At 55.3% G+C, this 57,671-nt stretch carries 52 protein-coding genes, 1 tRNA gene and 1 riboswitch (1 of these 54 only partly in view); of the genes, 38 read left to right on the top strand and 15 right to left on the bottom strand.

Annotated features, from left to right (window positions below; translation table 11 throughout):
* Positions 1-143 precede the first annotated feature (143 nt).
* The 3 genes from HMPREF2981_RS02395 to HMPREF2981_RS10850 form a co-directional block, all read right to left on the bottom strand.
* On the bottom strand, positions 144-470 hold the full coding sequence (locus tag HMPREF2981_RS02395) for a hypothetical protein (RefSeq protein ID WP_070660534.1): 327 nt from the start codon (positions 468-470) through the stop codon (positions 144-146).
* Between the two features lie 22 nt (positions 471-492).
* Positions 493-816: a hypothetical protein gene (locus tag HMPREF2981_RS02400; RefSeq protein ID WP_070660537.1), complete on the bottom strand. Its 324-nt coding sequence runs from the start codon at positions 814-816 to the stop codon at positions 493-495.
* A gap of 90 nt (positions 817-906) precedes the next feature.
* Positions 907-1,188 carry a hypothetical protein gene (locus HMPREF2981_RS10850; RefSeq protein ID WP_070660722.1) on the bottom strand — a complete coding sequence of 94 codons (282 nt, stop codon included), beginning with the start codon at positions 1,186-1,188 and terminating at the stop codon, positions 907-909.
* Positions 1,189-1,452: 264 nt separating this feature from the next.
* Positions 1,453-1,581: riboswitch (SAM riboswitch) on the top strand.
* Between HMPREF2981_RS10850 and HMPREF2981_RS02410 the strand changes: the two genes are divergently transcribed.
* The 3 genes from HMPREF2981_RS02410 to HMPREF2981_RS02420 all read left to right on the top strand — a co-directional run bounded on the left by HMPREF2981_RS02410 (position 1,560) and on the right by HMPREF2981_RS02420 (position 4,643).
* Positions 1,560-1,838, top strand: a complete 279-nt coding sequence (locus HMPREF2981_RS02410) for a nuclease PIN (protein WP_238382392.1) — start codon at positions 1,560-1,562, stop codon at positions 1,836-1,838. (Overlaps the previous riboswitch by 22 nt.)
* A gap of 4 nt (positions 1,839-1,842) precedes the next feature.
* Positions 1,843-2,277 (top strand): PIN domain-containing protein, encoded by a 435-nt coding sequence (locus tag HMPREF2981_RS02415; RefSeq protein WP_070660541.1) that lies wholly within the window; start codon positions 1,843-1,845, stop codon positions 2,275-2,277.
* Positions 2,278-2,528: 251 nt separating this feature from the next.
* Complete coding sequence (locus tag HMPREF2981_RS02420) at positions 2,529-4,643, top strand: cell division protein PerM (RefSeq protein ID WP_070660546.1); 2,115 nt, start codon at positions 2,529-2,531, stop codon at positions 4,641-4,643.
* 135 nt (positions 4,644-4,778) lie between these two features.
* On the opposite strand, the gene HMPREF2981_RS02425 is transcribed toward HMPREF2981_RS02420, so the two are convergent.
* Positions 4,779-5,261 (bottom strand): hypothetical protein, encoded by a 483-nt coding sequence (locus HMPREF2981_RS02425; protein WP_239653003.1) that lies wholly within the window; start codon positions 5,259-5,261, stop codon positions 4,779-4,781.
* Between the two features lie 198 nt (positions 5,262-5,459).
* Between HMPREF2981_RS02425 and purN the strand changes: the two genes are divergently transcribed.
* From purN to HMPREF2981_RS02450, 5 genes are all read left to right on the top strand, one after another.
* Positions 5,460-6,023, top strand: a complete 564-nt coding sequence (gene purN, locus HMPREF2981_RS02430) for a phosphoribosylglycinamide formyltransferase (protein ID WP_070660548.1) — start codon at positions 5,460-5,462, stop codon at positions 6,021-6,023.
* Positions 6,024-6,133: 110 nt separating this feature from the next.
* Positions 6,134-7,738: a bifunctional phosphoribosylaminoimidazolecarboxamide formyltransferase/IMP cyclohydrolase gene (gene purH, locus HMPREF2981_RS02435; protein WP_070660550.1), complete on the top strand. Its 1,605-nt coding sequence runs from the start codon at positions 6,134-6,136 to the stop codon at positions 7,736-7,738.
* 147 nt (positions 7,739-7,885) lie between these two features.
* The gene (locus HMPREF2981_RS02440) at positions 7,886-8,455 is read left to right on the top strand and encodes a TetR/AcrR family transcriptional regulator (RefSeq protein WP_048753255.1); all 570 of its coding nucleotides are present in this window, start codon (positions 7,886-7,888) and stop codon (positions 8,453-8,455) included.
* Positions 8,456-8,689: 234 nt separating this feature from the next.
* Positions 8,690-9,970: a serine hydroxymethyltransferase gene (gene glyA, locus HMPREF2981_RS02445; protein WP_048778489.1), complete on the top strand. Its 1,281-nt coding sequence runs from the start codon at positions 8,690-8,692 to the stop codon at positions 9,968-9,970.
* A gap of 108 nt (positions 9,971-10,078) precedes the next feature.
* Positions 10,079-10,963, top strand: a complete 885-nt coding sequence (locus HMPREF2981_RS02450; protein WP_070660554.1) for a bifunctional methylenetetrahydrofolate dehydrogenase/methenyltetrahydrofolate cyclohydrolase — start codon at positions 10,079-10,081, stop codon at positions 10,961-10,963.
* A 160-nt stretch (positions 10,964-11,123) separates the two neighbouring features.
* On the opposite strand, the gene HMPREF2981_RS02455 is transcribed toward HMPREF2981_RS02450, so the two are convergent.
* Positions 11,124-11,960: a GntR family transcriptional regulator gene (locus HMPREF2981_RS02455; protein ID WP_239668130.1), complete on the bottom strand. Its 837-nt coding sequence runs from the start codon at positions 11,958-11,960 to the stop codon at positions 11,124-11,126.
* A 106-nt stretch (positions 11,961-12,066) separates the two neighbouring features.
* On the opposite strand from HMPREF2981_RS02455, the gene HMPREF2981_RS02460 reads away from it, so the two are divergent.
* The 4 genes from HMPREF2981_RS02460 (at position 12,067) to HMPREF2981_RS02475 (ending at position 15,093) form a co-directional block, all read left to right on the top strand.
* On the top strand, positions 12,067-12,501 hold the full coding sequence (locus tag HMPREF2981_RS02460; RefSeq protein ID WP_239661999.1) for a hypothetical protein: 435 nt from the start codon (positions 12,067-12,069) through the stop codon (positions 12,499-12,501).
* Positions 12,498-13,346, top strand: a complete 849-nt coding sequence (locus HMPREF2981_RS02465; RefSeq protein ID WP_013398556.1) for an exodeoxyribonuclease III — start codon at positions 12,498-12,500, stop codon at positions 13,344-13,346. The genes HMPREF2981_RS02460 and HMPREF2981_RS02465 overlap by 4 nt, the downstream gene beginning before the upstream one ends.
* Positions 13,347-13,426: 80 nt before the next feature.
* Complete coding sequence (gene trpS, locus HMPREF2981_RS02470; protein WP_070660556.1) at positions 13,427-14,491, top strand: tryptophan--tRNA ligase; 1,065 nt, start codon at positions 13,427-13,429, stop codon at positions 14,489-14,491.
* A gap of 17 nt (positions 14,492-14,508) precedes the next feature.
* Positions 14,509-15,093, top strand: a complete 585-nt coding sequence (locus tag HMPREF2981_RS02475; protein ID WP_070660560.1) for a 2'-5' RNA ligase family protein — start codon at positions 14,509-14,511, stop codon at positions 15,091-15,093.
* An 87-nt stretch (positions 15,094-15,180) separates the two neighbouring features.
* On the opposite strand, the gene HMPREF2981_RS02480 is transcribed toward HMPREF2981_RS02475, so the two are convergent.
* Both HMPREF2981_RS02480 and HMPREF2981_RS02485 read right to left on the bottom strand, forming a co-directional pair.
* Positions 15,181-16,494: a hypothetical protein gene (locus HMPREF2981_RS02480; protein ID WP_371326214.1), complete on the bottom strand. Its 1,314-nt coding sequence runs from the start codon at positions 16,492-16,494 to the stop codon at positions 15,181-15,183.
* A gap of 188 nt (positions 16,495-16,682) precedes the next feature.
* A complete protein-coding gene (locus HMPREF2981_RS02485) occupies positions 16,683-17,792 on the bottom strand; it encodes a mannose-1-phosphate guanylyltransferase (protein WP_048778495.1) in 1,110 nt (369 codons plus the stop codon).
* A gap of 332 nt (positions 17,793-18,124) precedes the next feature.
* Here HMPREF2981_RS02485 and sdhC point away from each other — a divergent pair, with 332 nt between their 5' ends.
* The 14 genes from sdhC to HMPREF2981_RS02555 all read left to right on the top strand — a co-directional run bounded on the left by sdhC (position 18,125) and on the right by HMPREF2981_RS02555 (position 37,172).
* Positions 18,125-18,583 (top strand): succinate dehydrogenase, cytochrome b556 subunit, encoded by a 459-nt coding sequence (gene sdhC / locus HMPREF2981_RS02490; protein WP_080972594.1) that lies wholly within the window; start codon positions 18,125-18,127, stop codon positions 18,581-18,583.
* A 3-nt stretch (positions 18,584-18,586) separates the two neighbouring features.
* A complete protein-coding gene (locus HMPREF2981_RS02495) occupies positions 18,587-19,072 on the top strand; it encodes a succinate dehydrogenase hydrophobic membrane anchor subunit (protein WP_004006060.1) in 486 nt (161 codons plus the stop codon).
* 42 nt (positions 19,073-19,114) lie between these two features.
* Positions 19,115-20,878, top strand: a complete 1,764-nt coding sequence (gene sdhA, locus HMPREF2981_RS02500; RefSeq protein ID WP_070660564.1) for a succinate dehydrogenase flavoprotein subunit — start codon at positions 19,115-19,117, stop codon at positions 20,876-20,878.
* A gap of 1 nt (position 20,879) precedes the next feature.
* Positions 20,880-21,668, top strand: coding sequence for a succinate dehydrogenase iron-sulfur subunit (locus HMPREF2981_RS02505; RefSeq protein WP_013398564.1), 789 nt, complete (start codon positions 20,880-20,882; stop codon positions 21,666-21,668).
* 284 nt (positions 21,669-21,952) lie between these two features.
* Entirely contained in the window at positions 21,953-23,203 is a 1,251-nt protein-coding gene (locus HMPREF2981_RS02510) for an amidohydrolase (protein ID WP_041321697.1), read from the top strand.
* Positions 23,204-23,516: 313 nt separating this feature from the next.
* Positions 23,517-27,092 carry a hypothetical protein gene (locus tag HMPREF2981_RS02515; RefSeq protein ID WP_070660567.1) on the top strand — a complete coding sequence of 1,192 codons (3,576 nt, stop codon included), beginning with the start codon at positions 23,517-23,519 and terminating at the stop codon, positions 27,090-27,092.
* Between the two features lie 13 nt (positions 27,093-27,105).
* A complete protein-coding gene (locus tag HMPREF2981_RS02520; protein ID WP_070660570.1) occupies positions 27,106-27,810 on the top strand; it encodes a nucleoside triphosphate pyrophosphohydrolase in 705 nt (234 codons plus the stop codon).
* 458 nt (positions 27,811-28,268) lie between these two features.
* Complete coding sequence (eno, locus tag HMPREF2981_RS02525; protein WP_004006066.1) at positions 28,269-29,552, top strand: phosphopyruvate hydratase; 1,284 nt, start codon at positions 28,269-28,271, stop codon at positions 29,550-29,552.
* Positions 29,553-29,877: 325 nt separating this feature from the next.
* Positions 29,878-30,804, top strand: coding sequence for an FtsB family cell division protein (locus HMPREF2981_RS02530; RefSeq protein WP_004006067.1), 927 nt, complete (start codon positions 29,878-29,880; stop codon positions 30,802-30,804).
* Between the two features lie 72 nt (positions 30,805-30,876).
* Complete coding sequence (locus tag HMPREF2981_RS02535; protein ID WP_070660573.1) at positions 30,877-31,464, top strand: DUF501 domain-containing protein; 588 nt, start codon at positions 30,877-30,879, stop codon at positions 31,462-31,464.
* A gap of 142 nt (positions 31,465-31,606) precedes the next feature.
* A complete protein-coding gene (locus tag HMPREF2981_RS02540) occupies positions 31,607-32,563 on the top strand; it encodes a Ppx/GppA phosphatase family protein (RefSeq protein ID WP_037231835.1) in 957 nt (318 codons plus the stop codon).
* Between the two features lie 40 nt (positions 32,564-32,603).
* Positions 32,604-35,192 carry a S8 family serine peptidase gene (locus tag HMPREF2981_RS02545; RefSeq protein WP_004006070.1) on the top strand — a complete coding sequence of 863 codons (2,589 nt, stop codon included), beginning with the start codon at positions 32,604-32,606 and terminating at the stop codon, positions 35,190-35,192.
* Positions 35,193-35,645: 453 nt separating this feature from the next.
* Positions 35,646-37,028: an NAD(P)/FAD-dependent oxidoreductase gene (locus HMPREF2981_RS02550; protein WP_004006071.1), complete on the top strand. Its 1,383-nt coding sequence runs from the start codon at positions 35,646-35,648 to the stop codon at positions 37,026-37,028.
* A 70-nt stretch (positions 37,029-37,098) separates the two neighbouring features.
* A tRNA-Leu gene (locus tag HMPREF2981_RS02555) sits at positions 37,099-37,172 on the top strand.
* Positions 37,173-37,387: 215 nt separating this feature from the next.
* Here HMPREF2981_RS02555 and HMPREF2981_RS02560 read toward each other — a convergent pair.
* Together HMPREF2981_RS02560 and HMPREF2981_RS02565 are read right to left on the bottom strand one after the other, a co-directional pair.
* The gene (locus HMPREF2981_RS02560; protein WP_037231975.1) at positions 37,388-37,810 is read right to left on the bottom strand and encodes a DoxX family protein; all 423 of its coding nucleotides are present in this window, start codon (positions 37,808-37,810) and stop codon (positions 37,388-37,390) included.
* A 244-nt stretch (positions 37,811-38,054) separates the two neighbouring features.
* A complete protein-coding gene (locus HMPREF2981_RS02565; RefSeq protein ID WP_139044895.1) occupies positions 38,055-39,272 on the bottom strand; it encodes a GmrSD restriction endonuclease domain-containing protein in 1,218 nt (405 codons plus the stop codon).
* A 227-nt stretch (positions 39,273-39,499) separates the two neighbouring features.
* On the opposite strand from HMPREF2981_RS02565, the gene HMPREF2981_RS02570 reads away from it, so the two are divergent.
* Positions 39,500-40,402, top strand: coding sequence for a Cof-type HAD-IIB family hydrolase (locus HMPREF2981_RS02570; RefSeq protein WP_004006074.1), 903 nt, complete (start codon positions 39,500-39,502; stop codon positions 40,400-40,402).
* 22 nt (positions 40,403-40,424) lie between these two features.
* On the opposite strand, the gene HMPREF2981_RS02575 is transcribed toward HMPREF2981_RS02570, so the two are convergent.
* Positions 40,425-41,033 carry a TetR/AcrR family transcriptional regulator gene (locus HMPREF2981_RS02575; RefSeq protein ID WP_070660576.1) on the bottom strand — a complete coding sequence of 203 codons (609 nt, stop codon included), beginning with the start codon at positions 41,031-41,033 and terminating at the stop codon, positions 40,425-40,427.
* Between the two features lie 188 nt (positions 41,034-41,221).
* On the opposite strand from HMPREF2981_RS02575, the gene HMPREF2981_RS02580 reads away from it, so the two are divergent.
* The 4 genes from HMPREF2981_RS02580 (at position 41,222) to ilvA (ending at position 46,383) form a co-directional block, all read left to right on the top strand.
* Positions 41,222-42,352: an MFS transporter gene (locus HMPREF2981_RS02580; protein WP_246825229.1), complete on the top strand. Its 1,131-nt coding sequence runs from the start codon at positions 41,222-41,224 to the stop codon at positions 42,350-42,352.
* A gap of 191 nt (positions 42,353-42,543) precedes the next feature.
* Complete coding sequence (locus HMPREF2981_RS02585) at positions 42,544-43,506, top strand: Bax inhibitor-1/YccA family protein (RefSeq protein ID WP_004006077.1); 963 nt, start codon at positions 42,544-42,546, stop codon at positions 43,504-43,506.
* A 148-nt stretch (positions 43,507-43,654) separates the two neighbouring features.
* The gene (locus HMPREF2981_RS02590) at positions 43,655-45,001 is read left to right on the top strand and encodes an AI-2E family transporter (RefSeq protein WP_070660583.1); all 1,347 of its coding nucleotides are present in this window, start codon (positions 43,655-43,657) and stop codon (positions 44,999-45,001) included.
* 128 nt (positions 45,002-45,129) lie between these two features.
* Positions 45,130-46,383: a threonine ammonia-lyase gene (gene ilvA / locus HMPREF2981_RS02595; protein WP_013398582.1), complete on the top strand. Its 1,254-nt coding sequence runs from the start codon at positions 45,130-45,132 to the stop codon at positions 46,381-46,383.
* A gap of 93 nt (positions 46,384-46,476) precedes the next feature.
* Here ilvA and greA read toward each other — a convergent pair whose 3' ends face one another.
* On the bottom strand, positions 46,477-46,974 hold the full coding sequence (greA, locus tag HMPREF2981_RS02600; protein WP_004006080.1) for a transcription elongation factor GreA: 498 nt from the start codon (positions 46,972-46,974) through the stop codon (positions 46,477-46,479).
* 168 nt (positions 46,975-47,142) lie between these two features.
* Positions 47,143-47,604 carry a DUF4307 domain-containing protein gene (locus HMPREF2981_RS02605; RefSeq protein ID WP_070660587.1) on the bottom strand — a complete coding sequence of 154 codons (462 nt, stop codon included), beginning with the start codon at positions 47,602-47,604 and terminating at the stop codon, positions 47,143-47,145.
* 197 nt (positions 47,605-47,801) lie between these two features.
* Between HMPREF2981_RS02605 and mca the strand changes: the two genes are divergently transcribed.
* The 6 genes from mca (at position 47,802) to HMPREF2981_RS02635 (ending at position 53,726) form a co-directional block, all read left to right on the top strand.
* Positions 47,802-48,764 carry a mycothiol conjugate amidase Mca gene (mca, locus tag HMPREF2981_RS02610; RefSeq protein ID WP_070660590.1) on the top strand — a complete coding sequence of 321 codons (963 nt, stop codon included), beginning with the start codon at positions 47,802-47,804 and terminating at the stop codon, positions 48,762-48,764.
* A 216-nt stretch (positions 48,765-48,980) separates the two neighbouring features.
* Positions 48,981-49,286: a hypothetical protein gene (locus tag HMPREF2981_RS02615; protein WP_239652998.1), complete on the top strand. Its 306-nt coding sequence runs from the start codon at positions 48,981-48,983 to the stop codon at positions 49,284-49,286.
* Positions 49,273-50,091: a polyprenyl diphosphate synthase gene (uppS, locus tag HMPREF2981_RS02620; RefSeq protein WP_070660595.1), complete on the top strand. Its 819-nt coding sequence runs from the start codon at positions 49,273-49,275 to the stop codon at positions 50,089-50,091. Before HMPREF2981_RS02615 ends, uppS begins: the two co-directional genes overlap by 14 nt.
* Positions 50,092-50,097: 6 nt before the next feature.
* Positions 50,098-50,631, top strand: a complete 534-nt coding sequence (locus tag HMPREF2981_RS02625; RefSeq protein ID WP_070660598.1) for a prepilin peptidase — start codon at positions 50,098-50,100, stop codon at positions 50,629-50,631.
* Positions 50,632-50,672: 41 nt separating this feature from the next.
* Positions 50,673-51,194, top strand: a complete 522-nt coding sequence (locus HMPREF2981_RS02630) for an NUDIX hydrolase (protein ID WP_004006086.1) — start codon at positions 50,673-50,675, stop codon at positions 51,192-51,194.
* Positions 51,195-51,746: 552 nt separating this feature from the next.
* A complete protein-coding gene (locus tag HMPREF2981_RS02635; protein ID WP_070450768.1) occupies positions 51,747-53,726 on the top strand; it encodes an S-layer homology domain-containing protein in 1,980 nt (659 codons plus the stop codon).
* A 146-nt stretch (positions 53,727-53,872) separates the two neighbouring features.
* Here HMPREF2981_RS02635 and HMPREF2981_RS02640 read toward each other — a convergent pair whose 3' ends face one another.
* The 3 genes from HMPREF2981_RS02640 to HMPREF2981_RS02650 form a co-directional block, all read right to left on the bottom strand.
* The gene (locus tag HMPREF2981_RS02640; RefSeq protein ID WP_013398590.1) at positions 53,873-55,279 is read right to left on the bottom strand and encodes a class II fumarate hydratase; all 1,407 of its coding nucleotides are present in this window, start codon (positions 55,277-55,279) and stop codon (positions 53,873-53,875) included.
* A gap of 220 nt (positions 55,280-55,499) precedes the next feature.
* Positions 55,500-56,138, bottom strand: a complete 639-nt coding sequence (locus HMPREF2981_RS02645) for a carbonic anhydrase (RefSeq protein WP_070450766.1) — start codon at positions 56,136-56,138, stop codon at positions 55,500-55,502.
* A 75-nt stretch (positions 56,139-56,213) separates the two neighbouring features.
* Positions 56,214-56,942, bottom strand: a complete 729-nt coding sequence (locus HMPREF2981_RS02650) for a DUF4245 domain-containing protein (protein WP_070450764.1) — start codon at positions 56,940-56,942, stop codon at positions 56,214-56,216.
* Between the two features lie 206 nt (positions 56,943-57,148).
* Between HMPREF2981_RS02650 and glpX the strand changes: the two genes are divergently transcribed.
* Positions 57,149-57,671, top strand: partial view of a class II fructose-bisphosphatase gene (glpX, locus tag HMPREF2981_RS02655; protein WP_004006091.1) — the 5' portion only. The gene runs 470 nt beyond the window's last position; the window shows 523 of its 993 coding nt (coding positions 1-523); its start codon is at positions 57,149-57,151; its stop codon lies off the right edge, out of view.

The raw sequence follows: 57,671 nt of genomic DNA on the forward strand, positions 1-57,671 counted from the left end.
CCCTCCATTCGAAGGCGTGGTATTCCACGAGTGAACCCCAGCCGGCTAGGATGAGCAATCCAAACCCGATAACCAGAAGTACTGCGGCTACTGCTCCAACGGTGTATATAGCTTTTTTCATGAGCGCTCCTTAGATGCTGACTCTATGAATCAACCTGGTTCTGACCTTCTTCCAAGAGGTCTTGAGCCTGTTTAGGATGCTTTTTGTGCGTCTTGCGGGAGTTCCTGATCGCCGTGGTGAAGAGCAGAATAAAGGTGAAGAGCCCGGCGAGAAAACCGATACCTAAGAGTCGGAAACTTATATTCAAAGTTGCGCGTGTGAGCGGACTAGCTCCCTCGAATTGAATACCCCTCCATTCAGAGGCGTGATACTCCACGAGAGCGCCCCATTCTCCTAAAATAAACAGGACTATGCCACAAAAGAAGACCACCGCAGTTGTTGCTCCAACTATGTAGATAGCTTTTTTCATGGGCGCTCCTTAGATACTGGCTCTATGAATCAACCTGGTTCTGACCTTCTTCCAAGAGGTCTTGAGCCTGTTTAGGATGCTTTTTGTGCGTCTTGCGGGAGTTCCTGATCGCCGTGGTGAAGAGCGGAATCAGGACGATAAGCCCAGCGAAAAGACCAGTACCGAGAATCCAGAGACTTATCGTGAGAGTTGATCGAGTGAGAGGACTCGCTCCTTTATGCTGTACACCCCTCCACTCGAGGGCATGATACTCCACGAGTGAACCCCAGCTTCCTAGAATAAATAGTGCAGCACCAAGAACCAGAAAGATGGCAGCTAATATGCCAACCACGCGTACTATTTTCATACCCACCCCTCGGAAACGGAAACTTGTTGCGGGCTAATGGACGTTCTTCAGCATTCAGCCTGGTCTTTGATAATCATCGATCGAGAATAATCAGTTGAGCTGGCTCTTTTGGGTTTGTCGTACCTCTTGAGAACCCTTGACAGCGTTTAAAACTATGGCGGTTATACCAAAGATGAGACCGATAGCTGCGCACAGAATGCTCAGGTCGTTAGTCGCCATGACGAGGGGACTTGCTCCTGCGGGATCGACACCCCTCCATTCGAAGGCGTGGTATTCCACGAGTGAGCCCCAACCGGCCAGGATGAACAAGCCAAACCCAATGATCAGAAAAATTGCGGCCACTATCCCCATGATCTGTACAGTCTTTTTCACAGTTATCACTCTTTCTTTCCGGAAGCGTAAAGTGGGCGTGACATGGTGATATATCAGAGGCAAGATAAATTTCTGTACATTACCCAGTGTGCCGTGATTTTTCTCGAATGTGTAGGCCTGTCCTGAATGTCCAAAACTTCACACTACGCCGCCATAAGGCGGTTATATACAGATACGCACCCATAATCACGTTATGTAAATCACAAGAATTTGACGGGTTCGCACGTTTACAGATTCCTGAAAGCTGTTGTAACCTGGATTCAGCTTCAAGAGTTTCGACTGATAAGCTCCGACTATGGTCGAACGCCAACCCCATGTTCACGGGTGGCTCGGATGACGAAGCGGTTTGTATTCGCCGCCTCAGGTGGCACTTGGTACAGGCAAGAGCAACGCGAAAGGAACGCGCATTCGGCGCATGGTTGTCAATGTACAACAGCTCTTCATCTCCAGCATCCCCCCTTACTCCTGCACGCTCTTATCAGGAAAATCTGCGTGCCGCATCCGTGCCCGCACGCGGCGGTTACCAGGCAGTAAGCATTCAGGATTACGCACGTATTTCTTCTAAGCGCGACGAATTCCTCAATTTTCTGCTTCTTCCCAACCCCGAGGGTATTCCTGCCGTCGAATATGCCGGTTTGCGCGTAGCATAGGGGTATGAGCGCCTCAGGACTGCTTCTCGACTCGGATGTTCTCGCCGAGATCCGCAAAGCCACACCAGATCCCAAAGTTGTTGCCTTTCTGCGCCGCCGCGCCTATAAACACCTCTACATTTCGGTGCTGAGCGTGGGCGAACTCAAAGGACTCTACCCCTACCCAGAGACCGACCGATGGATTGCCGAACTTCTCGACAGATTCGCCGACCATATCATCAACGTGGATGCGCGCGTAAGCCTCGAATGGGCGGGACGCAGCGCCCCGCGCGGCACCCACAGTCACGGACGTAAAGATGCCGAGCCCCTGCCCACCGCCGCCCTCGAAGGTCTGATGGCGGCGAGCGCCCAAGCTCATAACCTCGAAATTGTTTCTTCAAAGGCTGAGGTGTACCGGTCCTGGGGCGTACCCGCGGTGAATCCGTGGATTGAAGACTAATCTTCCGCACAGTATTTTCACCGTAAGCGCCGGGGAAGTACCTGCGTGTTCGAGAAAGCCGTGAGAAATGCTCGGCACAGTTAGCTGTACGCGCTGCCGCATCGGTGAGAGCGCATCAGTAACGTTCGTGTAACCCCTATGTTCACGGTGAGCGGTTAACGAAGGTTAGCCGCCATTTAACCGGAACTATTTCCCCGAAAGCCCAGCAGGCTCGCACGCGCTGGCAGGTTTCATGGCATGATGGAAGAACGATGAAAAGTAGCTCTTCTACATCCCGGTATTCTGCCCCTATGCCACTCTGGCTGCAGGGCATCGTTGAATTAGTTTTTACCGCCGCGCTTTCTTTCGGGCTTGTGCTCGTTCTGCTCATGGCGGTGTGGTTTACCAACGGTTTTAACCGCATGGATTTTCCCGCACTCGCAACTCTTGCCTCCCACCTGTGGCTGCTCATGCACGGTGTGCCGCTGAATATTCCGAATGCGTTCGGTATTATCCTGCCGCACGGCATGCTCACGCTGGTGCCCATGGGGCTGAGTATTATTCCGGTGCTCTTATGCTTTAGGTCTGGGCGAAAACTGGCGCGCGCATCCTATGAGGGGGAATTCTTCAAGCCCGTACTATTAGGGTGCGCTGCCTATGGTATTTTTGCTGCCGTCGCCTTTGCGTGGGCGAGTACCGAACGGCATCTGCTGGGTATTGTTGGTGCGGCGTTGATTCCGCAGATCGTGGTGCTGGTCGGGTTGATCTGGGGCGGCTACTATGAATCGCGTTCGCTTGCCCGTATGGTGGGCGTGAACACCGCTGAACAGATTTCGCAGATGAGCCAGTACTCGCGGTGGGCGAGTTCTTATGTGTGGTCGATTGTGCGTGCCTCCATGGTGGCGATTTTCTCGCTCATTATGGGCGGTGCTCTGGTGCTGGTGATCGCCATGATGATGCGCTGGTCGCAAATCGCAACAATCTACCAGGAACTTCACGCCGGGCCGGTGGGGGCGCTCGCGGTGACCCTGCTGCAGCTGGGTTACCTTCCGAACTTGGTGATCTACGCGATGTCGTGGACTACCGGCGCCGGGTTCGCGTTCGGTGTTGACACGCATGTGGGCTGGTCGCAGACGACGATGGGCGATCTTCCGCTCTTTCCGGTGCTGGGCGCTATCCCTGAGAGCCTGGGCTGGATAGGGTATGCGAGCCTGGCGGTTTCGCTGGGCGCCGGGGCCGTTGCCGGTTGGTGGTTCTTGCGTGAAGGTGAAGACCACGTGGACGAGTGGATCACCATGAAGGTACGTTACCGGGTGATTGCGCTGCCGCTTTCTTCGCTCGTGTTGGGTTCGCTGGTGGGTGTGCTCTGTGGCGTATGGGCTTATATTTTGGGTTGGATATCCAGCGGATCGTTAGGCGTGGGGCGTTTTACTGAGGTAGGCGCATCGCCCGCAGCTTTCGCCGTGGCGACCGCAATAACTTTGGGCGCGGGTACCGCGTTGGGTAACCTGCTGTGCCATGTGCTTCTGCCCGACAGCAGTCGTGAGCTGCCGCGTTTTGCCGATGAACGTCCCAACCTGGGCAGTCGCATGAGCGAGATGCTGCAGCAGCGCCGCGCGGCGCGGGCAGAGCGTGAACAGCTCAGGAACGATGAGCAGGAACGCGAGGTACAAGAACGTGAAGAGCAGGCGCGTGAGCGGGCTCAGCAGCGGCGTGAACGCGTCAAACAGGTGCACGCCCGCCGTGCAGAACTCAATAAATTTGCCGAACAGGAAGAAGCGCAGCGAGCGCATAGTTTAGGTATCAAAACGGAGCAAGAATCCTTGCGTGAAGATAGTTCTGCCGAAGCTGCAGACTCGAAGGATACGGCATCTGACGAACAAACCATCGAGCTGACGGGAGCGGATGAACCCACCGTGGAACTTGATACCTCTGAGAAATCCGGTGGGGGTACCGAGGATGCGCCGCGCACGGTCAAGCCCGGCAAGCGTGAGAAAGCCCCGGGGAAGCCGGTCTTTAACCGTGTTCCGCGCCCCGAAACCTCCGGTAATGGCGGTGATACTAAGGGCGAGCGGGAAACACGAGAGCAGAGCGCTCGTACAGGGGAGTCTGGGTCGCAGAAGGCCTCCTCGTCAGCGGAGTTTCACGAGTCCGGGTATAAGCGCTTTGCCGTGCCGCGCCCGGTTGCCGCATCACCCGCATCCGATCAGGAGAGTGCAGAAGGTTCGGCGCAGTCGCACGAGACTACCGTTCAGGAGAAACGTCAGCTCACGCCCACTCAGGCAATGGCTGTTATCTTCGGAACCCCTGAGTCCACCGAGGATGAATCTTCGGAAGAAGAACCCACCACGGGGCAGGGCTCATCGCAGAAGAAGAGGAAGAAATAACTTTCGCGCCTGATATGTCGATATATCGGGAACACCTAGAGGGCTGGGAGTACAGCGGAATATAGCAATTGTGCCGAGTGAATCCTTAAGATTCACTCGGCACAATTGTTTGAAAAGCTTCCCCCCAAGAAGAACTTAAGGAGCAGGTTCGCCAATCGATACAGAAGTATTGGCGCGCACTGCACGGTCGAAGGATTCTTGACACTGCTTCATATCGGTATCCGTCAGTGCGTGGGAGTAACACTGCCGATAGTTTTGTGCATCCGGGCTCAACGCCATGACAAGCCCCGAAAGAAGCGTCCATCCCGCAAAAAGAAGGCTTAGCCCCGCGGCAACGTAGAGAATCCACGGTCCCCGCCCTTGGGCATTGCGCACTATCGCCATAATGGTCAGCCCAATCCCCAGAAATACCAAGACAAAAAGCAGAAGAAACAGGGGGAAGGGGCTCAGCAAGAAGGGGGTTCCCGATAGGGTCAGCATAGAACCCGCAAGCAATAGCCATAAACTGCGCATCAGCTTGCGGCGGCGCTCTTCGGGAGTGAGCTGCGGACGCTTCGGCGCAGGCGGCATCGGTTGCTGCGGCGGCACTTGGGGGTACGACGGGGGCATATTTGACATAGGTTAAGGGTACCTCCCTGCGGCGGTCTGCGGTCACGAGAATCACCGTGAAACCCTGAAAATCTGGACTGGGGGAGGGGCGTTAGCTTATCGTTTCGGAATTGGCTTAACTGCAGAATTTCTGGTGCGGTGCCCGTGGCATAGGTGCTACCCAGCCGCTATGTGATGCGCTAAACTATTGCTGTGCGAATTGTGATAATGGTCTCCGGGTCCGGTACTAACCTGCAAGCTATTCTCGACGCCGTGAAGGCTGACGAGCTGAACGCAGAGATCGCCGCCGTAGGCGCAGATAAGCCCTGTACTGGCCTTGACCGAGCCGCCGCAGCCGGGGTTGAAACCTTTCTGATCGAACCGACAGACTATGCTGACCGCGAGCAATGGAACCGCGCTCTCGAAGAGAAAATCGCTTCCTACACCCCCGATTACGTTGTATTCGCCGGGTTCATGCGCATTGTGGATGCGCAGCTGGTCGCCCGCTTCGAGAACCGGATTATCAACACTCACCCCGCGTTGCTGCCCTCATTCCCCGGGGCACACGGTGTGCGGGATGCGCTCGCCCACGGCGTTAAAATCACTGGGCTGACGGTTCATTTCGTGGATTCCGGGGTTGATACCGGCACGATTATCGCCCAGGCTGCGGTGCCCGTCGAGGACTGTGACACCGAAGAAAGCCTGCATGAGCGCATCAAGGTGCAGGAACGTCAGCTCTTGGTGCGGACCCTTGCAGAATTCGCTGCCCTCCCCAAAACTCAAAACCCCTAGAACTTCCTGCCCGCATGGTGCCGCATCCCGGCGTATGCGGGCAGTATTGAAACCCCGCCACGGGGTACCACCCATTCACCGAGCAAGAAGCAACGGAGTAATTAGTGTCTATGAAGAAGCTCGATCGTCTGCCCCTGCGCCGCGCCCTCATTTCCGTGTACGACAAGACTAATCTGGCGGAGTTCGCCCGCGGTCTGCACGAGGTAGGCGTGAAGCTGGTGTCTACCGGTTCGACCGCATCCACGATCGCCGCCGCCGGTGTGCCCGTCACCGAAGTTACCGAGGTTACCGAGTTCCCCGAGTGCCTGGAGGGCCGCGTGAAGACCCTGCACCCGCGCATCCACGCCGGTATTTTGGCCGACCGCCGCAAGCAGGAGCATATCGACACCCTTAACGAGCTCGACGTTGAGCCCTTCGACCTGGTGGTCGTGAACCTATACCCCTTCGCAGAGACCGTGGCATCCGGTGCCGACCAAGACGCTATTATCGAGAAAATCGATATCGGCGGCCCCTCGATGGTGCGTGCCGCCGCGAAGAATCACGATGCGGTCGCCGTCGTGGTAGACCCCAAAGACTACGAGCGTACCGTGACCGCCGCTCAAAACGGCGGGTTCTCCCTGGAGGAGCGCCGCCGCCTGGCTGCTGGCGCCTTCGCACATACTGCCGCCTACGATACCGCCGTCGCTACCTGGACCGCCGCGCAGTTCCAGCAGGATGAAGACGCTAACTTCTGGCCCCCGTACGCTGGTTTGGGCTTTGAACGCAGCGAGACCCTGCGTTACGGCGAGAATCCGCATCAGCGTGCGGCTCTGTATGTGGATCCCGCGGCAGCCCCCGGTATCGCCCAGGCTGAGCAGATTCACGGCAAGGCGATGAGCTACAACAACTATGTGGATGCCGATGCCGCCCTGCGCGCATCCTATGATTTTGATGAGCCTGCGGTCGCCATCATCAAGCACAACAACCCCTGCGGTATTGCAATTGCAAGCCCTGACGCCGCAGACCCGATTGCCGATGCGTACGCTAAGGCTCATGCCTGCGATCCGCTGTCCGCCTATGGTGGCGTGATTGCGGCAAACCGCCCGGTCACCAAGGATATGGCGCAGGCCGTTAAAGATATTTTCACCGAGGTTATTGTGGCGCCCGGATACGAGCCGGAAGCCCTCGAAATTCTGGAAACCAAGAAAAACCTGCGTCTGCTGGTGCTTCCCGAGGGATTTGGGCGTGAGGCTATCGAGTACCGCTCGATTTCTGGCGGTGCGCTCTTTCAGGAAGCCGACCGCCTTAACGCCAAGGGTGATAACCCGAAGAATTGGCAGTTGGTCGCCGGTGAACCTGCCGACGAAGCCACTCTGCGCGATCTTGAATTCGCGTGGCGTGCCCTGCGTGCCCCTAAATCGAATGCGATTATGCTCGCCGATAACGGTGCCGCCGTGGGTATCGGTATGGGGCAGGTTAACCGCGTGGATTCGTGCAAACTCTCGGTTGAGCGTGCCAATACGCTCGGCAGAGAAGGCCATGAGCGTGCCCGCGGTGCGGTTGCTGCATCCGATGCTTTCTTCCCCTTTGCGGACGGCCTGCAGGTTCTTCTCGACGCCGGTATTCGCGCGGTCGTGCACCCCGGCGGCTCGATCCGTGATGACGAAGTTATTCAGGCTGCGAAGGATGCGGGCGTCACCATGTACCTGACCGGAACTCGCCACTTCTTCCACTAAATTTCGGCATTGTCTCAACAACCGAATGCGCCAGCTGGGTAGGCTGATGCACGGTGAATATTGCCAACCCAATCCGGCTGCAAAAGTTATAGTGTGCACGGGTTGGGTTGGCACGCATCCGGGGTAAATATTCGATAGGATTAAGACGTGCCTAAAGTCAGTGAAGAATACAAAAAGAACAGGCGTATACAGATTATCGATGTCGCCCGTGAATGCTTTATTAAAGGCGGGTATCAAAAGACCTCGATGAACGAGATTATTGCCGCCACCGGGCTCTCTGCAGGAGCTATCTACAACCACTTTTCCTCGAAAGAAGAGATCATGGTAGAGGCCGCACGCCTTGACATGGCTCCCTTCGAGAAAGTGCGTGCGGATTCTCCGTGGGATTATGTTCTGGGGTTCTTGAAGATTCTTGATACGGCAAAAACCCGTCGCTTTCTGCTCGCCACCTGGGGCGAGGCCGTCTCAATGCCTGCTATCAATGCCGTAGTGGGGGAGCAAATGCATCAACTGCGTGCCATGGCGATGGAACGTTACCGCGCCTGGGGCGAACGTGAACTCGATGTAACCGCTGAAGAGCTTGAGCAGTGGCTTAATGTCATGGGTGCGGCGGTGCTTTCGGTGCTTAGCGGGTATGTGGTGCAGACTCAGCTTCTCGGAAAAGAAAACCGTGAAGCCTATTTCGCATATGCAACCGCTATTTTGACTCAGGAATAACCCGGTGTAGATGCGCCGCCTGCGCGCGTCTGCCTCCTTCGGGGCAACAATACTCATGGTTCGGCATGGAAAACTCGCCCGCAAGGATCGCCGCGAACATGCCAAAGAGCCCTTGGTATGGCGTCTCATACGGTGGGCTTCATATCTGTGCAGGCACTAACCTATACGGTAAGATGAGAGTCACATCATAAACTCTCATCACATTTTATGAAGAATCACACTTTGAGGAGTGGTATGACCGAGCAGACTCGAACCGTGCTTGAGGCTCCCCTCGCGGAGCTTGACCCTGAGGTCGCCGAAGCACTCGATCTGGAACGTAAGCGCCAGCAAAACACCCTGGAAATGATCGCTTCCGAAAACTTCGTGCCGCGTGCCGTACTCCAGGGGCAGGGGTCAGTGCTGACCAACAAATATGCGGAAGGCTACCCGGGTCGCCGCTACTATGGTGGCTGCGAATTCGTCGATATCGTTGAAGACCTGGCTATTAAACGGGTTAAAGAGCTCTTCGGCGCCGAACACGCCAACGTACAGCCTCACTCCGGTGCCCAGGCGAATAACGCCGTCATGCACGCCCTGCTGACCCCCGGTGAGAAGATCATGGGTCTTTCACTGGCTCACGGTGGGCACCTCTCGCACGGTATGAAGCTGAACGTCTCGGGTAAGCTCTACGAGGTTGTTGCCTACGAGGTAGGCGAAGACGGTCGGATCGATATGGAACAGGTTCGGCAGCTCGCGCTCGCGGAACGTCCCAAGGTTATTATTGCCGGATGGTCGGCATACCCCCGTCAACTGGATTTCGCGAAATTCCGTGAGATTGCCGATGAAGTTGGTGCCTACCTGTGGGTTGATATGGCTCATTTTGCCGGTCTGGTAGCGGCGGGTCTGCACCCCAACCCGGTACCGCACGCCCACGTGGTTTCGTCAACCGTGCACAAGACCTTAGGCGGACCCCGCTCCGGGTTTATCCTGTGCACCGAAGAGCTCAAGAAAAAGATCGACTCAGCGGTATTCCCCGGGCAGCAGGGCGGACCGCTCATGCACGTGATTGCCGCGAAAGCGACCGCGTTCAAGGTTGCCGCAACTGAAGAGTTCAAAGACCGTCAGAAGCGCACAATCGAGGGGGCGCGCATCCTAGCAGAGCGCCTGACCCGCCAGGATATGCGCGATGCGGGCGTTTCCATCGCCACCGATGGCACCGACGTTCACCTGGTACTGGTCGATCTGCGCCACCACGAGCTCACCGGTAAAGAGGCTGAAGACCTGCTGCACGATGCGGGTATTACCGTTAACCGCAACGCGGTGCCGAACGACCCCCGCCCGCCGATGGTGACTTCCGGGCTGCGTATCGGTACCTCGGCCCTGGCGACCCGCGGTTTCGATGCTGAAGGCTTTACCGAGGTCGCCGATATTATCGCTTCGGTACTGTTGCCGCAGCACGATATCGCCGCCCTGCGTGAGCGCGTGAATAAGCTCTGCGATAAGTACCCGCTCTATGTGGGAAGTGAGAGCTGGTAAAACTTATGAAGACCCCGTTGTACGCTTCGTAAAGCGTCTGCGGGGTCTTTTGCTTAGCGTAAACCTCTCACGGATGAATCCGTGACATGAATAGAAAGGAAAACTGCTATGCCGCAGATTCTCGATGGTAAGGCAACCGCAGCCGCCATTAAATCCGAGCTGACTGAGCGCGTTGAGGCGCTCAAGGCACGGGGCATTACCCCCGGTTTGGGGACGGTACTCGTGGGGGATGACCCCGCCTCACACTCCTATGTAGGCGCTAAACACCGCGACTGCGCGGAAATCGGCATTAACTCGATCCGTGTGGATCTGCCTGCCGAGATCACCCAGGAAGAGCTTGAAGCCGAGATTGATAAGCTCAATCACGACCCTGCCTGCACGAGCTATATTGTGCAGCTTCCCTTGCCCAAGCACCTGGATACTAACCGTATTTTGGAGAAGATCGCCCCTGAGAAGGACGCTGACGGCCTGCACCCCACTAACCTTGGCAAGCTGGTGCTGAACGTTTCGGAGCCGTTGGATTCGCCCCTGCCGTGCACCCCGAACGGCGTGATTGAGCTGGTGAAACGCCACGGTATCGACTGGAACGGTAAGAATGTGGTGGTGCTCGGCCGCGGTATTACCGTGGGCCGTCCTCTAGGGCTGCTGCTGACCCGCCGTGAGATCAACGCAACCGCAACATTAGCGCATACCGGTACCCAGAACCTTGACGAGGTTCTGCGCCAGGCGGATGTGATTGTCGCCGCCGTGGGTGTGCCGCATGTGCTCAAAGCGGATCAGGTGAAGGACGGCGCAATTCTGCTGGATGTGGGAGTCTCCCGTGCCGAAGACCCCGAAACCGGCAAGAAGAAACTCTTCGGCGACGTTTCCCCCGAAGCGGCCGCGAAGGCATCTTGGGTGTCCCCGAATCCCGGCGGTGTGGGTCCCATGACCCGCGCGGAGCTGCTGGTGAATGTTGTGGAGACCGCAGAACGTCAGGCAGCGAAGAACTAGTCTGGCCGTCAGCTCGACGTTCCGTGCCGCAGCACGTGGGCCGGCTCTGAGAATAGCCTCGCGCCGTTTTGAGATGAGCTAGGTACGACAATGCCCGGGTGCATATTGTTGTTGCACTCGGGCACTGTTATCGCACGTCTTATGCCTGCTGTGGAGTTTTTTACAGCAGCATCTCGTAAAAATAGGCATCCCCTTTATAGAGCGTCACGCTGTGCTCAACGGGTGAACCCTGCGAGGTATAGCTGGTGGTGGTCACCTTGAAAGCAGCGGCACCTACGGTTGGCAGATGATTGAAGGCTTCCGCATCCGCCTCGGTCATCAGGGTTGCTTCCATGCGCATCATGCCGTGTTCGATTGTGTACTCGCAATGGTCGTGAGGATCTTTGCGTGAACCGCCAGAGGCCATCGTTTCAAGCAGGCATGTTGCAACCTCAGGTGCCAAATAGGCGAGCTCAAAACCGATAGGCTCACCCTCAGCCAAGCGCAGACGCTTAACCAAAAGCACCGAAGAATCTATGGTGACACTCAAATAACGTGAAATTTCTTCTGTCACCTCAACCCACTGGGTTGAAAGCATTCTGGTTGAAGCCTGCAGCCCGCGCCGCTCCATATCTTCGGCGAACGAGCATACCCGCGGAATATAGCTTCCCTGAGAACGATCGGCAACGTATGTTCCAGAACCCTGAACGTTATAGATAAGACCGCGCTCCAGTAGAGCCTTGATAGCGTTGCGCACCGTCTGACGGCTTACCTTGAACTTCTCCTGAATAGCACGTTCAGTCGGGAGTTTATCTCCGGGAGAACCCGGAATCACATATTTTTGTTCCAGGTAGCGAATAACCTGCTCATATTTAGGGCCAGGAACCGGCGGGAGCATGGTTGGATCGTCGTGAAGTTCCTCAGCGTTCTCCGTCATAGAACCACGTGCAGAAGCCTCGGGTGCCTCGTGGGAACCCGAGTTAGAGACAGAACCTGAAAAGTTGAGTGAATGAGTCATCACAGATAGTTTACGCCTATCCGGCCCTAAAAGCGGTGCACTACGTGTATGTCGAGGCATTTATCCTGGCATAATTGATGTTATGCACACACGCGAGCAAAATTCTGTGACCACCGCCGACTCCGATAACGCCTCCGTGCGTAAAGCCATTATTGGGTCCTGCATCGGCGTTGGGCTCCTTGTACTTCTTCTCGTTCTGGCAATTTTCAACGCCAACAGCGTGCTCGGTTGGATCCTGGCCGGACTTATTCTTGGATGGCTGGCGCTCGCCGTCTACTTAGTGCGTATCGTGCTGGTATCCATCAAACAGGATCGTGCCGAACTTAGCCGCATCCACCGCGAAGAATCGGATGCGATGCTTGCCGATAAACTTGCCCACAGCTTTCAGATCGTGCTTGTGCAGTCCCGCGAAATTGCCAACTACCTCACGGACGACAGCGAAGAATCTCGCGCCATGATCGAGCGGGCTTTAGATACTATTAACACCACAGCGTCCAATGGGATGGGAATGGTCAACGACGAAATGAGGGGTGAAGAATGAGCCGCGCCGCTAAAACTCTGCGCGTCGCCAGCGTGAACGTCAACGGTATTCGTGCCGCCTACAGGAAAGATATGGCCACGTGGCTCGCTGGCCGCGACGTTGATATTCTCTGCCTGCAGGAGGTTCGCGCCCCCGATAAGATCGTGCGCGAACTTCTCAACGAAGACGACTGGAATATTCTGCACGCCGAAGCCGCCGCCAAAGGACGCGCCGGGGTACTGGTGGCAACCCGCAAGCACCCCAATGCGAACGGTGAGCTTCTGAAAAACCAGCCTGTCGCTACCCGCTCCACGATCGGCGAAGACTATTTCGCGGACGCTGGCCGCTGGGTTGAGGCGGACTACACCCTGCCCACTGGCGAAACCCTGACCGTCGTAAGCGCCTACGTGCACTCCGGCGAGGTTGGAACGCCCCGCCAGGATGACAAATACCGCTTTCTCGACCGTATGCTCGTGCGCCTGCCCGAACTCGCTCAGCACTCAGATCACGTGCTCATTGTGGGAGACCTCAACGTGGGGCACACCGAGCTCGACATTAAAAACTGGAAGGCAAACCAGAAACGCGCCGGTTTCCTGCCCGAAGAACGCGCATACTTCGATAAATTCTTCGGCGAAATCGGCTATGAAGACGTGGCGCGTAAACTCGCAGGTGAGGTACCCGGGCCCTATACCTGGTGGTCCTACCGCGGCAAAGCTTTCGATAACGACGCCGGGTGGCGCATCGACTACCATATGGCTACCCCCGCGCTCGCCGCGAAAGCCGTGGAAGCAACGGTCGATCGTGCCGCCTCCTATGATGAACGGTTCAGCGATCACGCGCCGCTCGTCGTCGATTATCAGTTCTAGAATTCACCCGCCGATAAGATGCCGGATGCGCTGGCTAACCGGCCGTTCGCATCGTGCGCCCCTTGAAGAAAGTATCTATCATGTCTGACGAAAAGAAACAGGATAAATCACTCATTCCCAATGCGTCTTTGGATCGTGTGCGTGTCTACTCCGGTGCGCAGCCTTCCGCGGATTCGATGCATTTGGGCAACTATATTGGCGCGGTGAACAACTGGGTTGCCCTGCAGGAGGACCCCGCCAACGAGTGCCTGTTCTTTATCCCCGATATGCACGCTATTACCGTGCCCCAAGACCCACAGTCCCTGCGCGAACGCACCCGCCTGACCGCCGCCCAGTATATTGCCGCCGGTATTGACCCTGCGCGTTCCCCGTTCTTTGTGCAGTCGCAGGTGCCTGAACACGCGCAGCTTGCCTGGGTACTGAACTGCTTCACGGGTTTTGGTGAGGCATCACGCATGACCCAGTTCAAGGACAAATCGCAGAAGCAGGGTGCCGATAACGCCTCGGTGGGGTTATTCACCTACCCGGTGCTGATGGCGGCGGATATTCTGCTGTACCAGGTCGATGGCGTACCGGTGGGCGAGGATCAGCGCCAGCACCTAGAGCTTACCCGCAACCTGGCGCAACGGTTCAACTCGCGCTTTGGCGAAACCTTCGTGGTGCCCGAACCCATTATTATGAAGGAAACCGCCAAGATTTATGATTTGCAGGAGCCGACCTCGAAGATGTCGAAATCTGCCACCTCCGATAAGGGGCTTATCAAACTTTTGGATGAGCCGAAGGCGACTGTGAAGAAGATTAAATCTGCCGTGACTGACGACGGCTCCGTTATTGCTTATGATCGTGAGGCGAAACCTGGCGTCTCTAATCTGCTCTCGATCTATTCCGCGATGACTGGCGAGAGCATCGACTCTCTCGTCAAACGTTATGAGGGTAAGATGTACGGTCATCTCAAGGTTGATTTGGCGGATGTTGTGGTCGAGAAACTTTCGCCCCTGCGTGAGCGTACCCTAGAGCTTATGGCGGACCCCGCCGAGCTTGACCGCTTGCTGGCATTGGGCGCTCAGAAAGCTCGTGAAATAGCGACTGTTACTATCGAGAATGTCTACGATAAAGTGGGTTTTTTGCCCGCACAGCGCGGCTAGACCGAAGGAGGTACGCTGTGACTGTTAAGAACACCTGCGAGAATCTATCACATACTGAGGCATCGCCCACTCTTCACCCCGGGCAGCGTTATTTGAGTCTGATCGCCCACGTGAACGGACCGTTGGGGCAGCGTCTTGTGGACTGGAAGAAGAGAACCGGCATGACTCTTCCCACTGATTTAAGTAATCATGTGACTGTGTATGTTAGTGAGCTGACCGAGCAGAACGAGAACGACTGGCGTTCGGATGCGCTGGCGCATTCACTCGCCGCAATTGGCGCGGTGCAGGCTCGCGCTGGGGGAGTGTGCACCTTCCGCCCAAACTCTGAGATCGAGTATCTGGACGTTATCTTAGGCGCCGATACTTTTGCCGAACTTCATGGCGCGTGCGTGCAGGAGTTAGGGCAGTGGGCATCGCCTTTCCCTTACGTTCCGCATATCACCTTGGGGCGTTCTTTGACGCCGGGTCAGGTGCGGCAGGCGCATCGGATTTTCGATGATTTACCAGAACAAGAACGCTCGTTCACGGTAGATACTCTGCACGTATATGCCTATGATGGCGCGGATTGGGAACCTCTGGGAGCACTATCTCTTCAGTCTTAGCTGCGCCCCACAATCTTGATATATATACCTACAGCGCAAGCCCCGATACCTAAACCGGTATCGGGGCTTGGGTTCTCTAACTTCTTCCTAGTGGGAGTCCGCAGTTACGGGTGCCGCATTCGCTGAAGAGACACCGCTGAGTTCATTGGGAACCTGTGGCAGGTCAATGCTCATGAGGATCTTTGGATGAGAAGCATCCGAGAGTGATACCGCGTGAAGCTTCTTAGTCTCGGGGTCGGTCACGTAGGCGGTTTTACCGTCCACCCACAATGCCGGGCGAGGATCCTGCCAAGTTTCTGACTCGGTCCACGTATCCATTAGCTGTACCGACCCAAGCTCGGTGCCGTTCGCCGGGTCGTAGATACGCAGCTTACCATCTGTGGTAAGCAACAGAGCCTCGCCGTTAGGTCCGCGGCCCATGGAACGGAAGGTGTAGCTGACTCCTTTGGGGAGTGAGTATACCTCTCGCGTGCGGTTGACCGTATCAATGATGGCAAACTTCTCGGGACGCTCAAGTTTGGCGTCCTTATCCGTCTTATAATCCGCCAGAACGTAAGGGGAGTCTGCCGTTCCTGCCTGGTTGCCCGAGCGTGAATAGGGATCTTGAGGGTTTGTCACCTTCGTGAAAGCGCCGTCCCGGTAGATGAGTACGCCGTCGGTGCATCCGATCGTGAAGGTATTATCCCGCGCGATAGCTTCGCCGTGTACACCGGGGCATTCCTTGTTCTCCGTTATGGTCTTACCGTTAGCGTCTACCACGGCTGCGCCCGTGCGGGTTTTGGAATCCCCGACTGCTACGAGGTACTGGTCATTAGGTAGGGGAATAGCGAATCCGTGGTGAGGATTGGGGAGCTTAACCTGCTTGGTTTCAAGGTTAGTTGCCGTGCGTTTATTGGATACCAGGTTTGCGGGGTCGTATACGTCGAAGGTACCGGTGCCGTCTGCGAATGCCGCAACCTTACCGTTATCGGCAATAACATGCCCGGTATGGTCGGCCTGAAGTGAGAGTGTCGAGAGGCTGGGAGCGGTGGTGTAGTAGTGCGAGTGGTCACCATGTGCTACCGACCATGCGCCGGTGTCGAGGAAGGTGTAGCTGGATCCGTCGGCTACGATCAGATGGCGGTTATCACCCGCATCGTTCAGGCGCAGGAAACCATCTTTGTGAATATCCTGCAGAAGCTTCATATCTTTACCGTCGTACACCATCACTCCGCCGTCATAAGTGATGGCGAGGCGGGTTGACGGGCCTTTACCTTCAACGATGGGAGACTGCGAGGCGCTTGCGTTTGAATCCCCTGAGGAGGCTCCTGCGGAAGGCTCTGAGGAGCCTGCAGAGGATGTGCCGCCCGCGCATCCTGCAAGGAGCAGGGAAGATACGAGACCGAGTGAACTTAGTGACATCAAAAATGATTTTCGTGTGTTGGACATACACAGAGACTATCACACATGAGAATCATTATTGAATAAGTAAGAGCCGGGATATAAATAATGGGTGGATCAGCATGAATATCATGCCGATCCACCCGATGAGTGAGTGTTGAGAATGTTATAAACGCCATACGGCGTGGTTATTTAAACGATGGCCGCTTTTAGAGAAGATCAGCCAAGCCGCGATCTTTGAGCTCGGCAACTGTGTCTTTCACGGCCTGAGCCCGCTCACGCGGTGCGACGAGGAGCGCATCGGGGGTATCAACCACCACGATATCGTCAAGGCCAATCACCGAGATCTTGCGGTTGCTGTTCGCGACAACAATGCCGCTGCAGCCTTGATTGATCACATTGTCTTCGTCACCGAGAATTGTGAGGCCTTCACCATGCTTCTCTTGGTTAAGACGGGCGACGGCATCAAAATCTCCCACATCGTCCCAGCTGAAGGAGCCGGGGACCATCGCAACATCGCCAGCAGCAGCGGCAGGTTCAGCAACGGCGTAGTCGATTGCGGTCTTGGGAAGAGTTCCCCAAGTCTGTTCCATAATGCTCTCACGCTCGGGAGTGTCCCAAGCCTTGGCGATCTTCATAACCCCGGCGTAAAGCTCGGGCTCGTTCTTTTCAAGATGCTGCAGCATCAGGGATACGGGTGCCACGAACATGCCTGCATTCCAGGTGTAATCCCCGGATTCTAGGTATTTTTGAGCGGTTTCGCTATCGGGTTTTTCAACAAAAGACTCGACCGCGAGGGCATTCGGTGCGTGAGCAAGCCCCAATGGAGTGCACGCTCTAATATATCCGAACGCACTCGACGGCTCGGTGGGGGTAATGCCGATAGTGACAATCTTTCCTGAAGCTGCCGTGATAACCGCCTCGGTCACCACGCGCTGAAATTCATCAACGGGGTTGATGACGTGATCAGCGGCAAAGGAGCCAATAATCGCATCCGGTTCACGCTCGTAAATAATAGCGCACGCTAAACCAATAGCGGCTGCAGAATCCTTCGGGGAGGGCTCCAAGACGAGGTCGGAGGCTCGTAATTCGGGAATCTGCTGAGTTACAGCGTTGGCATGAGAAGTGCCGGTCACGACCATCACGGAGCCGTTGCTCAAATCAATGAGACGGTCGTAAGTATCACGCAAGAGCGATTTACCTGAGTCTGTGAGGTCGAGAAGGAACTTCGGCGCCTGAGCACGCGAAAGCGGCCACAAACGCGAACCAACACCGCCAGCTGGAATAAGCGGGCGGAAACGGGTTAATGCAGTATTCATCAGTTCCAGAATACCGGGGGCTTTTGTAATATGCCGAATTCTTAGAGTGATTTCCAGGAAAGTCTCAGATAAAAAATATCAAGAGATGCATCACATTAGGTAAAGATTAGTTCCGCATGAACTCAGCCCACGGAGGGGTATCGCAAAATAACTATTTCGTAATTAACCTTGTAGTTTCCTGTAAATAGAGCGACGAGGTGTCAATAAGCCTGTGAATTACCTGGTATCTTGAAACTAACAATATGAAATCACAGGAGTTGCTGAGCGCGCTTCCCGCCGAGGTTAAACACACAGACCCCGACGTCGTCTCAGCGGCGACAGGAGGTTATTCAGTGCTGAATAGTTCAAAGGGGACCCTGTACCGCGGCCGATGGGGCATGTGGTCTTGGGTCGCTCATCGTGTGACAGGTATAGCTATATTCTTCTTCCTACTGGTTCACGTACTTGATACCGCCGTGGTCCGTATCTCTCCCGAGGCATACAACAGCGTTCTCGGTCTCTACAAAAACCCCGTGATGGGTCTGGGAGAGACCGCGCTCGTGGCTGCCATCGTGTACCACGCCTTCAACGGTATTCGCATTATTCTTATCGACTTCTGGGGAACAGCTACTAACGCCAAAGTCGAGCACGTGATGAGCAAAGGCAAAGACGGTTCCCCCGAAATCAACCAGAAGGCTACCTATGCGCACATTAAGATTCTGTGGGTTGTTCTGTTCCTGTGGGCAATTACTGTTGCAGGATTCGCGGCTCGCCACCTGCCGATCGTCTTCTCACACCTTGGAGGTCACTAAGCCATGTCTACTCCACTCAAATCACGCGTTTCGGTTCCTCGCCTGCGCGATAACAAGATTGATGGTGTGAAATACAACCGCTCCTCCAGCAAGCGCAACAACTTTGAAATGTTCGCCTGGCTGGGGATGCGCCTCTCCGGTGTCGTGTTGGTTGTGCTGATTTTTGGGCACCTCTTCGTGAACCTTATGGTGGGGGACGGCATTCACGCGATCGACTTCGGTTTCGTGGGCGGTAAATGGGCAAACCCCTTCTGGCAAATCTGGGATCTGCTGCTGCTGTGGCTGGCTATGCTCCACGGCACCAACGGCATCCGCGTGGTCATTGACGATTACGCCGAAAAGGATCGTGTGCGTGTGTGGCTGAAGATTATCCTCTTCGCAGCATCAGCTTTTGTGCTGCTGGTCGGAACTCTCACGATCTTCGCTTTCGATCCCTGCCCCTCGGGTGCGGCGGCTAATCTGCTGCCTAGTTTCTGCCCGGCCCCCTAAGGGTAAAACACTAAAGATTTTTGACATACGAGAGAGAGCATCATGCAGGTACATAAGTACGATGTAGTGATTGTTGGCGCTGGCGGCGCAGGTATGCGTGCCGCTATTGAGGCGGGGCAGCGCGTACGAACCGCGGTGCTGACGAAGCTATACCCCACCCGCTCGCACACCGGTGCGGCACAGGGCGGTATGTGCGCCGCTTTAGCCAACGTTGAGGAAGACAACTGGGAATGGCATACCTTTGACACCGTCAAGGGCGGCGACTACCTTGTCGATCAGGATGCGGCAGAGATTATGGCGAAAGAAGCCATTGACGCCGTGCTCGACCTTGAAAAAATGGGTCTTCCCTTCAACCGTACCCCCGAGGGGCGCATCGACCAGCGTCGTTTTGGCGGGCATACCCGCGATCACGGTAAAGCCGCCGTGCGTCGCGCATGCTACGCTGCCGACCGCACGGGTCACATGATTCTGCAGACCCTCTACCAGAACTGTGTGCGTCACAATGTCGAGTTCTACAACGAGTTCTACGTGCTTGACCTCATTATGTCAGAAGACGAAAACGGCAACCCCCGACCTGCAGGTGTTGTCTCCTACGACCTGGCAACCGGCGAAGTACACGTTTTCCAATCGAAATCCGTGATTTTCGCATCCGGCGGATGCGGCAAGATTTTCAAAACTACCTCAAACGCGCACACCCTTACGGGTGATGGCATGGCAATCGCCTTGCGTGCAGGTCTTCCCCTAGAGGATATGGAATTCGTGCAGTTCCACCCGACCGGCCTTGCGGGCCTGGGTATTCTCGTGACCGAGGGTGCCCGCGGTGAGGGCGGTATTCTGCGTAACTCCGAGGGCGAGCGTTTCATGGAACGTTACGCACCGACCATTAAGGATCTAGCCCCCCGCGATATCGTGGCTCGTGCAATGGCGAACGAGGTGCGTGAAGGTCGCGGCTGCGGACCGCATAAAGACTATGTGCTCCTAGACCTCACTCACCTCGAACCCGCACATATCGACGAGAAACTGCCGGATATTACCGAATTCGCGCGTACCTACCTGGCAGTTGAGCCGCACCACCAGCCTATTCCGGTGTTCCCCACCGCGCACTATGCGATGGGCGGTATTCCCACGAACAACGATACCGAGGTGTACCGCAACAGCGAAGAGACTATTCCAGGACTATACGCAGCCGGTGAGGTAGCCTGCGTGTCGGTACACGGTGCAAACCGTTTGGGAACCAACTCGCTCCTGGACATTAACGTGTTTGGTAAGCGTGCTGGCCGCCGCGCCGCAGAATACGCCGCATCCGCAGATTTCGTGCCTGTTCCGGATGACGCTGCCGATCGCACTCTCGCGATGCTCAGCAGTATTCGTGACGGGCAGGGCACCGAAAAGGTTGGCGCTATCCGCACCGAGCTGCAGCGTGTGATGGAAGCTGATATGCAGGTGTTCCGTACCGAAGAAACCATTCGCAAGGCTCTCGCCGCCATTGACGAGCTCGAAAAGCGCTACGCAAATATCTCGATTCAGGATAAAGGCAAGCGCTTCAACCTTGACCTGTTGGAGGCCGTTGAGCTCGGCTTCCTGCTACAGCTTGCCAAGGTAATGTCGGTGGGCGCACTGCACCGCCAGGAATCCCGAGGCGGTCACTACCGCGAGGACTTCCCGAAGCGCGACGACGTGAACTTCATGAAGCACTCGATGGTTTATCTAGATCCCGAGTCTGAGTTTGAGGGTGTGCAGGGTCTGCGTTTTGATACCAAGCCCGTTGTCTACACTCGCTACGAGCCCAAGGAGCGTAAGTACTAAAATGGCTGAACACGAAACTCCCGAACCGGAATCGGTCAAGCTCTTTGAAGGTATGTCCGGTTCAGACTCCGGGAACATCCCCACCTATGACGTGACGATTCGCGTGCGCCGTTACAACCCCGAAGTATCGGATAAAGCATACTGGGATGACTTCAATCTGACCATGTACCGCACCGACCGCGTGCTGGATGCATTGCATAAGATCAAGTGGGAGCTCGACGGCTCGGTCTCATTCCGTCGTTCCTGCGCGCACGGTATCTGCGGGTCGGATGCGATGCGCATCAACGGACGTAACCGCCTAGCGTGCAAGACCCTGCTCAAGGATCTGGACATTACCAAGCCCATTATCGTTGAACCAATTAAGGGTCTTCCCTGCGAGAAGGATCTGATTGTCGATATGGAGCCTTTCTTCCAGGCGTACCGCGAGATCATGCCCTTCTTCATCAATGACTCGAATGAACCAGAACGTGAGCGTCTGCAGTCTGCGGAAGAACGCGCCCGATTCGACGACACCACAAAGTGCATTCTGTGCGCGGCTTGTACCTCCTCTTGCCCCGTTTTCTGGACGGACGGTCAGTACTTCGGTCCTTCTGCCATCGTGAATGCGCATCGTTTTATCTTCGATTCACGTGATGACGCTGGGGATCTGCGATTGGAAATCCTCAACGATAAAGAAGGTGTGTGGCGCTGCCGCACAACCTTCAACTGCACTGAGGCTTGCCCGCGTGGCATTCAGATCACTAAGGCTATTGCCGAGGTCAAGCAGGCTATTTTGGCGCGAGCCCTCTAAGCCTGGCGACTGGAGAACTCGTAGAGACACAAAATATGCGGTGTGGGCGCAAGATTGGTGACGCCCACACCGCATTTTTGTTTGCGATATTAGTGCGAACTGGTACCCGCTAGTTAATTTCCGCGTCTGCAGGCGGCGGTTTCAGCCTCGTCACAATCAGTCACAATGTCATAAACCCGCCACACAACGCGATGATTCGTCACGTCTCGTACAAAAACTTCAACGAACGTAAGAAGGCAGCCAGAAGGTGTGTACTGACTGCGGATTCGCGCTATTCTCGAACTATGGTTTTTGCAAACTCACGTTACGATCTTTCGACCCCTGTCTTCGACGACTGGGTGGCTCGCATGATGCCTACCCTTGTGGAATTTCGCCGCGAGGTGCACCGTACCCCGGAGCTCTCATTCCGCGAGGTGAAAACGACTGAACGCATTATGACGACGCTGCGTGAGGCAGGGCTGAACCCTATTGCCTGCGAAGGCACCGGTTGCTACGTCGATATCGGAAACGGACCGTTTGCTTTAGCTCTTCGCGCCGATATTGATGCGCTTCCCATCGTCGAACAGACGGATCTGCCTTATTCATCGACCATACCCGGGGTGATGCACGCCTGCGGGCACGATATTCACCAGACCGTCATGCTTGGGGTTGCTTTAGCGCTTCACGAGCTGAACGAGAAGACTCCGCTGGGGCGTAGCGTGCGTATCCTGTTCCAGCCCGCCGAGGAACAGTTGCCGGGTGGGGCTGTACAGATGATTGAGCAAGGTCTTTTACGCAATATCCCACGTGCTTTTGCTCTGCATTGCGATCCGAAGGTTGAACTGGGGAAAATTGGCACGCGCATCGGGGCGATTACGAGTGCTTCAGACACGATTAAGATTCACCTGAGTGGTCACGGTGGTCATACCTCTCGACCGCATCTGACTGAGGACCTTATATACGCGATGAGTCAGATTGCCGTGCAGGTTCCTTCCGTGCTCACACGCCGTACCGATGTGCGTTCCGGCGTGCTGGTCGCGTGGGGGCAGGTGAGCGCCGGGGTTGCCCCGAACGCTATTCCCGCTGAAGGCTATTTGGCGGGCACTATGAGATGTCTGGATGTTGAGGTGTGGCGTCAGGCGGGCAACCTGCTGGACGAGGTAATCGAGCAAGTCGCGGTTCCCTTCGGTGTACAGGCAAGGGTCGAACATATCCGCGGCGTGCCCCCGGTCGTCAATACCGACGCGGAAACCACCATGTTGGAAAACGCGGCGCGCGCCGAATTAGGCGAAGAGTCCATCGTGTTGGTTGAGCAATCAATGGGTGGAGAAGACTTCGCGTGGATTCTGCAGGAGGTTCCAGGCTCGATGTTCCGCCTAGGAACTCGCGCCCCGGAAGATCCTGTCTACGACTTACATCAGGGGGACTACGCTCCTAATGAGCAGGCGATTGGCGTGGGTGTGCGCGTGATGGCGGCGACTGCGTTGCGTGCCGTGCGTTTTGAGCTCGCGAAGGCTGCGAAGGCCGCGAACCCGGTGCGGGATGAGGCGCGTTAATATTACGGACAACCTGTAATAGAGGATATTCCGGGCACTGGCGCCGAAGCACGCAGCACCGAGAAATATTTATGGGGGTCTCCGCCAAATCTTTACGAAAACTTTATGAAAGAACGGGTTTCGTCACAGGAGGAATACGTCAAGTGCGGGTGCATCGCCGAAATAGCGGGCATCTGCTGGGGGAGTGGGGTTGCGTCTGAAAAACCAAAATAGTGATGTCTACACTAGAAAAAACGGTGTTAAGCCGCGCATGAACGTCAAAACCTGCGTCATACCCACTCATGAATAACATTTGCAGGATAAACTATAGGGGATGACCGAACCGCGCCGCGTCATTGCGGGGCGCCGAACAGCTGACGAGTGGGAGAACTCTGTGGGATTCTTTGGAATCGGTAAGAAGAAGTGGGAAGAGCAGGCGAAAGCCGCCCAGGCTGAGGCAGAAGCACAGGCTGACGACGTAAAATCCGCCCTCCCTAACTCCGATGCAGAGGCATCGGATCGTACCCTCGCGGAACGTGTGAATGAACAGCAGCGTTGGGAGAATTCCCTGCGCCGGTTTGTGCAGGCTGAGAGCACTCGCATGCAACAGGAAGAGCAGAAGAGCAAAGATACTTCTGACCTTAACGTCGATGCTTTGAAACAGTCCGCGCAGCACAGCGGCTCTTCTGCTGAGCCTTCGGCATCCATAGCAGGCGAAGCGAAGACTTCCGGGTCAGCAGAAGGCAAGAAAACCGTGGGTGCTTCCTCACAGGCTGCGAACGCAGATGCCGCCCAGACGGGTTCTTTCACACAAGAAGCAGCCCAGACACCCGATACTTCCGCCCCGAAACGTGCACCCCAGATTTCTGAGTACCGCGCAACGAGTATGCCTGCGGATGCATTTGAGACTAACTCTTCCGCCACTGCGGTTCCCTCATCAGATGCGGCATCTGTTTCGGGTACCGCATCGGTACAGAGCGAAGCAGGCTCCCAGAAACAAAACGTGCAGGACGCACTTAAAGAATTTAACGAGACGAAATACGGCACCGAGCACGAGGGGAATACCTCCTCAGTATCCTCACATGCCGATGCGGCTGCCGCCCCGTCTTCTTCTGCAGAGAAAGACTCTGCGGACATCAAGACCCCGAATGTTGAGGATCGTGAGCGGGAGAAACTTGCCGCAGGAGTCGTGCCTACCGATGCCGAAGAGAAGCCTGCTTTTGTTCCCGCGCCCGGTGTTGAGTCTAAGAACTCAAACGATAAGAAGACAGCGAACGCCGACTCGAAGTCTACGCTTGAGTCCACACCCCAAGAATCCGAATCTGTTTCGGATGTAAAAGCCTCTGCACACGAGAAAAAGTCACCTAGCCCTGAGGCTCAGGCGACGAGCGGGTTGGAGTCTTCGGGCACCCCGTCAGCCTCGAAGAAGTCCGACAAGATCGAGTTTGTCGGCTCGGGGGCAACGGGTTCCGCCAAACATCTTGATGACCGTAACGATCCTGAAACCTTGGCTCCCGAGAAGAATCGCAGCGTCGAAACTTCGGCTGAGAAGACCTCTGCCGAGAAGATGGCTGTACAGCACGAGAAGACCGTGGCAGATGAGGTCTCAGCCCACTCTTTCACAGATAAAGACTCCAAGAAACAGGACGTTGAAAATACTGCGCGCGATGAAAAAGCTTCTCAGAACGGCGCCGCAGCCGCATCATCACATGCAGCAGCATCCGTTGAAGGGAACGAAAAAGCGGAGGTTCTCACCCCCGAGAATCCGCTGCACGACCTCGTAACTGCGATGCGCGGATACGGCTCCGGGAAGGTGTCCTACGAACTGCGTCAGCTGGGCGACGATATGCACTACCGGATTTTCCATCGCGGCAGCGAAGTCGAACAGGGTGTTGTGGTTCCGACCGATGCGTGGTTCTCGTCGATTGCCTCGCTCTACGTGCGAGCACAGGACGCGGGCAGGGTGTGGAACCGTGCCCTCGTGGTAGCAAACCCCAGCGAGAACGGGCTAGTAGCGGTACAGGCTTCGTACACGAACACCGCCGATGCATCGAGCTACACCACGGATTACATTCTCGAAACGAGCGAGAAAGACTCGGCTTCACAGAAAGACTCATCAGCGAAAAGCGCCGAATCGGCAAAGTCCTCCGCCGACCAGAGCACCGCATCCACCGAAGCTGCAGCTCAGAAAACGTCGACCGCGAAGACCTCAGTGCTGGCTGATTCCGCCGATGATACCTCTTCGCAGAAGGAATCTGAGGCAAAGCTCGCTCAGGATAAGAGCGATGAACAGGCTAAGACCGCTGAGTCTCAGAAGGCGAAAGATCTTGATGACCACGCCCAGGACGTCAAGTCCGCTGATGCCGACAAAGCCAATACTCAAGATTCACAGAAGTCTGAGAAATCCGAACATACCGTAGATTCCGAGAAGAAGCCCTCTGGCGCTCACGAAAAGGAGCAGGAAGTTTCTGCTAAGGCTAAAGCAGATACTGCAAAGTCTGATTCTGCTACAGCAGAATCGACCAAGAGCAGTTCAAGCGCGCTCGCTGCAGGTACCCTTGGCGCCGCAGGCGTGACGGCTGCCGGGATCACGTCATCGTCGAAGAGCGACCGCGAGGATTCGCGCTACGAATACGATTACGATGCGGATCCGCAGAATGTCACCGGTCGTCACGATGCTCAAGCTGCTGAGCAGAGCAAGACCGAGACTGACAGCGCTAAAGCCGGTGCTGTCTCCGAGAAATCCGAGAAATCGGCGGTGTCTGACGCATCCGAATCCAAGGATTCTTCCGGCCTCTCCACCCCCGAAGCTGAGGTAGAGAAAACCAAGGTTGAGAAATCTTCTGAAGACGAAGAAGAACTCAACAGCATGCAGGCGGCTTTGGCGACTATCGTGGCATCCTCCGAAGCAAAGAAGACTGCATCGAACGCGAAGGAAGACGTTGCGGATACTTCCGCTGCGGTGAAGACCTCGGGCACCGACTCGAAGTCCGCTGCTGATAAGACGAGCGAGGACTCACAGAAGGCGGCTGATTCCGAGAGCACCGTCAAGGCTGAGAGTGATGCCAAGACTACTGCGGGTTACACCTCAGAGAATCAGAGTGCGAATGTAACTCAGGCTGTGGTGGAGGAATCCCAGGCTGGCACCACCAGTACCCACAGTTCCTCTGCACTGCCCAAGCATGTGGATGACCTCGCTCTCGTCCCCGAAGTCGAGAAGGACTCGCTGACAGGCTCGACCGTCACAAAGCATCAGGAATCGGCGTCGAATAAGCAGGATGCTCTCGCCGGGCAGTCTGCAACCGCTGTTGCTGCTCAGTCTGAAACCTCAACTGCAGACGGTAAGACCGCGCAGCACGAATCCGCAGATCTGCCTCCCGCAGAGGCCGAGCCGGATACCCCCGCGCATCAGGCACATTCCTCCGTGCTCGCTGGCGATGCGCTTGCCGAGGGTAACCTAGTACTTACCGATGCTAAGGTGATTGAGCATCTGGCACCGGTGACCGAAGCTCTTTTCGGCGAGAATGGTAGCGCTAAGGATGCAACGACCGTGTTGATCCGGGTACGTTCGGTGGGCTCTTACTACGATGTGCTCACCCACGTGCGCCGCAACGGATTCTGGGAGCAGGTACGAACCTTCGAGTTAGTTTCGGAAGAAGATTTGGGTATTCCCACGCTCAAGGCCGATTCCTACAGCGAAGGTGAAGGGTCGCCACTCGCCATGAGCCTGACCTTCACCCCGGGCGTGCCCGTGCAGTCTGCATTCGATTACTCGAATGAGCAAGCTTTCGTACGGTACCCCCGCCAGCTTGAGGCCGATCGCTATGTAGAGGAACTGCGCATGTTCCCGCGTCTGGGGGCTAAGATTCCGGCGCATATGGCGAATGCTCTGACTCACTGGAGCATGTAGGAGAAGCCTGCCCGTGAATGAAGATAGAGTTTCTGAGAAAACGGTAGCTGAAGTTGCCGCACGCGCGGGGAAAGCCTTCGAGCGTCTGGTGCAGACGATGGCAGCCCTGCGCGCCCCCGATGGGTGCCCCTGGGATGCCGAACAGACTCATCAGTCCCTCATTCGATACCTCATTGAGGAATCCTATGAGGTCGTGGAGGCTGTCGAGGCACCCGAGGGTACAAACCTGCAGCTTCTACGCGAAGAGTTGGGCGATGTTCTGCTTCAGGTTCTCTTCCATGCCGATATTGCGGCGGCAGAACCGGGCGGCTTTACGATCGAGCAGGTGATCGAGGGTCTGTACGCAAAACTTCACGATCGGCACCCGAATGTTTTCAGCGATTCTTCGGACGAGTCTCGGATGACCGCCGCCGAACAACAGGTTTTCTGGGATGAGCTTAAGAAGACGGAGAAATCCGATCGAGGTCCGCTTGACGGCATTCCCCCTCATCTTCCTGCACTGGCCCTAGCGGAGAAGACGATTGCTAAGGCCCGCAAGGCCGACATTGTGCTTCCGCCGGAGCCTACCTCCTTGGACGATGATCTTCCTTTTACTTATAGTGAGGAAGAATTCGGTGAGCTACTTTTTTCGCTTGTGTGCCGCGCGCGTCAGAATGGGCTGGATGCGGAACGTGCCCTACGTACTTACACCCGCAAGTTTATTGAGTACAACCAATAGCCTCGTGGCCGCGTAGGCTGAAGAGTATCTATCAGACACCTTTAGATGCGATAGTTTTTCGCATCTAAAGGTGTCTGTTTTATGCCCTGAAATAGAGCTCCACTGGTTACATTCGTGGGTGGGACATAAAGCACTGCACACCTGTGTTGCGCGATGTAGAAACCGGCTCTAAAGATGTTCAATCGTTTTAGTAGAGTGTGATAAAGAACTTTGTCGTTATCGGTTGGGGTTCGAATTGGTGCCTGCGGTGCGAGGACATGCTGCGTCCACAGGGGGAATGACTTTTGAGAGGCGAGTTTACAAGGGACTAAAGGTGTTGGATACCCTCAGGAATCGCAAAAAATCCCGTGGTAACTAGTGTGTTTGTGTGGGAGTTTTGGTAAAATTTAGGGCAACGGGACTCGCCCAACATCACAGGAGCGAGCCGTCATATCCTGTACTCTCTAAGGAGCAATTTCATGGCTGTTATTACCGCAGTTCACGCCCGTCAGATTTTGGATTCCCGCGGCAACCCGACCGTTGAGGTTGAGGTTCTGCTCGAAGATGGTGCTTTCGCACGTGCCGCTGTGCCTTCGGGCGCATCCACCGGCGAGTGGGAGGCAGTCGAGCGTCGCGATGGCGACAAGTCCGTATACCTAGGCAAAGGCGTTCTGGGTGCCGTTAAATCTGTTATTGAAGAGATTTCGGAAGAAATTATCGGTATCGACGCCGCTGATCAGCGTACTGTTGATGCAACCATGATTGCTCTGGACGGCACCAACAACAAGGGCAAACTCGGCGCTAACGCAATTCTGGGTGTTTCTCTGGCCGTCGCTAAGGCAGCCGCAGAGTCCGCAGACCTTCCCCTCTACAAGTACCTGGGTGGCCCCAACGCCCACGTGCTTCCCGTTCCCATGATGAACATCCTCAACGGTGGCTCTCACGCAGACTCCAACGTTGATATTCAGGAGTTCATGATTGCTCCCATCGGTTTTGAGAACTACTCGGATGCTCTGCGCGCCGGTGTCGAGGTCTACCACTCGCTCAAGTCTGTGCTGCACGACCGTGGCCTCTCCACCGGTTTGGGCGATGAGGGCGGCTTCGCACCGAACCTTGAATCCAACGCTGCGGCTCTTGACCTCATTATCGAGGCAATCGAGAAGGCTGGTTACAAGCCCGGCGAGCAGGTTGCTCTCGCACTGGATGTTGCGTCCTCCGAGTTCTACAACGACGGTGCCTACGACTTCGAGGGTCAGAAGAAGTCCGCCGAAGAGATGAGCGCATACTATGCTGATCTTGTGGCGAAGTACCCGCTGGTTTCCATTGAGGATCCGCTGGACGAGAACGACTGGGCAGGCTACAAGACCCTGACCGAGCAGATTGGTGACAAGGTTCAGATCGTCGGTGACGACCTATTCGTGACCAACCCCGAGCGCCTTGAGAAGGGCATCAACGAGGGTGCGGCAAACGCTCTGCTGGTGAAGGTAAACCAGATCGGTTCGCTCACCGAGACCCTGGATGCTATGGAACTGGCACAGCGCAATGAATACCGCTGCATGGTTTCTCACCGTTCCGGTGAGACCGAAGACGTCACCATTGCTGACCTCGCTGTGGCAACTAACGCGGGTCAGATCAAGACCGGTGCACCCGCACGTTCCGAGCGCGTGGCAAAGTACAACCAGCTGTTGCGCATTGAGGAAGAACTGGGCGATGCCGCTGTTTACGCTGGTAAGTCAGCATTCCCCCGCTTCAAGAAGGCGTAACGCGATAATATACGGACGGCTAGAACCGTATACATCATAATCTGGTGCTCTCGACTGGTACATTACCTGCGAGAGCACCAGATTTTTTATCTCCTGTTTTTCTTCGTAGACTTCTCTCTAGAAGGGCGCATACGACGATGGCGCGCTTTATGGTTCTTGAACATGTATCCCTCCGAATCTAACAGCTCAGTTTTCCCTAGGGGTTAGGGGAACGCACTCGCAATAGTTCGGGTATATCACTTTTTCGGGGGATAACTCCGTCTGAACGTTTACGGTAGCTTAGAATGGTAATCAAAGACTTAGGGGCAGGGAAGGAAAGCACTACATGATGGCTCAGCGCGACGGACGTGAACGACGCAAAAGCCCGGCGGGGCAGGAACCGCGTCGAGGTCGCACATCACGTGGCAGCCAGTCCGCCGCCGCGCGCGAAAGTCTTTCCGATGCTCCAGCATCTGCCCGTAAATCCCGTGCCCGCAAGCAGAAGGCGCATAAACCCGGTTCATCCCGCACGACCAACACCGCAGATAAGCGGGCTCAGCAGAAGCCAACTGCGCGGCGCTCGAAGGCCACCCTGCCGCCCCCGCAGCCAGCGCATCGTGAATCGCACAATCAACAGGTTAAGTCCGCGAGCGTCAAATCTTCTGCACCTGCGGCGAAGGAACCCCACATCACCGCAACCCATCGAACCGTTGAAGAACGCTCGTATTTGCAGCGCCCCGCTTGGATGCGCGCCGCTAACAGCTTCTTCGGCGCCCGTACCCGCGCACACCGCACCGATAGGGAACGCGATGCACGTGAACGCCGCATTCACCGCGAACACGATGAGGATGAGAATTACGAGACTCCCGTCGCGGCGCATCGCTTTAGCGGAAAATTTTTGGGAATTCTTATTATGATAGCGGTGCTCCTGCTGGGTACCGCATACCCGCTGACTAACTATGTTGATCAGCAGCGGGAAATTAACACTACCCGGGCTCGCATTGCTGAGCTCAAACAGGAAAACGTGCAGCTTCAAGCTGAGAAAACCTGGTGGCAAGACGATGACTATGTGCGCCAGCAGGCGCGCAGCCGCCTATTCTATGTGGCGCCGGGCGATACCCCGTATACAGTCACCGGTATAGATTCGGATGACGGCCGGGCTGACAGCACCTCTGCCTCCGGGAAAAATGCTCCCGAAGATTCGTGGACGAACAAACTTTGGGGGTCCCTGAATGATGGTAAGGCTCCTTCGCCTAAACCTGCTGATAAGTAACGCCGGTACGGCTGTACACGTGAACTGTACTGTACGATAAAACCTGACGTACCGATTCTTCAAGAAAGATCTATGAGCACTGTAGAAGACCTCAAAAACCGCACCCCGCAGGGTTTCGGCGTTACCGTAGAAACCTTGACGCCCACCGACCAAGATATCCGAGTGCTCTCAGCACAGTTGGGCCGTACCGTGCGGGATGTTATTGAGATTCCCGCACGCTGCGTATGCGGTAACCCGCTCGTTGCCGCTACAGCGCCGAGGCTATCGAACGGGAGCCCGTTCCCAACCGTGTTTTACCTGGCGCATCCGGCGATTACTGCGGCCGCATCCCGCCTGGAAGCGGGGGGCCTCATGTACGAGATGACCGATGCGCTCGCGGACGATACCGAACTTGCGAGCCGGTACACCTTAGCACACGAGAACTACCTGGCCGAGCGTGAGCGCATTCGTCTGATCAGCGGAACCGATGAGGTGCCCGAGATTGAGAATATTTCGGCGGGCGGGATGCCCACACGCGTCAAATGCCTGCATGCCGTGATCGGTCACACCCTGGCGGTGGGTCGCGGCATTAACCCTATGGGGGACTGGGGTTTGGATGAAATCACCGATTGGTGGACCCCGCAGGTTTGCGTATGTGAACCATCGTGGCGGGACGCCTAATTTCAGCCATTTTTAAGAACTTTGCCCGTGCCGTTCCCTGTAACCGGTACGGGCACCTAATATGTAAGTAGCTCGACGCATTAATCTGCGGCAGGCTAGATAACCTTAAGAACCTCACGCCTTGCGTGGATTGGAGCCCATTATGCGTGTTGGCGCAATTGACTGCGGTACCAACTCTATCCGTCTTCTGATCGCTGACGCCAGCACCGAAACCGTTAACGGTCGCACGGTAACCCGCCTCAACGATGTGGTACGACAGATGCGTATTGTCCGCCTGGGGCAGGGGGTTGATGCGACCGGATGGCTTGCTCAAGAGGCCTTGGATCGCACTTTTGAAGCAACGCGGGAATACGCAAAACTTTTGCGTAAACACAAAGTCAAGAAGCTTCGTTTCGTGGCGACGAGTGCCACCCGCGATGCCGGAAACCGTCAGGTTTTTATGGATGGTATTCGTGACATTCTGGGTATTGAGCCCGAGGTGATTACTGGCGACGAAGAGGCGGAACTGTCGTTTGCGGGCGCTGTACTGGCGGTCGGTGCTGATGCGTCTAAGACCGTAGTTTTTGACCTGGGCGGCGGGTCTACCGAATTCGTGCTTGGGACCGAAGAAGGTGTGCAGGCGGCAAGAAGCGTGAATATTGGATGCGTGCGCCTGACCGAACGGCATATGGCATCTGCTCCCGCAACCTCGGATCAGATTCAACGTGTTGAAGCTGACACCGATGCGGCAATCGACACCGTATTGCAGAGCGTTCCTCTCGAAAAGGCTACCCGAGCCGTTGCCGTTGCCGGTACTGCAACCACGATCGCCGCCGCGGCATTGGGGCTAAAGACCTATGATTCCGAGGCTATTAACGGTTCTTCCATCTCTATAGATACGGTGCAGAAAACGGCAGAGATGCTGCGCTCTATGACCCGCGAGGAGCGCGCCGCACTGGGGTATATGCACCCCGGTCGAGTTGATGTTATTGGCGCCGGCGCTACCATTTACGCCCGTATCATGACTCGTCTGCGTGAGATCACCGAAGGAAACATCGATTCTGTGACGGTGAGCGAACATGACATTCTGGACGGCATAGCACTATCCCAGGTACGTTAAGCATGTACAACTAACACCCAACGACGGTAGGTACACAGGTATGACGCGTTCCAACCACATCGCCATGATGACGCGCACAAGCATACGTCGGGTCGTAGCGCTTCTCGGATGCGGGGCGCTCGCGACCGGTTTAGCCCTGTCCGGAGCTCCTGCATCTGCCGCTCCGACGGCCTCACCAACCCCTATAACGCTCACTCCCGCTGAAGCCGCCGTTCTAGGTAAGGACGACGTTCGTCAGCACGAATATTGGCTTACCGACTACAGGATTGTGGATGCGTGGAAACAATCTACGGGATCGGGCGTGACGGTTGCCGTCATTGACACCGGCGTCGACGGCACCCACCCGGATCTTGTAGATAACGTGCTGGAGGGTTATGACGCCTCCGGTGAAGGCTCTCCTAACGGTTGGCAGGGGCTGGGCGTAGAACCCATGCACGGCACCGAAGTTGCATCCCTGATTGCCGGTCACGGTCATAATGTTTCCGGTATTCCTAAGATTGCCGGTCAGCCTGGTAAACCTGCGGGTGTTATCGGCGTGGCACCGGACGCCAAGATTCTGCCTATCTCCCTTAACATGGTCTCAAATGCTGAGAAAAGTATTGATGAGCAGATTCCCGCCGCCGTGCGTTATGCGGTAGATCATGGCGCGCAGGTAATCAATCTTTCTATTGGCTCGAATAAGACGACCTGGCCCAAGAGCTGGGACGATGCTTTTGCCTACGCCGAAGAGAAGGGCGTGGTCGTCGTAGCATCCGCCGGTAACCGTGGCAGCGGTATTACCCAGGTGGGCGCCCCGGCGACTATTCCGGGGGTACTGACGGTTGGCGGTGTGGATCGTCAGCGTGAGGCTTCCAAGGGCTCTTCGACTCAGGGTATTTCTATTGGTGTGACGGCGCCGAGCAACGATATGATTGCTGCCGCACCGGGGAATAAGTACATGATATGGTCGGGGTCTTCGGCGTCCGCTCCGCTGGTTTCTGGCCTTGCTGCGTTGATTAAGTCTAAGTACCCCAATCTGAGCGCGGCTCAGATTATTCAGCGTATTACTGAAAGTGCCGACGACACCGGTGCTGCCGGGCGTGACCCGGTGTACGGGTTTGGCATCATAAATCCGCTGATGGCTCTGGACCCTTCAACCCCGCAGGATGCTACGGAGAATCCGCTAGGGTCGCTGAAGGCATGGATCGCAGTGCATCGCCGTCAAGAGGTACCTGCGCCAACCCCTGCCGATGCTTCGGCCACTCCGGTGCATGAAGAAGGCGAGACTATCGTTAAGGCGAAGATCCCAGAGCCCAGCCGCCCGGTTGAGGACCGCGGATTTTTGCCGTTTATCATCGTGGGTGCTCTCTTCGTGATTTTGGGGCTGCTCACGGTACGCAGCGTTCGTCGTCTGCATCGCTTGCACGTTAATGTGCGCGATGTAGTGCCGCATCCTCATCTGCACGGGCACGGTGAGCCAAAGCAAGCTTCACATTCCAAGCCCTCCGCAGCTTCGGTTGCTGTTCCGGATGCTCCTGCTCCAGTCGCTCCTGCCATTCAGTCGCCCGCTGCCAGCGCGCCCCAGAGCCCCGAACCTGAGACTGCTGCGCAGGCACAAACACAGGTTGCACCTGTCTCTATTCCCTCCCCGGCACCAGACGCCGCAGTCGCGATGCCGTCGGCGCCCTCCACCCTCGAACCCCACCCTGCGGCGGATCAGAGCCTAGATAAACAACAGGATGCAGTTGCGGGTCAAAAGAGCGCAGCCGCAGCGGGTACCGAGCAGAGTGCCGTGCCCACGCAGCCTCCTGCCATCGTGCAGAACGTTGGCACAACGGAGCACAATGTTGACTCGGCACAGAACGTCGGCGCAGTACAACCTGCGGCATCAGCATCAAGCGTGGCTGAACAGGCCCCGGTGTATCCAGAACAGCCATTACCGCAGACGCAGAAACCGGCAGAGTCTCAGCAGACCGACCAGCACAATACGGTAGCGCAGGTTCCTGCTGTCCCCATGAAGGCGACACAACCGGCAGATCCGGGGAGTACACCCGAACAAAAACCCGTCGCACCTGAACCTCAGGAATCAGAAAAACCTGCCCTGGCTCAGACTGTAGCTCAGAGCGAGGGCGTATCTCGCACCCCGCAGAGTCCCGCCGAGCCGGTTAAGGACTCGACCGTAGGGCAGGAATCCTCCGATCCTGAAGCGTCACAGGTATCGGCAGATACGATCGGGAAAGCTTCGCACCGACCCGCTCAGAAGAACGGTATGGCACAGCATCGAGCCCATCACTTCGGCAGGGGTCCGATACCCCCGCATCGGAAACCTCGTCTGCCACATATTTCCGGGATTAAGCGCCAAGTTCCGGAAACAGGTGTTCCAGATGTTCCTGACGAGGCAGCGAGTTCAGCATCCGTACAGAATCCTACGGGGCAGGACAGTCGCCCGGCTTCAGCACCGCGAAAGGTCGCTTCCGCCCAGAAGAAACATAATACTCGCACGCCGCGCAAGAAGACGGCTAACTCGTCGCGCCTACGTCCGCAGGGTGCCGCTTCGGGGCGTTCCTCAATACCCGCCGCGCCGGAATCTGGTATTCCAGAGCCTTCATCGGCTCACGAACCTGAGCCACGGAATCCTAGCTCCTCCTAGTGATAGTGAAAAGCACGCAGTTAATAAACATTTCCGATAAAAATGTGGAAGAAAACTTCGTGACTCCTAACACCTGGTCTGTGGGTAGAGCAAAGGTTTAAAACACCCTAAGGACGCGCTACATGATGCGGAACGCAACCCTACTGGCGGGGCAAAACCTCGGCGCATAAACGCGAAACGTTATCATCCAAGGGCGGTTTTCCTTACTTCGTATGCCTACATAAATGTGTTTTCCTCGGGATAAACGCGTAAAATAGTGGTATACAACATGCAGGAAAAATAGTGTTTTCGCGTTTGCGGCACCGAACATCGGGGCTTACGGAGAAAGCTTAAGAGTTTCTGTTCGTTCACATGTCCATGTATCCTGCACCCTGGGAAGCGCATGTGAACGTATCATTGAATGCTCGCGCACTAAAGCGCAGCGGGTAAACAAAATCTAGGAAGTAGCAATATATGTCGTTTCATAAGGCACAGGATCGTCCCCGTATTCTTATTGTCGGTGGTGGCTACGTAGGCTTTACCGTCGCCAAGAAAATCCAGAAGGCTATCAAACAAACCGGTGGCGTGGTAACCATCGTAGAGCCCAACCCCTATATGACTTACCAGCCGTTCCTGCCCGAAGTCGCTGCGGGTTCGATGGAAGGCCGTAACGCTACCGTTCCGCTCCGCCAGCACCTGCGCGATACCGAGTTGATTCCCGGGCATGTTGTCTCCGTTAACCATGCAGAGCGTACCGCTACGGTTGAACCCATCGACAATGGCGAACCCTTCGATCTGAAATATGATGAGATCATTCTCGGCGCTGGTGCCGTGACCCGTGCGTTCCCAATCCCCGGTCTTGCCGAAGTTGCTATCGGCATGAAGACTGTCGAAGAAGCCGTCTCCGTGCGTAACTGGGTGCTGGAACGTATTGAGGTTGCATCCGTACTGGATGACCCCGATGCTCGCCGCCGCGCCCTGACCGTCGTCGTCGTAGGCGGCGGTTTCGCCGGTGTTGAGACCATCTCCGAACTGGAAGACATGGCTCGCGAAGCTGTTAATCGTAACGACCGTTTGAGCGTATCCGACCTGCGCTTCGTGATGATCGAAGCTGCACCGCGCATCATGCCAGAGGTCCCAGAAGACCGTGCCGAGAAGGTTGTGGCTGAGCTTCGCGCTCGCGGCATTGAGGTTCTGCTCAATACCTCCCTCTCGGACGCTACCGACGGTCACCTGCAGCTCATCAACATGACAGATAAGTCGCCCGCTGGTGAGATGGATACCGATACGCTCATTTGGACTGCTGGTGTTGCTGCATCGCCGATGCTCAAGAACACTGACTTCCCGATCGACGAACGCGGTCGCGTTCGCGTGAACGCAGATTTGCGTGTGGCTGGCGATAATGGTGTGGTTGAAGGCGCTTGGGCGGCTGGCGATAACGCTGCCGTTCCCGACCTTTCCGGAGGCGGCGTTGGCGGCTTCTGCGTACCAAACGCACAGCACGCATCTCGTCAGGCTTTGGTTCTCGCCAAGAATATTCTGGCATCACGCCGCGGCGAGCCTCTGACCGACTACTACCATGAGACCATCGGTGTGGTTGCCGGTCTAGGTCTGTGGAAGGGTGTTGCAAACTTCAAAGGCAAGACCTTTGCAGGTCCGCTCGCGTGGATCATGCACCGCGGCTACCACGGTTCTGCAATTCCTACGACCGAGCGTACTGTGCGCGTTATGACGACCTGGGCACTCAACCAGCTCTTTGGTCGTGACACCACGACAATTCGCCACCAACGTTCCCCGCGTCTCGCTTTCCAAGAGGCCACCGGAACGGCACCGGCGAAGACTAAGGCAAAGCTCTAAACGAGCCTAATGGCGTCGAAACCCGCAAACTAATGCTATTCTTAGTAATGGTCTTGCGGGTTTAGACTTTGCCCCTATAGCCCAATTGGCAGAGGCAGCGGACTTAAAATCCGTCCAGTGTGGGTTCGAGTCCCACTGGGGGCACACTATAATAGCCCGTCGCATCCAATGTGTATTCGGATGCGACGGGCTATTTGTATGCCTTGGGAGGCGAGTGTATCTCTACCTTATGAGAATCATGGGATCGCTGGGTAGGGGAGAATCCACGGTATATAAAGAAGGCACCGTCGCGACGACGGTGCCTTCCGGGTGGGTAGACGAATGAGTGGTAGATACGTTCTGGAAGAATGCTCAGGCGGTTAAGCCTTATTGCGACTGAAGAACGAATCTAGTGAGTACCTGCCTCCACCGGTCAGAATGAACATGATAGCTGCCATGCCCAAGATGAAAACGTACTCGAAGCCTGCGCCGGTCTTCTGATCGGTGATGAAGGGGTCGTTGATGTGAACAAAAATAAAAGCACCTGCCATAGCGATTGCGATGGCGGCGGCCGCAAAACGAGTTCCTAAACCAAGGATCAAGAGAGCTCCGCCAATAAGCTCGGCACCAATGGTAAAGTACGCCGAAAGCTCGGGTGCAGGAATACCCATTTTGGCGAACGCTGCACCTTCTGCTGCGGGACCGATCAGGAATGCCTTCTGGAAACCGTGCATGACAAAGGTGAAGCCCAGTGCTACGCGGAAAATTAGGGTGCCAATAGATTTAGTTATTTCATTCTTCATGACTACAAGGTTGTCAGGTAAAGTTTTATCAAGCAAAGGTAAATATGTATAAATCTTTTTTACATAGGTTCTACACAGCTTAAACACAGGTTCGGCGTGATGCTGCACTCTTAAAGAGTCTATATGGGCCTTAAGATGAAGAATTGTGACAGTAAACCCCCGCCCTTACTGCTTGTCAGGGCGGGGGGGGGGAGGGGGTATGTGTATCTGTAGGGGAGTGCAGACGGAGGTAAGTCTCAGAGACTTAGCGTGACTCGCATGCTATGCCGTCACCGTCACGATCAAGATGCTCGGAATATCCCGGTGCACCGCGGTGCATATTACGATATCCCGCAGCATGGGCATCAGCGCAGGTTTGAAATGCCAAAGCCGGGGCGGGGTTCTGTGCGGGAGGCGCATCCGCCTGGGGCACAGGAGCGGGGGCATCAGGCGCAGGCTTCGGAGCTGGTGGTGCTTCTGCGGCTCCTGCGCAGGGTGTAAGAACGTTGATCATAGCCTCTTTTTCGGCTGGTTTGACCCACAGGTGGTACTTAGCTTTCACCCGAATCTGACGTGCCACATAAGAGCAGCGGAATGATGCGTTTGCTGGCAGCCAGGTGGCGGCATCCGAATCGCTTTTCTGCTGATTCGCAGGACCATCAACTGCCAGAAGGTTTTCGGGATCATTGGCGAGTTGTAAGCGTTCTTGAGCTGAAATCTCCTGAGCACCCGACTGCCAGGCGTCGGAAAGCGCCACAACGTGGTCGATCTGAACCTGCTCCGAGGTATCTTTCCCACGCATGAAATTAATGACCTTCCCGGTGTAAGGATCGTTAAGAATGCCCGAGATCACCACGCATCCGCGAGAGTTTTTATGCTGTTTTGCGGTGAGATCCCGGTTGAGAATGTCATTGCGGGTATCGCATCCGTTATGGTCGATATCGCTCCAGGCATCTCCGAACTGGGCACGGGAGTACCCGGTCTTAGGGGCGCGGCCTTTAACGGGAAGGGTATTGAGGATGCGCAGGGCCTCACTAGCCTCGTCAGATCCTATAGGCGCCGTTCCTTGAGGCTCAACGGAGCTGGTATCAGGATTGACGATAGTGACGGTTCCGGGGCGAATTTGGGAACCCGGATGAGCCGTCGAAGTATCGGCATTATTCTCTTCAGGTGATTCACCTACCTCAGTCACGGTGGGTGTTTGTTCCGATTCCTGCGCGGAAACCGTGGGTTGCTGTGAGGCCTCTGCGCTTTGTGAAGAAGTAGAAGAATGTTCAGCTGCCGAGTTCGCTGAGGGGGTGCTGGGCGCAGAGACGGTTGACTCAGAAATTGTGATAGTTTCAGAAGAGCATCCGCTCAGCGCAAGTCCTAGGGCTAGAAAAGCTGCGGAAAATCTTGTGCCGAGTTTCAAGGAATGCCCTTGACCTGATGCAGAGGGCCAAAAGACATGCGCGCCAGAGCGCGATGACAGTATTTTTAACATCAATGATTCCTAGAGATTGTATGTGTGCATAGAGTGAATGCTTTTCACAGTATAGAAAGAAAACGCCCGTAAAGGGGGAATTTTAGTGATGTCACACGATTTGTGTATATAAAGAAACTAAAATGAATGGAGAAATGTGCGGAGCAGAACGATAATCTCTCCCGCGTACAGTCAGCTTGTGTTTATAAACGTAGCCTTTGTACATGCCGATTATTAGAGGAACCCCAATGCCCACAAAGCAGGAAAACCGCAGCAACAAGCCCGTGCGTATGGTTGCCGTAGACATGGATGGTACTTTCCTGAATGATGATAAGACGTTCGATGTTGAGCGTTTTGAGAGAATCCTAACCCGCTTGTCTCGGCATGGAATTTATTTTGTGGTGGCAAGCGGAAATACCTACACGAAATTATGCCAGTATATGCATGGTTTTGAACATCGAGACATTATTTATATCGCAGAAAATGGTGCCTATGTAGCGGATGATTCCGGGGAACTTGCGGTGCATCATTTTGCTGCCGAGGATCTGCCGCGTGTGTACGAGATACTGAACGGTATGCCTCAGCTTGGGATCGTTGTGTGTACGGCAGAGAGCAGCTTTATACTGGAAAACCGCGAAAAAACGGTTATGAACATTATCCGGGACTATTTTGAGGTGCAGGGTAAGCCATTGCCGCAGAATATTGATCCCTTCGCTTTTGCCAGTATGTTTTATCCCGGAACCGAGCGTATCAGCTCTTACGAGCAGGTGCGTGGTGTTCCTATCAAATTTTCTCTGCAAGTAACGCATCGGGATCTACCGGATGCTACAGCACAGTTACGGCGTACCCTGCCGCAGACGGTAACCCCGCTCGTTAGTGGTTTCGGTGCAATCGACCTGGTGCGTGCCGGTGTGAATAAGGCAACGGGGCTGAAAGACCTGTGTGATCGTTTGCGGATAACCCCTACTCAGATAGTAGCCTTTGGCGATAGCGATAACGATCTTGAGATGCTCTCGTTCGCCGGTACCGGTGTGGCAATGGCCCACGCTTCAGACGAGCTCAAGACTGTGTCTCAGCGGGTGATCGGCTCGCATAATGACGGTGCGGTGCTCGACTATTTAGAGAGCATGCTCGACGAATTAGACGGGTAAGCCCCCGTACCAATAAAGGAGTTTAGCTCTTATCCGACTTGCAATGTGGGCGCCCTAGCCTCCGCGCTGCCTCCACTACGGCGGCGCGACGTTTGCGGTGTTCCTCTTCGGTCGGTTCGCCGCAGAGCATGCGAGATACCTGCGGCATAGCCGACCACCACCCCACGATAGCGAGAATAAAAAGTACAAGATAGGCGGCGTCTATATCGTCCGTGACGGAACCTGCCTCTTGCCCAGCGCGCACCGCATTCGCTTTGAAGGTGTAGTGACCGCGCCTGTATTTCTCATGGGGGACTTCACCATCAATTGTGAGGGATTCCCAGCGCAGCAGACGCATTAGATCGGGATGTTCACGGTGGTAGTCGTACATGCGTCCGGCGTAATCACCAATATCTTCTGAGGCAAATGACGTGAGACCAACGGTTTGGGCGATTTGTTCGAGCTCTTCGCGCAGAATGCCCCTGAAGAGCTCTTGTTTGTTCCCGAAATAGTTGTAGATACGCTCCTTATTGACCTTCGCCCTCTTGGCGATACGCTCCACGGTCGTCCCATCGGGGCCGTACGCGGTAAATTCGGTCAGAGCAGCCCCTTTGATCTTTTGTTTCGTACTTTCGGTATCCCAAGCCATCATCTGTAATACTCGCTTTCGACACTTCCAACGTTATGGTTGCAATTTACGTCTTAATGGTACTAGGGTTAATTCCAACGCTTTCGTTGGATTGGAGTTTACTCATGTATCACCATGCAGAGAACACGACAACAAGCACCACTACATCGGCCTCTTCAACCTCCGAAGAATATCCTGCTACACGAACTGCGGTGGTAATTCTGGTATCCACGGCACTGTTCGTCTTAGCACAGTTATACGCTTCCATACCGCTGCTCGCCCCGGTCTCGTCTGCCTTTCGAGCTAACGCAACGTTCGCCCTGTCGCTGTGCTTCAGCCTTGCTTACGCCGTGGGATTTCTTATATGGGGACCGGTTTCGGATCGTTACGGACGAAAAAGGGTTATAGTGATCTCCCTGAGCGTGCTTACCCTAGCCACTTTTGGATGCGCCTTCGCTCCTACGCTCGGTATGCTCGCTATTCTGCGGGCCTGCCAGGGAATGGCCGCCGCCGGATTCGCACCTGTCGCCCTAGCGTATCTCACGGAATCTGTACTGCCTGCCGGGCGAGCACGAGCTATCGGTGCAATGTCCACTGCGTTCTTGGCGGCTGGAATTTTCGGGCAAGTACTCGCCTCTATTATTGCCCTGAGCCTTGGCTGGCGATGGTTCTTCGGGGTGTGCGGTCTTATCTTTATCGGAACCGTTTCTCTGGTTCTGTGTACGATGCTTGAGCGCCCCCGCACTGGACAAACGACATCGTTGTGGAAACAATACGTGACCCTCGGTTCCCTCTGTATCAAGCCTATTTTCTTCTTCTACGGTCTTGCCCACATTACCCTGCTCCTCGCCTTTGTGGCCTTATATACGGGGCTGGGGCGGCATCTTGAAACCCTAGGCGTCGCGGCATCCGGTATCATCTGGGTGCGTCTTGCTGCCTTTCCGGCAATGCTGATAAGCCTTTATGCGGGTTCTTATTCGAAAAAATACGGGGTACTTCGCGTGGCGCAGCTTGGGTACAGTTTATCTATTCTTGGGCTGCTGGGCGAGATACTGTGCTCACAGGTACTTGCTGGCATCGTCATATGCAGCCTCATCTATGTTGCGGGTGTTGCTTTAGCGATTCCCTCGATGATTACTCTCTACGGCGATGCGGCGGCACCGCATCGTGCCAGCGGCATGGCTCTTAACGGCTTTGTTCTGTTTGTGGGAGCAAGCCTGGGGCCTGTTATCGGCGCGTTACCCTTAGCGTTCACCACTCTCATACTTTTGCTGGTGGGCTTCCTAATTCTGGCTCTGCTTTCACTCGCGGCCGCTTCGCGAATAAACAACCGGCTAGTTTGAGGAGGATCATGATTTTGAGACCCTGCAGAAGTCTTAAACTGTGGGGGAGTACAGCTTAGGGTGAAAAAGACATGATGGCACCTCAAAATTACCCTGAATATGAGCTTTTATGGAGGAATAATCCCCGGAATTTCTCAGAATTCGATAGAATATTGAGAAACTCTTTGTAAATCTCACCGAAGGAGAGAATGATGGCGGGTAACCCGTTTATTAATTCAATCGCCAAGCAAAATAGGCAAGGCGATCCCCGTTTCGGGCGTTTTGGTGCGGGTGGTTCCTCGTCGCAGGGTCAGTATCAGGCACAGCCGAACTACTCCAGTGAACCGCAGCAGTACGGTCAGCAGACCTACGGTTATGGTCAGCCGCAGCCGAACCAGTATGCTCAGTACGAGCAGCCTTATGCTCAGCCGCAGCAAGCGAACTATGACCAGTACCAGCAGGCGCAGTACGATCCGTATGCACAGCCCGGCTATGCTCCCGTTGCCGAGGGCGACCGCCTCACCATGAACGATGTGATCATGAAGACCGGTCTGAACCTGGCTCTTGTGGTGCTCGGTGCCGCAGTTTCCTGGTATCTGCCCTACCTCATGTTCGTGGGACTTATCGCAGGTCTGATCCTGGGTATCGTTAACGCCGTCAAACGTAAGGTTTCCCCGGCTCTGGTTATGCTGTACTCCGTGTCCGAGGGCCTGCTTTTGGGTGGTATATCCGGTCTGCTCAATAAGAGCTACCCGGGCATCGCTATTCAGGCTTTGCTGGCAAGCGTGATTGTCGCCGGTCTTACCTTGGCTCTCTTCGCAAACGGTAAGATCCGTGCTACCCCGAAGATGACCAAGATCTTCATGATCGGCATGTTCGCTTACCTGATCTACGGCATTGTTTCCTGGCTTGGTGCGGGTCTGTTTGGTTCGCCCCTGGGCAGCCTGAGCATCGGCGGTATTCCGCTGGGTCTGATTGTGGGGCTGTTTACTGTTGCTATGGCAACCTACTCGCTTCTGCTGGACTTCACCAACACTGCCGAGGCGGTGGAAGCAGGTCTTCCCGAGCGCGAGTCATGGCGTTTGGCATTCGGCCTGACCGCATCGCTGGTCTGGCTGTACATTGAGATTCTGCGTATTCTCATGTACATCAACGAAATGGTCAACAGGGACTAACAGCATTGAGGATACGGCGGTACTCACAACCGGTGGGTGCCGCCGATTCTTTGTTTTGAGCCTGCTAGACTTGCGGAATAACTATATGCCGCAGCAACGGCATGGGCGAGAGACGATTTCTATAGCACCGACTTTTCAGGAGATTTGAGTGAGCGAATCCGTAGCCGGACAGAACACCGGCAGCACGCATCAAAACCTAACGGCAGGGGAGAGTGAACAGGATGCGCGGGCACAGAAATTAGCCCGTACCGGCGTACCCTACGCTCTTAATACCGCAGCGGCCTGGTCGTGGCGTCTGATCGTAGTGGTCGGTGCCGTGTGGCTTGTATGGCAGGGGCTTTCAAAGGTGTCTCTGCTGATTATTTCGGCGATGGTAGCTGCGCTTTTGGCTGCGCTTCTAAGCCCCGCCGTCTACGCTATGCGTAAGCACGGTATTCGTGCTGGCGGTGCGACCGCTATCGCCGAACTCGGCATGATTTTAGGAATTGCCGCTTTACTGGCCCTTACCGGGCAGCAGCTTGTGCGGGGGTTTGTCTCGCTTACCAACAACGCCATTCAAGGGTATCAGCAGCTCGTGGACTGGCTTAAGGGCATGGGGTATGAGCTGGGCGCTGATCAGCTTAACCAGATTCTTAATCAGATAGAACAGGCGGTGAGCAATAACCCCTCAACCGTTTTGCGGAGCGTATCAGAGGTTGGTTCTACCGCTGCAGAGTTTGCCACCGGCGTGCTTATTACTCTTTTTACCCTCGTCTTCTTCCTGATGGAGGGAGAGCGCATCTGGCTGTTTATCGTCAAGCTCTTCCCGAAGCAGGCACGTGATGCGGTGAACGGTGCGGGTCGTGCAGGGTGGAAGTCCTTGGGCGCTTATGTGCGGGTACAGATCTTGGTAGCCGCTATTGACGCTGTGGGCATTGGTGTTGGCGCCGCCATTTTGGGGGTTCCGCTGGCGATTCCGCTGGGGGTTCTGGTTTTCTTAGGGTCTTTTATCCCGGTTATTGGCGCCCTTATTTCTGGGGCGGTCGCTGTCCTGCTGGCACTGGTAGCTTTGGGGCCGGTTCAGGCGCTCATTATGATCGGCATTGTACTTTTGGTGCAGCAGCTCGAATCGCATATTCTGCAGCCGCTCATCATGGGTAAAGCGGTCTCTCTGCATCCGCTCGCCGTGATTTTTGCGGTGGCAGGCGGATCCATGATTTTCGGTGCAGCGGGTGCACTATTTGCGGTTCCCGTGCTCGCCGTCGTGAACTCGGTTGTGCGCTACTTGGCTGCACGGCAGTGGGAGGATGATCCGGAGCTGCGCCGTGAAGAGTTCCTCTTCCCGCATGAGGTTGAGCGCCGTAAGAAATCAAAAAAGCGTGAAGAAAAAGCACAGAAGGTTGTTGCGCAGGCGCGGGAAGCGATTCGTGGTGAAGACGATTCCGAAGGCACCGCACCTGAGCCTAGCTCTGCACAAGTGACTAAAACCGTCTCGTCTTCCAAGGACGATACATAATTGTGTGGTTCCCCTCCAGAAAAGCCCGCGTTATTCATCTCACGCGGGCTTTTCTGTTCTGTATTAGGCTTCTTCATCGCCTAAAATAGAGGGCAGAAGCTGATGAGAGCGTACAGAACGGATCCGATGTGAACGCACCCCTAACCGACCTACCCGTAACCCTGGAGAATATCGAGACAGCAGCATCGCTCCTCGACGGGGTTATCGAGCGAACCCCTGTGGCGCATTCTCGTGCCCTGAGCCTCAAACTGGGGTCGGAAGTTTTCTTCAAATGTGAGAATTTGCAGCGTGCGGGCTCCTTCAAAGTGCGTGGCGCCTATGTGCGCATGGCAAAACTCAGCGATGCAGAAAAGAAGCGTGGCGTGGTGGCCGCATCTGCGGGTAACCACGCGCAGGGTGTTGCTCTCGCAGCGGCAAAACTGGGTATCAAGGCGCGTATTTACATGCCCCTAGGTGCAGCCCTTCCGAAGGTGACCGCAACCCGCGACCACGGCGCCGAGGTCGAACTGCACGGTACGACCGTGGACGAGGCGCTGGCTGAAGCAAAACGCTATGCCGAAGAGACCGGCGCGGTGTTTGTGCATCCCTTCGATAACGAAGATATTATTGCGGGTCAGGGAACGATCGGATTAGAAATCCTGGAACAGGTGCCTGAGGTCGATACCATCATTGTGGGTGTTGGCGGAGGTGGCCTGCTTGCTGGTCTTTCGGCGGCGGTCCGTGCGAAGGAAGAACAGTTGGGTAAAAAGATCCGCATCATTGGTGTGCAGGCTGAGCATGCGGCGGCATATCCGCTTTCCTTGGCTGCGGATGCGCTTGTCCCGCTGAAGAAGGTCTCGACGATTGCAGATGGCATTGCGGTGGGACGCCCCGGTCAGTTGCCGTTTTCCATTATCAAGAAGCTTGTCGACGATGTAGCGACGGTGAGTGAAGACGATATCGCCAGGGCCCTTATCTTCTTGATGGAACGCAATAAGCTGGTGGTTGAACCCGCCGGATCGGTTCCGGTGGCGGCGCTCATGAACGGCAAACTCAAGGAAACATACGGCGATCTGGGAACTGTCGTATGTGTGCTCTCGGGCGGCAATATTGACCCGATGCTCATGCTGAAGGTAATTCAGCGTGGTCTTTCGGCGGCGGGTCGGTATATGACGATTAAGATGATGCTCTCAGACCGTCCGGGTGAGTTGGCGACGATCTCGCGCATCATTTCGGAGAATGACGCGAATGTTACCGGCGTGGATCACACGCGCGTAGGCGGTTCCCTGTCGATGGGCGATGTCTCCATTACGATCGATATGGAAACCAAAGGCGTGGAACACTGCCGTCAGGTTATCTCGGCCTTGGAGGAAGAAGGCTTCAAACCCATCGTGGTGTACTAATTTTGAGAGGTCATCTGGCATAAAACCGCAGGATATAAAGGTGGGGTTCGGTCATATAACCGAACCCCACCGTGCGTTTAAAGCTTCGTGATTCTAACCCTGGAAAGGCTTGACTGAAACAATCTTCGCGGTTAATTCCTTACCGTTGGGAGCAAGGTAGGTGACTTCATCGCCTTCTTTGGCCCCCAGAATCGCCGCACCCATCGGAGACTTTTCCGAGAAGACCTTCAAATCGGAGTTGGCGGGCAGAGTCTCCTCAATTTCGCGAGAGCCCAGCAGGAATTTCATGGAACGGGAAGCTACTTCGGCCTCAATAACCATGCCGAGGGCAACCACACCGTCATCGCTGGGGGCGTCTCCTACCTGGGCGTTTTCCAGAAGATGCTTAAGCTGGTTGATGCGAGCTTCGTTTTTACCCTGCTCATCGCGTGCCGCATGGTATCCGCCGTTCTCACGCAAGTCTCCCTCGTCGCGAGCGGCGGCGATGCGGTCAACGATTTCTTGACGATACGGACCTGAGAGATATTCAAGCTCCTGAGTCAGCCGATCGTATGCGTCCTGAGTGAGCCATGCGCCGTTGCTTTCAGCCATGCTTCTCCTTTGGTTATGCTCCGGTATAAACCGGCGCGTTGGTCTGGGGGTTCTCCCCTGGAAAGTATCACCCTATTCTAGGGCAGAAAGTACACATGACCTAAATATCTGGGTGTTAGGGCGTGTATCATTTCGCTGAGCGCTCACCGAATCGTGGGTGTGATACGCCTATTTAAGCCGACAGGAATCCACGGTAACCGTGGTTGCTTCCGAGAGTATGCGCAGGTTCGCGCTGTGTTGTGTGACTCGGGTGTTGCCCTGCTCTGCGCTGTTAGGACCAATTTCGACGTCGGCCCATCCCACCGCAACACGGGAAGAATTAAGCGCCTTAAGCGAACAAACCGCGGTGTCTTGTGGGTTTTTAGAGAGTTCGAAACGCCCCTGTGCCTCGTCATTGCTGATGAGGGTAAACCCGGTATCGCGTGCACTTGGGCGGGACTGAGAATCCATCTGCACCCACACCACAAAAGCGCCCGCCACAACCGTAACACAGGCAGCAAGAAGCACCCACATTCGCGTGGAGAGGGCACGCTGCCGAACAGGTTTAGCGCCGTAGCGCTGCGCCAGGGCATTAGCATGAGAATTGGCAGCTGCCGATTCGCTCGCCTGCGTGTGTGAAGGATCTGTCATAGCTTTCTTCTCATGGTGTCTAATGGACGATGCGGTACAGAAGATGGTCTGCACCACGATACTTTACACCGTCATAATGCTTCATTTAGAGTGGCTTTCTTGCGCTATTTCTGTATGATTACACTTTTAGGAGATGCTCTTAATCTCTACCATTTTAAACCCCACAGCATAAGCCCTTTGTCATCATAAGGATTAACGTGAGCGACGCGCTAGAAAAAATTAAAGCAATTCTGCCTGAACATCCCGCAGTGCAGGATCTTAAACCTCTTGATGAGGAATACGCAGGGCTGCGCATCCTAGCCGTCCACGCTCACCCGGACGACGAATCCTCTAAAGGTTCCGCGACCGCTGCCGCTTATACCTCCCGCGGCGCCCGCTATATGGTTGCCACCATGACAGGCGGTGAACGCGGGGACATCCTCAACGAAGAAATTCGTAACGCTCCCAGAGCACACCGTGACCTGCCCGGATTACGCCGCACCGAAATGGCCCGTGCTGCTGAGATTTTAGGCATCGAACATCGGTGGATAGGGTTCATGGATTCCGACCTGCCCGAAGGCGACCCTCTTCCGCCGCTTTCTTTCGGCAGCTTCGGTACACTGCCTCTCGAACAGGCCGCCGCACCGTTGGTAAGACTCGTACGCGAGTACAGGCCTCATATTATTCTCAGCTATGACGAGGTGGGAGGATACCCGCACCCCGACCACATCATGACTCATAAGGTTGCCGTCGAGGCCTACGAAAAGGCTGGTGACCCCGAAGCATACGTGGGGGAAGGCGAGCCCTGGAAACCCCTAAAGCTTTACTATGATCGTGCCTTCAACCCCGAACGCACCGTCGCTCTGCACGAGTACCTGCTCGATCAGCGGGGCGAGAGCGTCTTTGAAGGTTTCATCGAACATATGGCGCACCGTTTCAATGATGCACAAGACGGCACCAGGCACGAAACCACCACGCGAATTCTCTGCAGTGACTACTTCATCCATCGCGATCAGGCGCTTTTATCGCACTCCTCACAGGTGGATCCGCAAGGTATTTTCTTTGCGATCTCTACCGATGAGCAGAAGCATATTTGGCCTTGGGAGGACTATACACTTATCGACTCGCGGGTGCCGGTAACTCTGCCGGAGCATTCCCTGAGTGACGGTATATTTTTCTAGCCTATAGCCTCCGTAGGCGATCATGCGGTGCCCCTTGGCGATGCAGAGGTCTGCGGGCCTTGAGTACTGTGAACATAGTTAAACTCTTGGCGCATTCCCAGCTGAAACATGAACCTCAGGCGGGAATATACAAGATGTCACGCGGTAGAATGAAGACTTAGACAATCACACATGACCGGCTTACCGCTAGAAACCGGAATGTTCAGAAGGATAGTCATGAGCCACCTCATTCTTGATACGCTCGCCACAGTCCCCGACCTTGTGGCATTTGCTGCTCACGGTGTTGCGCTTGCAGCAGATAACACCCCAGCCGCCAACCCCGATGGGTCTGTTGCAGGTTCGCCCGGTATTGGCGGTTTCTTTGCGACTGCGGCGCTATCCCTCCTTGTTATTATTCTTGGCATCGACATGACCAGGCGCACTCGCCGTCTACGATACCGCGCACAATACGCGGCTGCTCAAGAGGCCGAGCAAGCCCAGCAGGATACAGAGTCCGAGGACGATCAGCATGGCACCCGCTGATACTCTGGCGCTGCCCGTTATTACCGTGCACGGGGTTCCCTCTGAACCGGGAACCTCCCCAGAGCCAAGCGTCTATGAACGCTCTATGGCAACTTCTTTAACCCCGCAGATGCTTCCCACACATATCGGTGTGCTGGTGGACGGCAACCGGCGTTGGGCCGCACAGCGGGGGCTGAGCACCCGTGAGGGGCACGCGGCGGGAGCCGAGCGCATTATTGACTTTCTGGGCTGGTGTGCCGACTTGGGCATACCTCAGGTCACGTTATATATGCTCTCGACCGAAAATCTCAAGCGACCCGCCGATGAACTTACCGGGCTTATTGCCGTTATCGACGAATTTTTGCGGCGGCTGCATACCGCGCAGCAGGGACCCGTGCACGCGGTTGGTAACGTTTCCCTTATTCCCCATGAGCTTCGCAACACCCTGGAGCGGGTTATAGCAGAGACCGCGCCCTTGCCGGGGGTGCGCGTGAATATCGCGGTTGGCTATGGTGGACGCCAAGAAATTGTGGATGCGGTGCGTGAACTTATTCTTGACGCCGAGGCTCAGGGTCGATCGATGCGCGATCTGGCAGATACCCTGAACGTCGAGGACATTTCGCGTCGCTTGTACACCCGCGATATGCCCGATCCTGACCTGCTGATTCGTACATCTGGTGAGCAGCGCCTCTCGGGATTTCTGACCTGGCAAAGCGCCTACTCGGAATTCTATTTCTGCCAGGCTCTCTGGCCTGATTTTACGCGGGTAGATTTCTTGCGTGCCCTGCGGGATTATGCGGGTCGCACCCGCCGCTTTGGATCTTAGCCACTCATGCTTCAAGAACTCTCGAAACTCTTTACACAGGGAGTATCCGGCTGGATCGCCGGTATTCTGCTGATTCTTTACCTGCTGTACGCAGCCGGGTGCACGGTAAAACTGTGGGGCTGGGATCTGCGGAAACACAGGCTGCCGAACCGCATTGTATTTCCTTTCATGTTTGCCACCCACACTGCTTTACCGGTTGTTGCCGCCCTGAGCGGACAGTGGGGAACTATCCTGCGTGTATGGGGGAGTGGTCTTGTACTTTGGGCCTTCTACGTCCTGATGAGAATGCTCTCCTTCGGGGCGCTGGGCCGAGGGGACGTGAAACTTGCTCTCGCGCTGGGCGGACTCATCGGCTACTTCTCGTGGGCTAACCTGTTGTGGGCAACATTGGTGACCTTTATTGTGGGCGGATTATGCGCCGTGGTTTTGGTACTGAGCAGGTCCGTTACACGGCGCACCCGCATAGCCTTCGGACCGTTTATGCTGATAGGAATGATGGCGGCGGTTCTGGTGCCAAGCTACTCATTCCTATCGTTCTAACGGTCTCTAACCGAAACCACTGATCGACGAAAGGATCTTCGATGCCTACCCCCGAGTACATCGTGAATTTACGCAAGAAAATTGGTCACGAGTATTTATGGCTTTCAGGCGCTACCGCAGTGATCCGTCGCGATGAGGATGGCAAGGTACTGCTGGTTAAACGCAGCGATAACGGCAGGTGGACTCCCGTGACGGGTATTGTCGATCCTGGCGAGAACCCGGCGCTTACCTGCATACGTGAAGCCTATGAGGAGGCTGGCGTGCGTATTGAGGTTCTAGAGCTTGCTCAGGTCAAGGCTGACCCCGCGATGCGCTTTAGCAACGGGGATCGCTGCCAGTTTTTAGATCACACGTTTTTGTGCCGGTGGGTATCCGGGCAGGCACGAGTGAATGATGAGGAATCTTCCCAGGTGCGATGGGTAGATGTGACGGATCCTCAGGAGCGTTCTATGCTCTCTGAGCGGATGCTTGACCGCATTGATGCGGCGCTGAACTATGACGGACATTGTCGTTTTGACTATGTATCTCACGCTCCCAAAGATGGACCTGAATCCTCTCGGTAACCGTCAATACTCCCTCTAATACACCCTTAAGCCGATAGCCGCGCGCCCGCATAATACCTGTTTGCTATGCGTTGAAGACCGTGTGTACTCCCAAGATCGTATCTGAGTATTTTTCTCGTACTTACCGTTGTTCATATCTGAGAAAAATAAAAATGGGGGTTTTATGCATTAATTTCGGTTTCTTGTAAAAATCTAAAATCTGTAAATTATAGAAGATTACCACCGAAAATATCTATGTATTTTTCAGATGTAACACACCGTTAAAAAATAAACCTGTGCATAATATTGTGACAATAAACATGTGGCGTCTTTATGAAAAGTATATGTTGCTTCATGGGTATTTAGCGTTGATATATCAGCGAAGTAGGTTGGATGGGTGGGTAATATTTATAGTGTGTGCATTGCTAGGATAAGAATTAAATTATGTGTCAGAAGAAATTTTTAAATAGGAAAACCCTGTATTTTGAGTTAAAGCTTTGATAAGGTGAATATGAGTGTTGAGAGATTTAACTTGCTCACTCCCAACCACATCTATACAAATGGAGAATAATAATGTCTCTTATCTACCCTACAAACAATTCACCTAACGAATCGCCCGGAAGAGCCAGAAATGCTCTCGGACGTAGCGCCTGTGCCCTCGTGGTGGCAGGCGCTTTAGTGCTTCCTCTGACCCCAGCGGGAGCTGTCACCGATCCTGGTGCTTCAACCCCTGCATCCACCGCTACGGTGACCCCGCAGGTTGTGGCCGATCAGGAACCTCAAGCAACTCCGCAGCTCGTGGTCGAAACCCCCGATGAAGTCAACCCCTACTACGGGAAGACGCTCAAAATCAAAGGAACCGGTTTCTACGGTGTGGCGGCAGATCAGCAGGTCAGCCTCAAAGTTACCCCTTCAGATACACCAGCCGATTCCCCATATTTCACTACGGAATACGGCGTATATAACCTGGGGTATGTGAATGTTCCCGCATCGCAGATTCATGACGGAACCTTTGAGGTCTATTTGAATACCCAGCCGCTGCCGCTGAACGATTTCCATCCGGAACTCGATTACGTCGTCAGCAGTACCCTGACCTCGACAACGCAGCAGGCGCAAGGATATGAAATCTTGCCCACCACGGCATACAACACCCAGGCACCGGTGCTGGTTGCACGCCAGAACACCAATCTGGAAGTCGAGGGTAAGCCTAACTCGTTGGTGGAAGACTCCGTGAAGGTGCGCGGTACCGGCTATGACCCAAAGTTTATTCCTCAAGGCGGATACTTGCAGGTTTCTCTTATTGAGGGTGATTGGCCCAGAGGTCAGGTTGTTACTCAGGAAAGAACCGTGTCATCGGTGAAAATTTCTGCCGAGGAGCTCTCGCAGAGCGGCCTCTTTGAAACTGCGCTTCCCTATCCGGCAGGTCTGGATGCACGCCGCAGCTACCGCATCGGAACCCAGGTCATCAATCCCGACGGAACGTTGGCAAACAACGCTTTGACTGAATACCTGGATGTTGAGTTTTCCTCGGAGAGTAAAGCACCGCAGCTGAACGTGAGCGTTCCCGCTGTGAACCCGACCGCCGATACCGAGATTACTGTGACCGGTACTGGATATTATGGCTCTGGAAATGCCGAGATACAGGGTCAGAGCATGAACCTCGTTATTAACGAGATAGACCAGAAGACCGGCAAACCAACGGGCGCGGTTCTCACTCATCCAGTGGATTATACCTACCGGGTGGAAGAGAAAGACCTCTACGATGGCTTTACCGACGGTACCTTCCAGACCACCTTCACCATTCCCGCGAATACCCTCAAAACCGGGCACGTATACGAGCTTAGTACGGGGGTATATCCAAAGGACCCGAAGGACGATGTTATCTTCGAAGCCCACCAAAAGCTCCCGTTAACGACTGCGGATCAACCGGTTCCAAATCCCAAACCGGCAGAGCCCCAGCCGGGCCCCGAACCCGCACCAAACCCCAAACCCGCACCCGGTGAGAAACCTACACCCGAATCGGATTTCAAGGATGTGCGCGATCGTACCGCACATCGCGATGCGATTCTTTGGGCTTCGCAGCGGCAGCTTGTCGATAGCGCGGACGACTATTACCGCCCCTACGATGCTATAACCCGCGAACAGTCCGTTGTGGCCCTCTACCGCCTGGCAGGAAGCCCTCAGGTTACTCTTCCGCAGGAGTCTCCCTATGTGGATGTTACCCCGGAACACCCGCACTACCGGGAGATTATTTGGGCACGCGAACGTGGTATCAGCTTCGGTTGGAGTGACGGTCATTTCCGCCCCGAGGCGGCTGCATCTCACGCCAGTATGGCTGCGTTTTTGTACCGTTACGCTGGGGAACCTAGCGTGAACCTACCGGAACAATCCCTGTATGCCGATATGACGGCTGATTCCCCGTTCTACCGGGAGAGTACCTGGCTGAAGAAGAGGGGTCTTGTTTTCTGGTCCGAAAACTGGTTCCAGCCCGATAGTGCCGTTACTCGCGCCGACTTTGCGGAACTTATCTATCAGTACGAACAAGGCAAATAGACCGAGCAAAATTCTGAGATAGAGATTTATCTATCCGCCCGCACCGCGCGGGTCTTAGCTCAAACGTTGAGGGGCTTCTACACATCGTGTAGAAGCCCCTCAACTATGTTCTAGGAGTGTCTGTTCACATGAAAACGATATGCGGACTAGAAGTTGCCCAGCATCTTAGTGACGTCTAGGGCTTCATCGAGCTGAGCCTCAGTGACCTCACCGCGTTCAACGTAACCTAAAGCCACCACGGCATCACGCACAGTGACCTTGTTTGCCACGGAATACTTGGCAATCTTCGCGGCGGCCTCGTACCCGATGAGCTTATTCAGCGGGGTTACGGTCGAGGGGGATGCCTCCGCCAGGAAGCGGCAACGCTCTACGTTGGCGCTCAGGCCGTCGATCATCTTCTCAGCCGCCACGCGAGAAACGTTGGCGAGCAGACGGATGGACTGGAGCAGGTTAGCCGCCATTACTGGAATACCCACGTTCAGCTCGAAGGCTCCGTTGGTGGAGGAAAGCGCGATGGTCGCATCATTACCAATTACCTGTGCCGCAACCTGAATAGTAGCCTCACAAATCACCGGGTTTACCTTGCCGGGCATGATGGACGAGCCGGGCTGCAGATCGGGGATGTGCAGCTCGCCTAAACCAGTGTTCGGGCCTGAACCCATCCAACGGATATCGTTGCTGATTTTCATCAGACCGTATGCAAGGGTGCGCAGCTGACCGGAAACCTCAACCAGACCGTCGCGGTTTGCCTGCGCCTCGAAATGGTTACGTGCCTCGGTCAGGGGTAGACCGGTTTCTTCAGCAAGCAGCTCAATCACACGTGCCGAAAAGCCCGCTGGGGTATTGATACCGGTACCCACTGCGGTGCCGCCTAGGGGAACCTCAGCCACGCGGGGCAGGGAAGCGTTCACACGTTCGATGCCGTAACGCACGGTAGCGGCGTAGCCAGAGAATTCTTGGCCTAGGGTAATGGGGGTTGCATCCATCAGGTGGGTGCGTCCGGACTTGACGACGTCCTTGAACTCTGCGGACTTCTTTTCCAGCGAAGCAGCGAGAACCTCAAGGGAAGGGATCAGCTCTTTGACCAGTGCCTCAGTCACGGCAACGTGCACGGAAGTGGGGAAAACATCGTTGGAAGACTGGGACGCATTCACGTGGTCATTGGGGTGAACTTCAATGCCCCGTGATTCCAGGGAACGGGTTGCCAAAGTCGCCAGAACCTCGTTGGTGTTCATATTCGACGAGGTGCCCGAACCGGTCTGGAAGACGTCAATGGGGAAATGCTCGTCGTACTCACCGGTTGCTACCAGATCCGCCGCCTCGCGGATAGCCTGGGCGCGCTCAGCATCGAGCACCTGAAGTTCCTCATTGGCGGTCGCGGCTGCCTTCTTAACGAGGGCAAGAGCGCGAATATGGGCTGATTCGAGGGTTTGCCCCGAAATCGGGAAGTTATCGACCGCGCGCTGAGTCTGTGCACGGTAGAGTGCGTTGGCGGGCACGCGAACTTCGCCCATGGTGTCATGTTCAATGCGGTATTCAATATTTTCAGCCATAACTCTAGTTTAGGGCTCAAAATGGCGGGTTTTCATACCCTTCGTGTAAAAATCGGAACATTTGGGGAATACCGTGCATGATGATACTCACCACGCTGTGGGGTTGTGTGGCGGTACCGTATGAACTCAAGTAAAGCCTGTTGGAGCTTCTGGGGTTATGTTGGTTTTCTCGGGTGGATAACACGAAGGAGGCAGCGACCACCGATAAAACGCGTGGGAATTACTTCATCTCGCGCGAGTCAAAGACAATATCGACCGCGCCGGAATCCAAATGATAGAAGTAGCCCAGCACAATGGTCTCGCCGCGAGCAACTGCGTCGGCAATAATGCGCGATTCCTGAAGCAGACGGGAAGCCGTCGCAGACGTATGAGCCCGTACCATCTCGTTCACATGCTGGCTTGGCTTCTCGCCGTGGGGAAGTTCTTGGGCCAGCACCGTAGGCTGAATAGTCTCAACTACTCGCGTAATAAATCCGCCCGGAAGCTGCCCCGATTCCACCGACGAGCAGGTAGCCTGAACAGCCCCGCAAGATTGATGTCCCATAATGATCAGCACCGGCGTCTTGAACTGGGTAATGGAATATTCCAGCGAACCAAGGGCACCATCATCAAGAACCTGTCCTGCGGTGCGTACCACAAAGGCATCGCCAAGACCCAGGTCAAAGATATGTTCCGGTGGCGTACGCGAATCCGCACACCCAAAAATCGTAGTGAAAGGAAACTGTCCGCCTGTGAGTTCGTCGCGACGTGCCACATCCTGGTGCGGATGCGAAAGCTCGCCCCGTACAAAGCGTGCGTTACCCTCTTGCAGGCGTTCCAGCACATACTCAGCGGTGGGTTGAACCGGACGAGAACCCATGAGCAGGCTCCTTAAAGTGAGAGGTATCTTCCCTCTATTTTACCGAAAACAGACCGTACATTTTGCTAGAGAAGATCACGAAATATTAGAAGTATTGGATGCACCCGGGGAGACCGTCATCGTCGGCGCTTTCATATAGGCGACCGTCGCATCCGCCAACTGGGCGAACTCCGCCGGGTCTGCCGTGCCGGTGAGTATCACGGTTGTCGTTTCACCGTTACCGTGAGGCACCTGCGCCACGTAGGAGTACACTTTTTCGTTGTTCTTCTTCGAGGTGGCTGAACGTACTTCCCACTCCACGCCGCCGATAGATTCGGTGCCCTGTTTCGCGGCGTTATCGACCTGTTGAGCCACCCAGGTAGGGTTTGTATCCTTTGCTTGGATCAACTCAATAAAATGATTTTTACTGGTCACCTGTCCGCTCTTAAAATACGGGATATTATCGGGAGTATTACCCGTCCACCGCGCGTAGTTATAGTGCCAACTCTCAAGCTGCGGCACCGCCACCGGGAAGCCCGCCTGCTGGGTAGATTCAGCCGCTACCTGCGATAAATTCACCTGTGGGCGGTACGGATTCTTATCCGGCTGCGGCATGAGCCAGAGCACCGGAATGAGAATAGCCACCATCGCCAGCATCGAAATAATCATATTGCGCGCCGGAGCATTAATGCGTTTCGCTTGTTTTTGTGTAATTTGTGGCACAACAGATGAATCGGTAGAAGCATCTGCGTGAGCCTTCGGCGCATGAGCGTTCTGACCATCGCTCTCAGCCGGTGTATGCGCGTGATTCTGAGAGTTTTCCACTCACACATTCTCTCATACGCTCTAAGACATACCGTTTCCCACACCCACCTGGGCGGATGTTCACCACGGTACATGCGTCCACGCAAACCCGTTCAATACACGCGAACATTCCGCCGGGCGCGTTATGCTAGTAAACAGGAGGTGCCGGTTCAAAGCGCTGGAACGAACCAGCCAGCCGGCCATGACAACGACCTCGAAGGTGAGCAATGACTGAAAACAATAACCACGCCGACCGCAACCTAGCTATGGAATTGGTGCGCGCCACCGAGGCCGCAGCCATCGCATCCGGTCCCTGGGTGGGCGCAGGCGATAAGAACCGCGCGGACGGTGCCGCCGTGGACGCGATGCGCTACCGTCTCTCGACCGTGCACTTCAACGGAACCGTTGTGATCGGCGAGGGCGAAAAAGATAAGGCTCCCATGCTATTCAACGGCGAAGTTGTTGGCGATGGCATCGGCCCCAATCTCGATATTGCGGTAGATCCCATCGACGGAACTCGTCTGACCGCATTGGGCATGGACAACGCCCTCTCCGTAATCGCGGTAGCAGACGGCGGTTCTATGTTCGACCCCTCCGCCGTGTTTTACATGGAAAAACTGGTGACTGGGCCCGAAGCCGCAGAGTTCGTAGATCTTCGCCTGCCCGTCAAACAGAACCTTCACTTGGTCGCTAAGGCACAGGGTAAGAACGTAAGCGAACTGACCGTGTGCGTTCTGGATCGTCCGCGTC

Origin of the sequence: Rothia sp. HMSC069C01 (assembly GCF_001814655.1) — a bacterium.
Taxonomy (GTDB): Bacteria; Actinomycetota; Actinomycetes; order Actinomycetales; family Micrococcaceae; genus Rothia; species Rothia dentocariosa.

Excerpts from the sequence above, each read along its gene's own strand:
- HMPREF2981_RS02480 (WP_371326214.1), bottom strand. The coding sequence starts at position 16,494 with ATGTCACTAAGTTCACTCGGTCTCGTATCTTCCCTGCTCCTTGCAGGA.
- HMPREF2981_RS02395 (WP_070660534.1), bottom strand. The coding sequence starts at position 470 with ATGAAAAAAGCTATCTACATAGTTGGAGCAACAACTGCGGTGGTCTTC.
- eno (WP_004006066.1), top strand. The coding sequence starts at position 28,269 with ATGGCTGTTATTACCGCAGTTCACGCCCGTCAGATTTTGGATTCCCGC.
- HMPREF2981_RS02495 (WP_004006060.1), top strand. The coding sequence starts at position 18,587 with ATGTCTACTCCACTCAAATCACGCGTTTCGGTTCCTCGCCTGCGCGAT.
- HMPREF2981_RS02615 (WP_239652998.1), top strand. The coding sequence starts at position 48,981 with ATGAGCCACCTCATTCTTGATACGCTCGCCACAGTCCCCGACCTTGTG.
- HMPREF2981_RS02450 (WP_070660554.1), top strand. The coding sequence starts at position 10,079 with ATGCCGCAGATTCTCGATGGTAAGGCAACCGCAGCCGCCATTAAATCC.
- HMPREF2981_RS02605 (WP_070660587.1), bottom strand. The coding sequence starts at position 47,604 with ATGACAGATCCTTCACACACGCAGGCGAGCGAATCGGCAGCTGCCAAT.
- HMPREF2981_RS02425 (WP_239653003.1), bottom strand. The coding sequence starts at position 5,261 with ATGTCAAATATGCCCCCGTCGTACCCCCAAGTGCCGCCGCAGCAACCG.
- greA (WP_004006080.1), bottom strand. The coding sequence starts at position 46,974 with ATGGCTGAAAGCAACGGCGCATGGCTCACTCAGGACGCATACGATCGG.
- uppS (WP_070660595.1), top strand. The coding sequence starts at position 49,273 with ATGGCACCCGCTGATACTCTGGCGCTGCCCGTTATTACCGTGCACGGG.
- HMPREF2981_RS02505 (WP_013398564.1), top strand. The coding sequence starts at position 20,880 with ATGGCTGAACACGAAACTCCCGAACCGGAATCGGTCAAGCTCTTTGAA.
- HMPREF2981_RS02635 (WP_070450768.1), top strand. The coding sequence starts at position 51,747 with ATGTCTCTTATCTACCCTACAAACAATTCACCTAACGAATCGCCCGGA.
- HMPREF2981_RS02455 (WP_239668130.1), bottom strand. The coding sequence starts at position 11,960 with ATGACTCATTCACTCAACTTTTCAGGTTCTGTCTCTAACTCGGGTTCC.
- HMPREF2981_RS02630 (WP_004006086.1), top strand. The coding sequence starts at position 50,673 with ATGCCTACCCCCGAGTACATCGTGAATTTACGCAAGAAAATTGGTCAC.
- HMPREF2981_RS02585 (WP_004006077.1), top strand. The coding sequence starts at position 42,544 with ATGGCGGGTAACCCGTTTATTAATTCAATCGCCAAGCAAAATAGGCAA.
- trpS (WP_070660556.1), top strand. The coding sequence starts at position 13,427 with ATGTCTGACGAAAAGAAACAGGATAAATCACTCATTCCCAATGCGTCT.
- HMPREF2981_RS02515 (WP_070660567.1), top strand. The coding sequence starts at position 23,517 with ATGACCGAACCGCGCCGCGTCATTGCGGGGCGCCGAACAGCTGACGAG.
- HMPREF2981_RS02535 (WP_070660573.1), top strand. The coding sequence starts at position 30,877 with ATGAGCACTGTAGAAGACCTCAAAAACCGCACCCCGCAGGGTTTCGGC.
- HMPREF2981_RS02570 (WP_004006074.1), top strand. The coding sequence starts at position 39,500 with ATGCCCACAAAGCAGGAAAACCGCAGCAACAAGCCCGTGCGTATGGTT.
- HMPREF2981_RS02565 (WP_139044895.1), bottom strand. The coding sequence starts at position 39,272 with ATGTTAAAAATACTGTCATCGCGCTCTGGCGCGCATGTCTTTTGGCCC.
- HMPREF2981_RS02400 (WP_070660537.1), bottom strand. The coding sequence starts at position 816 with ATGAAAATAGTACGCGTGGTTGGCATATTAGCTGCCATCTTTCTGGTT.
- glyA (WP_048778489.1), top strand. The coding sequence starts at position 8,690 with ATGACCGAGCAGACTCGAACCGTGCTTGAGGCTCCCCTCGCGGAGCTT.
- HMPREF2981_RS02465 (WP_013398556.1), top strand. The coding sequence starts at position 12,498 with ATGAGCCGCGCCGCTAAAACTCTGCGCGTCGCCAGCGTGAACGTCAAC.
- HMPREF2981_RS02510 (WP_041321697.1), top strand. The coding sequence starts at position 21,953 with ATGGTTTTTGCAAACTCACGTTACGATCTTTCGACCCCTGTCTTCGAC.
- HMPREF2981_RS02640 (WP_013398590.1), bottom strand. The coding sequence starts at position 55,279 with ATGGCTGAAAATATTGAATACCGCATTGAACATGACACCATGGGCGAA.
- HMPREF2981_RS02415 (WP_070660541.1), top strand. The coding sequence starts at position 1,843 with ATGAGCGCCTCAGGACTGCTTCTCGACTCGGATGTTCTCGCCGAGATC.
- HMPREF2981_RS02645 (WP_070450766.1), bottom strand. The coding sequence starts at position 56,138 with ATGGGTTCTCGTCCGGTTCAACCCACCGCTGAGTATGTGCTGGAACGC.
- HMPREF2981_RS02530 (WP_004006067.1), top strand. The coding sequence starts at position 29,878 with ATGATGGCTCAGCGCGACGGACGTGAACGACGCAAAAGCCCGGCGGGG.
- HMPREF2981_RS02560 (WP_037231975.1), bottom strand. The coding sequence starts at position 37,810 with ATGAAGAATGAAATAACTAAATCTATTGGCACCCTAATTTTCCGCGTA.
- HMPREF2981_RS02545 (WP_004006070.1), top strand. The coding sequence starts at position 32,604 with ATGACGCGTTCCAACCACATCGCCATGATGACGCGCACAAGCATACGT.
- HMPREF2981_RS02420 (WP_070660546.1), top strand. The coding sequence starts at position 2,529 with ATGAAAAGTAGCTCTTCTACATCCCGGTATTCTGCCCCTATGCCACTC.
- purH (WP_070660550.1), top strand. The coding sequence starts at position 6,134 with ATGAAGAAGCTCGATCGTCTGCCCCTGCGCCGCGCCCTCATTTCCGTG.
- sdhA (WP_070660564.1), top strand. The coding sequence starts at position 19,115 with ATGCAGGTACATAAGTACGATGTAGTGATTGTTGGCGCTGGCGGCGCA.
- purN (WP_070660548.1), top strand. The coding sequence starts at position 5,460 with ATGGTCTCCGGGTCCGGTACTAACCTGCAAGCTATTCTCGACGCCGTG.
- HMPREF2981_RS02625 (WP_070660598.1), top strand. The coding sequence starts at position 50,098 with ATGCTTCAAGAACTCTCGAAACTCTTTACACAGGGAGTATCCGGCTGG.
- HMPREF2981_RS02550 (WP_004006071.1), top strand. The coding sequence starts at position 35,646 with ATGTCGTTTCATAAGGCACAGGATCGTCCCCGTATTCTTATTGTCGGT.
- HMPREF2981_RS02575 (WP_070660576.1), bottom strand. The coding sequence starts at position 41,033 with ATGATGGCTTGGGATACCGAAAGTACGAAACAAAAGATCAAAGGGGCT.
- HMPREF2981_RS02540 (WP_037231835.1), top strand. The coding sequence starts at position 31,607 with ATGCGTGTTGGCGCAATTGACTGCGGTACCAACTCTATCCGTCTTCTG.
- HMPREF2981_RS02485 (WP_048778495.1), bottom strand. The coding sequence starts at position 17,792 with ATGAATACTGCATTAACCCGTTTCCGCCCGCTTATTCCAGCTGGCGGT.